The organism is Thalassospira profundimaris (assembly GCF_003326795.1).
Lineage (GTDB): Bacteria > Pseudomonadota > Alphaproteobacteria > Rhodospirillales > Thalassospiraceae > Thalassospira > Thalassospira profundimaris_C.
Window position 1 is genome coordinate 1 of the sequence record NZ_JPWI01000021.1, and the last position, 46,855, is coordinate 46,855.

Annotated in this window: 44 protein-coding genes and 1 pseudogene; 19 read left to right on the forward strand and 26 right to left on the reverse strand. The window is 53.4% G+C overall.

Annotated features, from left to right (window positions below; all coding sequences use genetic code 11):
- The 5 genes and pseudogenes from TH30_RS21170 to TH30_RS21190 all read right to left on the reverse strand — a co-directional run.
- Window positions 1-311, reverse strand: a pseudogene (locus tag TH30_RS21170) (hypothetical protein); the annotation flags it as partial.
- 30 nt (window positions 312-341) lie between these two features.
- Window positions 342-488: an SDR family NAD(P)-dependent oxidoreductase gene (locus tag TH30_RS21175; RefSeq protein ID WP_114100079.1), complete on the reverse strand. Its 147-nt coding sequence runs from the start codon at window positions 486-488 to the stop codon at window positions 342-344.
- A 416-nt stretch (window positions 489-904) separates the two neighbouring features.
- Window positions 905-2,023, reverse strand: coding sequence for a serine hydrolase domain-containing protein (locus TH30_RS21180; RefSeq protein ID WP_220150353.1), 1,119 nt, complete (start codon window positions 2,021-2,023; stop codon window positions 905-907).
- Window positions 2,024-2,218: 195 nt separating this feature from the next.
- Window positions 2,219-3,469: a thiolase family protein gene (locus tag TH30_RS21185; RefSeq protein ID WP_114100081.1), complete on the reverse strand. Its 1,251-nt coding sequence runs from the start codon at window positions 3,467-3,469 to the stop codon at window positions 2,219-2,221.
- 1 nt (window position 3,470) lies between these two features.
- Window positions 3,471-5,336, reverse strand: a complete 1,866-nt coding sequence (locus tag TH30_RS21190; RefSeq protein ID WP_258548816.1) for a feruloyl-CoA synthase — start codon at window positions 5,334-5,336, stop codon at window positions 3,471-3,473.
- A gap of 243 nt (window positions 5,337-5,579) precedes the next feature.
- On the opposite strand from TH30_RS21190, the gene TH30_RS21195 reads away from it, so the two are divergent.
- The 9 genes from TH30_RS21195 to TH30_RS22640 all read left to right on the forward strand — a co-directional run bounded on the left by TH30_RS21195 (window position 5,580) and on the right by TH30_RS22640 (window position 13,640).
- Window positions 5,580-6,344 carry an SDR family NAD(P)-dependent oxidoreductase gene (locus tag TH30_RS21195; protein WP_114100082.1) on the forward strand — a complete coding sequence of 255 codons (765 nt, stop codon included), beginning with the start codon at window positions 5,580-5,582 and terminating at the stop codon, window positions 6,342-6,344.
- Window positions 6,345-6,379: 35 nt separating this feature from the next.
- A complete protein-coding gene (locus tag TH30_RS21200) occupies window positions 6,380-7,159 on the forward strand; it encodes a crotonase/enoyl-CoA hydratase family protein (protein ID WP_114100083.1) in 780 nt (259 codons plus the stop codon).
- 138 nt (window positions 7,160-7,297) lie between these two features.
- The gene (locus TH30_RS21205) at window positions 7,298-8,350 is read left to right on the forward strand and encodes a TRAP transporter substrate-binding protein (RefSeq protein WP_114100084.1); all 1,053 of its coding nucleotides are present in this window, start codon (window positions 7,298-7,300) and stop codon (window positions 8,348-8,350) included.
- 1 nt (window position 8,351) lies between these two features.
- Window positions 8,352-8,915, forward strand: a complete 564-nt coding sequence (locus tag TH30_RS21210) for a TRAP transporter small permease (protein ID WP_114100085.1) — start codon at window positions 8,352-8,354, stop codon at window positions 8,913-8,915.
- Window positions 8,912-10,234 carry a TRAP transporter large permease gene (locus TH30_RS21215; RefSeq protein ID WP_114100086.1) on the forward strand — a complete coding sequence of 441 codons (1,323 nt, stop codon included), beginning with the start codon at window positions 8,912-8,914 and terminating at the stop codon, window positions 10,232-10,234. The genes TH30_RS21210 and TH30_RS21215 overlap by 4 nt, the downstream gene beginning before the upstream one ends.
- Window positions 10,235-10,261: 27 nt before the next feature.
- The gene (locus TH30_RS21220) at window positions 10,262-10,741 is read left to right on the forward strand and encodes a MarR family winged helix-turn-helix transcriptional regulator (protein ID WP_220150354.1); all 480 of its coding nucleotides are present in this window, start codon (window positions 10,262-10,264) and stop codon (window positions 10,739-10,741) included.
- A 22-nt stretch (window positions 10,742-10,763) separates the two neighbouring features.
- Entirely contained in the window at window positions 10,764-11,240 is a 477-nt protein-coding gene (locus TH30_RS21225; protein WP_114100088.1) for an acyl-CoA thioesterase, read from the forward strand.
- Window positions 11,237-12,859 carry an acyl-CoA dehydrogenase family protein gene (locus TH30_RS21230; RefSeq protein WP_114100089.1) on the forward strand — a complete coding sequence of 541 codons (1,623 nt, stop codon included), beginning with the start codon at window positions 11,237-11,239 and terminating at the stop codon, window positions 12,857-12,859. Before TH30_RS21225 ends, TH30_RS21230 begins: the two co-directional genes overlap by 4 nt.
- Window positions 12,852-13,640 (forward strand): ABC transporter ATP-binding protein, encoded by a 789-nt coding sequence (locus TH30_RS22640; RefSeq protein WP_404969473.1) that lies wholly within the window; start codon window positions 12,852-12,854, stop codon window positions 13,638-13,640. The genes TH30_RS21230 and TH30_RS22640 overlap by 8 nt, the downstream gene beginning before the upstream one ends.
- 205 nt (window positions 13,641-13,845) lie before the next feature.
- Here TH30_RS22640 and iolB read toward each other — a convergent pair whose 3' ends face one another.
- The 9 genes from iolB to TH30_RS21280 all read right to left on the reverse strand — a co-directional run bounded on the left by iolB (window position 13,846) and on the right by TH30_RS21280 (window position 24,689).
- On the reverse strand, window positions 13,846-14,661 hold the full coding sequence (gene iolB, locus TH30_RS21240; RefSeq protein ID WP_114100091.1) for a 5-deoxy-glucuronate isomerase: 816 nt from the start codon (window positions 14,659-14,661) through the stop codon (window positions 13,846-13,848).
- A complete protein-coding gene (gene iolE, locus TH30_RS21245) occupies window positions 14,661-15,566 on the reverse strand; it encodes a myo-inosose-2 dehydratase (protein ID WP_114100092.1) in 906 nt (301 codons plus the stop codon). The genes iolB and iolE overlap by 1 nt, the downstream gene beginning before the upstream one ends.
- Window positions 15,567-15,570: 4 nt before the next feature.
- The gene (iolD, locus tag TH30_RS21250; RefSeq protein WP_114100093.1) at window positions 15,571-17,400 is read right to left on the reverse strand and encodes a 3D-(3,5/4)-trihydroxycyclohexane-1,2-dione acylhydrolase (decyclizing); all 1,830 of its coding nucleotides are present in this window, start codon (window positions 17,398-17,400) and stop codon (window positions 15,571-15,573) included.
- Entirely contained in the window at window positions 17,397-19,310 is a 1,914-nt protein-coding gene (locus TH30_RS21255) for a bifunctional 5-dehydro-2-deoxygluconokinase/5-dehydro-2-deoxyphosphogluconate aldolase (RefSeq protein ID WP_114100094.1), read from the reverse strand. The genes iolD and TH30_RS21255 overlap by 4 nt, the downstream gene beginning before the upstream one ends.
- Entirely contained in the window at window positions 19,310-20,089 is a 780-nt protein-coding gene (locus tag TH30_RS21260; RefSeq protein ID WP_114100095.1) for an ATP-binding cassette domain-containing protein, read from the reverse strand. The genes TH30_RS21255 and TH30_RS21260 overlap by 1 nt, the downstream gene beginning before the upstream one ends.
- Window positions 20,089-21,186 carry an ABC transporter permease gene (locus TH30_RS21265; RefSeq protein WP_114100096.1) on the reverse strand — a complete coding sequence of 366 codons (1,098 nt, stop codon included), beginning with the start codon at window positions 21,184-21,186 and terminating at the stop codon, window positions 20,089-20,091. Before TH30_RS21265 ends, TH30_RS21260 begins: the two co-directional genes overlap by 1 nt.
- 73 nt (window positions 21,187-21,259) lie before the next feature.
- On the reverse strand, window positions 21,260-22,201 hold the full coding sequence (locus TH30_RS21270) for a sugar ABC transporter substrate-binding protein (RefSeq protein WP_114100097.1): 942 nt from the start codon (window positions 22,199-22,201) through the stop codon (window positions 21,260-21,262).
- Window positions 22,202-22,637: 436 nt separating this feature from the next.
- Window positions 22,638-23,642: an inositol 2-dehydrogenase gene (gene iolG / locus TH30_RS21275; protein WP_114100098.1), complete on the reverse strand. Its 1,005-nt coding sequence runs from the start codon at window positions 23,640-23,642 to the stop codon at window positions 22,638-22,640.
- Window positions 23,643-23,858: 216 nt separating this feature from the next.
- Window positions 23,859-24,689: a MurR/RpiR family transcriptional regulator gene (locus tag TH30_RS21280; protein WP_114100122.1), complete on the reverse strand. Its 831-nt coding sequence runs from the start codon at window positions 24,687-24,689 to the stop codon at window positions 23,859-23,861.
- A 108-nt stretch (window positions 24,690-24,797) separates the two neighbouring features.
- Between TH30_RS21280 and TH30_RS21285 the strand changes: the two genes are divergently transcribed.
- Window positions 24,798-25,925, forward strand: coding sequence for a Gfo/Idh/MocA family protein (locus tag TH30_RS21285; RefSeq protein ID WP_114100099.1), 1,128 nt, complete (start codon window positions 24,798-24,800; stop codon window positions 25,923-25,925).
- A gap of 152 nt (window positions 25,926-26,077) precedes the next feature.
- Here the strand turns inward: TH30_RS21285 and TH30_RS21290 are convergent, their stop codons facing one another.
- Window positions 26,078-26,881 carry an IclR family transcriptional regulator domain-containing protein gene (locus TH30_RS21290; RefSeq protein WP_114100100.1) on the reverse strand — a complete coding sequence of 268 codons (804 nt, stop codon included), beginning with the start codon at window positions 26,879-26,881 and terminating at the stop codon, window positions 26,078-26,080.
- 215 nt (window positions 26,882-27,096) lie between these two features.
- Between TH30_RS21290 and TH30_RS21295 the strand changes: the two genes are divergently transcribed.
- The 9 genes from TH30_RS21295 to TH30_RS21335 all read left to right on the forward strand — a co-directional run bounded on the left by TH30_RS21295 (window position 27,097) and on the right by TH30_RS21335 (window position 35,806).
- Window positions 27,097-27,906, forward strand: coding sequence for a citryl-CoA lyase (locus TH30_RS21295; protein WP_114100101.1), 810 nt, complete (start codon window positions 27,097-27,099; stop codon window positions 27,904-27,906).
- A 1-nt stretch (window position 27,907) separates the two neighbouring features.
- A complete protein-coding gene (locus tag TH30_RS21300) occupies window positions 27,908-29,044 on the forward strand; it encodes a CaiB/BaiF CoA transferase family protein (protein WP_114100102.1) in 1,137 nt (378 codons plus the stop codon).
- A 56-nt stretch (window positions 29,045-29,100) separates the two neighbouring features.
- The gene (locus TH30_RS21305; protein WP_114100103.1) at window positions 29,101-29,505 is read left to right on the forward strand and encodes a YciI family protein; all 405 of its coding nucleotides are present in this window, start codon (window positions 29,101-29,103) and stop codon (window positions 29,503-29,505) included.
- Window positions 29,506-29,586: 81 nt separating this feature from the next.
- Window positions 29,587-30,681: a C4-dicarboxylate TRAP transporter substrate-binding protein gene (locus TH30_RS21310; protein WP_114100104.1), complete on the forward strand. Its 1,095-nt coding sequence runs from the start codon at window positions 29,587-29,589 to the stop codon at window positions 30,679-30,681.
- A gap of 75 nt (window positions 30,682-30,756) precedes the next feature.
- Window positions 30,757-31,284: a TRAP transporter small permease subunit gene (locus TH30_RS21315; RefSeq protein WP_114100105.1), complete on the forward strand. Its 528-nt coding sequence runs from the start codon at window positions 30,757-30,759 to the stop codon at window positions 31,282-31,284.
- Entirely contained in the window at window positions 31,281-32,603 is a 1,323-nt protein-coding gene (locus TH30_RS21320; protein ID WP_114100106.1) for a TRAP transporter large permease, read from the forward strand. The genes TH30_RS21315 and TH30_RS21320 overlap by 4 nt, the downstream gene beginning before the upstream one ends.
- Before the next feature lie 47 nt (window positions 32,604-32,650).
- Entirely contained in the window at window positions 32,651-33,190 is a 540-nt protein-coding gene (locus TH30_RS21325) for an NADPH-dependent FMN reductase (RefSeq protein WP_114100107.1), read from the forward strand.
- Between the two features lie 207 nt (window positions 33,191-33,397).
- The gene (locus TH30_RS21330) at window positions 33,398-34,267 is read left to right on the forward strand and encodes a dioxygenase family protein (RefSeq protein WP_114100108.1); all 870 of its coding nucleotides are present in this window, start codon (window positions 33,398-33,400) and stop codon (window positions 34,265-34,267) included.
- 117 nt (window positions 34,268-34,384) lie between these two features.
- Window positions 34,385-35,806, forward strand: a complete 1,422-nt coding sequence (locus TH30_RS21335; protein WP_220150355.1) for an amidohydrolase family protein — start codon at window positions 34,385-34,387, stop codon at window positions 35,804-35,806.
- 542 nt (window positions 35,807-36,348) lie between these two features.
- Here the strand turns inward: TH30_RS21335 and TH30_RS21340 are convergent.
- From TH30_RS21340 to TH30_RS21390, 11 genes are all read right to left on the reverse strand, one after another.
- Window positions 36,349-37,260 (reverse strand): flagellin, encoded by a 912-nt coding sequence (locus TH30_RS21340; protein WP_114100110.1) that lies wholly within the window; start codon window positions 37,258-37,260, stop codon window positions 36,349-36,351.
- Window positions 37,261-37,272: 12 nt separating this feature from the next.
- On the reverse strand, window positions 37,273-38,994 hold the full coding sequence (gene flgK / locus TH30_RS21345) for a flagellar hook-associated protein FlgK (protein ID WP_114100111.1): 1,722 nt from the start codon (window positions 38,992-38,994) through the stop codon (window positions 37,273-37,275).
- A 55-nt stretch (window positions 38,995-39,049) separates the two neighbouring features.
- Entirely contained in the window at window positions 39,050-39,490 is a 441-nt protein-coding gene (locus tag TH30_RS21350; protein ID WP_114100112.1) for a hypothetical protein, read from the reverse strand.
- A 12-nt stretch (window positions 39,491-39,502) separates the two neighbouring features.
- Entirely contained in the window at window positions 39,503-40,798 is a 1,296-nt protein-coding gene (flgE, locus tag TH30_RS21355) for a flagellar hook protein FlgE (RefSeq protein WP_114100113.1), read from the reverse strand.
- A 17-nt stretch (window positions 40,799-40,815) separates the two neighbouring features.
- On the reverse strand, window positions 40,816-41,511 hold the full coding sequence (locus TH30_RS21360; RefSeq protein ID WP_114100114.1) for a flagellar hook assembly protein FlgD: 696 nt from the start codon (window positions 41,509-41,511) through the stop codon (window positions 40,816-40,818).
- Between the two features lie 140 nt (window positions 41,512-41,651).
- On the reverse strand, window positions 41,652-42,149 hold the full coding sequence (locus TH30_RS21365) for a periplasmic heavy metal sensor (RefSeq protein ID WP_114100115.1): 498 nt from the start codon (window positions 42,147-42,149) through the stop codon (window positions 41,652-41,654).
- Window positions 42,146-42,871 (reverse strand): hypothetical protein, encoded by a 726-nt coding sequence (locus TH30_RS21370; protein WP_147252110.1) that lies wholly within the window; start codon window positions 42,869-42,871, stop codon window positions 42,146-42,148. Before TH30_RS21370 ends, TH30_RS21365 begins: the two co-directional genes overlap by 4 nt.
- A gap of 63 nt (window positions 42,872-42,934) precedes the next feature.
- Window positions 42,935-43,546 carry a sigma-70 family RNA polymerase sigma factor gene (locus tag TH30_RS21375; RefSeq protein ID WP_147252112.1) on the reverse strand — a complete coding sequence of 204 codons (612 nt, stop codon included), beginning with the start codon at window positions 43,544-43,546 and terminating at the stop codon, window positions 42,935-42,937.
- Between the two features lie 7 nt (window positions 43,547-43,553).
- On the reverse strand, window positions 43,554-44,048 hold the full coding sequence (locus TH30_RS21380; protein ID WP_147252114.1) for a flagellar protein FliS: 495 nt from the start codon (window positions 44,046-44,048) through the stop codon (window positions 43,554-43,556).
- The gene (gene fliD / locus TH30_RS21385; RefSeq protein WP_114100119.1) at window positions 44,011-45,699 is read right to left on the reverse strand and encodes a flagellar filament capping protein FliD; all 1,689 of its coding nucleotides are present in this window, start codon (window positions 45,697-45,699) and stop codon (window positions 44,011-44,013) included. Before fliD ends, TH30_RS21380 begins: the two co-directional genes overlap by 38 nt.
- 78 nt (window positions 45,700-45,777) lie before the next feature.
- The gene (locus tag TH30_RS21390; protein ID WP_114100120.1) at window positions 45,778-46,593 is read right to left on the reverse strand and encodes a flagellin; all 816 of its coding nucleotides are present in this window, start codon (window positions 46,591-46,593) and stop codon (window positions 45,778-45,780) included.
- Between the last annotated feature and the right edge of the window lie 262 nt (window positions 46,594-46,855).

Below are 46,855 nucleotides of genomic sequence, written 5' to 3' on the forward strand. Positions count from 1 at the left end.
CAAATTGCCGAGGTATATTTGGCAAAGATGATCGGCTCTGGCGGCACTTCCAGACCCGATTCTGCGGCGTGGTCGGCATAGTTCAGACCGATGCAGATGAATTTGCCGGTCTGGCCAACACAGGCACCAAGGCGCTGTTCGCCTTCAACCAGCGGCAGACTTTCCGGATCGATTGACTTCAGATCATCAAGGCGGGTCAGAACGTCGCCTGCGATATCATCGACATGGGCCGAAAGGTCGCGCAGATTGCCGTTGGCATCAACCAGTGCGGGTTTTTCTGCACCGCGTTCTCCGTAACGTGCGAACTTCATATTTCGTCCAATCCTTTGTTCAAATTCCGATCAGGCGGTCCAGCCACCATCAACAACATGCCCGGCCCCTGCAACCGAGGCGATATTGATAATTGATCCCTCACCTTTTTCAAGCATTCCCGGCTGGACCGTACGGATCATTCTGAACTGGGATTTGACATTTATTTCAAAGGCCAAAGCCCATTCTTACTCCGTGACTTCAAGGATTGTCCCTTTGTCAACAATCCCTGCACAGTTAACAGGCCATCGACAGCACCAATATCGTCAATCAACGCCGTAATGGCATTCTTGTTGGTCACATCAAATCTGTGGGCCTCGATACCGTCAAGAGCCCCCAGCTCCGCAAGCGCTTCGGACCGGGAATTCCGACCGCAGGATCATTGAAAGACAAGTGCATTATTCACCCCACCGGGTGAGGAGGTCTATGCGGACTGAAGTCGCCTCTCGAACCTCCAGTCCGGTAAGAGAGTTCACATAACCTGATCAGCCAGAACTGATGCCATCCAACAGGAAAGAACGAACCGGGCCTGAAGCCTGAAACCAGGCCCGGTTATAATTTCACAGCCCCATTTCACAGGACAGAAGCTGTTTTCCTATTTCGACAGTTTTTCAGTAATTTGACGAAACAGCTCCAGGTTTCCCTCGTCATGACCGACAGGATCAGGAGTGTGGCTTGCCTTGACGATCACCAGATTGTTTTCCGGGTCGACATAGATGAACTGGTGGAACAAACCGATCGCGGAATATGCATCTGATCCAGGAATCGTCCACCACTGGTACTGGTAACCAAAGGGCTCACCCTCAGCAGTTGGCTCAAACCCTTCGTCGGGGATCGTAGCTTCGTCAACCCAGTCGGCGGGAACAATCTGTTTGCCGTTTGCCTGCCCCTTGTTCAGGAACATCAGGCCAAACCGTGCATGATCACGCGCCGTAGCGTTAAGCCCGGCACCAAAAAACTCGCGCCCGACATCTTCCGGACCATCCATGACCCAATAAGCATCATTCTCCATACCCGCCGGTTTCCACAACTTTTCCGACATATATTCGGCACCGGTCTTGCCAACAGCGCGTTCAAGAACACATCCCAAAACACTGGTATCAAGTGTGGCGTAATTGAACACCTCGCCGGGCTTGTTCTGACTTGCCACAGAGTCATTGGCTGCGTAGTCGCACCAGCGGTATTTGTAGGCGACCAGAGAATTGTCATGAACCTGGGTTAACTGGGTATCGCTGCCAAACTGATAGATTTCCTGCCATTCCACGCCAGAGCGCATATGCAGAAGGTTGCGGATCGTCGGACCGTCATAGCCAGACCCCGCCATTTCGGGCAGATAATCAGTAACCTTGTCATCCAGACTTTTGATAAAACCATCGTCAAGAGCCAAGCCGATCAACGTCGAAACATAAGACTTCGCCACGGAAAAGGTCATGAAGCGCGTGTTGGCATCACTGCCGTTTCGGTAGCTTTCATGGACAATTGCCCCGTCCTTGACCACCACCAATGCATTGGTGGATGTAGCTTCAAGATACGCTGCAAGGGAAACCGTCTCGCCATCCAGCGTATAGCCATCATCAAGCGAAGCCGGTTTCTCGGGAAGCGCCCAGACATTGTTGCCAGCCTCAACTGTCCGGGTCGCAAAGATCTGGTCCATATGCTGAAAAGTTAGAACATTCAGCGCGGGTGAAAACATATGAGCACGAGCATTGATCATGGTTGGTGTCAACCAACGTGACGTCTCTTCCATAGCAAGAGCAGGCGCCGTATTAGTAACGATGCCCGTAGCCACCAACGCGGCAGTCAAAAAACGATTTCGCGACAGCATTAAACAACCTCCCGTTTTCATCTTGATCTTGTTTTAATTCGTTCTGGCGTTTGCCGCCGTCGAACCAATTTCAAGCGCAGGCACTCAGCCCAGTTCGGCGCGTTCGATCAGAACAGCAATGCCCTGACCACCGCCGATGCAGGCGGAGGCGATGCCATAGCGACTGCCCGATCTGGTCAGTTCGCGCGCAAGCGTGTTGGTAATGCGCACACCGGTTGCGCCAAGCGGATGACCAATCGCGATTGCACCACCATTGACGTTGACCTTCTCCTCGTCCAAGCCAAGTTCGCGAATACATGCAATGATCTGTGCACCAAAGGCCTCGTTGATTTCGATCCGGTCGATCTGATCAAGAGTCAGACCGGTTTGATCAAGAACGGCCTGAATGGCTGGTACCGGGCCGATCCCCATGATTTCCGGCGGAACACCAACAGCCGCGCCCGCAATAATGCGCGCATGCGGCGTCAGACCGTTCCGTCTGGCATATTCGGAACTTCCCAGAACCACACCGGCAGCACCGTCAACCACGGCAGATGAATTACCGCCTGTCTGGACACCACCGAATGCCGGGCGCAACTTGGACAGGATTTCATACGGAGACGGGCGAATGTGACTGTCAGCGTCAACAGCTTCGACCTTGCGCGGGAGTTTGATGGTGCGCGGATTGCCGTTTTCCATTTCAAAGGTTTCGTTGGTCACGGCAACAACTTCACCACCGAGGAAACCGTTCTGCTGCGCACTGACCGCACGCGCAAAACTGCGTTCGGCAAACCGGTCGACTTCTTCGCGGGTGATGTTGTATTTCTTTGCAAGGTTTTCCGCCGTGTCGCCCATGGTGCAACTGACGGCAGGATCAAGAAGCGCTTCCCACAAGAAGTCCTTGAATTCAACCTGCCCCATCCGGAAACCGCTGCGATGGGTATAGGCAGCAATCGGATTGCGGCTCATGGATTCCGTTCCGACACACAACGCCAGATCGCCGCGCCCAAGAGAAATATGGTCGGCTGCCTGCAAGATGACTTCGATGCCGGTCCCGCAGATACGCTGTACAAGATGTGCTGGCCGGTCATACGGCACACCCGCATACAATCCGATATGACGTGGCGTCATATAAGCATCGTACGAAGCCTGCGCCATCGAACCGGCAACCGTAAAATCGATATCAGCGGGGCTTACGCCGGCATCGGCAATTGCAGCACGTGCAGCCTTGATCCCGAGATCAATCGGGGAAATCAAACCGAATGCGCCGGTATAGTCGACAAAGGGTGTGCGTTTGCCGCCAAGCAACCAAACATCTTCAAACTCGGTCCGCAGACCTTTGGAAATTGTAGCCATCTCAGTTCCCTTTTCTCGCGACCATGACGCTTTCCGGAATTGGTTCCCGGTACAAGTCCGCAACCTTGTCAGCACGCCTGACCTGAACAGCACGTTGATTGATGGAGCCCTTGTCCGTCACTTCATGAGCATCAAGATCCGGAGAACTTTCGAGAAGAATGGCGCGCGCCACAAACTGCGCACTTCCTGTCGCCTTGGCGCCGAGCGCATTAAGACGCTCCTGGAATACAGACCGCACAAGCGGGTGGGACGCGATGTCACGTTCGGATGCATCAGCGGGAAGGTCGCGGCACAACTTTCGGCATGCCGTAAAATCGGCGAACAAAAGAGCCCCGATATGGTTTTCATTCAGTCCGGTCAGGACCGCATCACGCACATAAGGCGCAAAGGTCTCGGCAATCGCGGTACGGATGGATCCAACATGAACCCACGTACCTGTCGAAAGCTTGAAATCTTCGCTGACGCGGCCGTCAAAAAGGAACCCGCGCTCAATATCATCGGGGTCAACAAATTTCAGCGCGTCGCCGATCATGTAATAGCCTTCTTCATCGAAGGACTCGCGGGTCTTGTCAGGCTGGCGCCAGTAACCCGGCGTGATGCTTGGGCCACGCAGGCGCAGTTCCTGCTTTTCAGCATTGGGGACAAGTTTGACTTCAAGACCCACTGCCGGAAGACCGACACTTCCGGCCTGATCGACAGGCCATGTGGTTGTGAAAGCAAATGGTGCCGTTTCCGTCGAGCCATAACCGGTCACGATCATGACCTTTTCGCCAACGGTATCAACAGCCACTTCCTCAAGACTGTCCCAAACATACTGGGACAACCCTGCCCCGGCATATTGCATCAGTTTCAATCTGGCAAAGAAGCTCGTGCACAGTCGCTGATTATCCCTGAGGTGGTGGACAAGTGCCTCGTACCCCTTGGGAACATTGAAATACAATGTCGGGGAAACTTCACAAAGGTTCCGAACGGTTTCGACAATCCCATCGGGGGTCGGCTTGCCCTGATCAATATAAAAACTGCCACCGTTATAAAGGGCGATCCCGAAATTATGGTTTCCGCCCGCTGTATGGTTCCAAGGCAACCAGTCAACAAGAACAGGCGGTTCATCCTGAAGAAATGCAAGCGTATGGCGCAGCATCATCTGGTTGAAGCACAGCATGCGCTGGGTATTGATCACCGCCTTTGGCATTCCGGTGGAGCCGGAGGTGAACAGAAACTTTGCAATTGTGTCTTCTGTAATCTTTGCATTGGCGTCATCGACAATGTCGGTTGCAACGGTTTTCACGACATCTTCAAACCGGTCACAGGCATATGCGCTCAGCGGGCTCTCGCAGACAACAAGACGCGCATCTGCGGGCATTACCGCCGCAAGTGCCTTGCTGTACTTTGCACCATTATCAACAAATATCAGGCCCGGCTGAAGCAGCTCGACGATGTGACGTAATTTGGCATAATCTGTTGAAACCAGCGAATAAGCCGGTGATACCGGCGCATAGGGAATACCGGCATACATTGCCCCCAGCGCCAGCAGACCGTGCTCAAGACTATTGCCCGACAAAATAAGAACCGGGCGTTCTTCAGACAGGTTTTGCGTCAGTAAATACTGCGCGATGCTGCGCACCTGGTCACGGGTTTCCCGATAGGTTCGGGATTGCCAGGCACCTTTTGCATCCCGGTCAGCAAGAAACAGCCGATCCGGCGCCTGTTCCGCCCAATGATCCAACCGGTCCGTGATGGCCCTTGGATATTCATCGGGCTCCTCGCACGAACGAATATAGATCGCGCCGTTTTCTCCCTTTGATACAGCAACACGTGTATCACCCATGCGAACCGGACGGAGCCCGGGTTCAGCAACCATCGCCATGAGACGAAACCTCCAGTTATCTTTTCTTATTTGTTATAATTCATAACAATCATAAATAATTACATCAAGCGGAATATCGCAAAGGGTGTTCGGGTGCTGAATATACTCGCGTATCGAATGATATAGATCGCGCGCGTGAAGAGATAATTTTTCCCTGATTTTCATCACATTAAACACAATTGACGGCGCTTTTTTGATGTGCAAGTATAATTGTTATAAATCATAACAAACCTAGGTGAGGAAATGCTGCTTAATCAGGTTCCAGCAATCATTACCGGTGGCGGAAGCGGCCTTGGCGCGGCAACTGCACGTACATTTGCGGTTGCCGGGGCACGGGTTGCGATTTTTGATCGCGACCTGAGCGCAGCCAAGCGCATTGCAAGCGAAACGGGTGGCATTGGTCTGGAAGTCGATGTTTCGGATCCGGAGTCGGTAGCCCAGGCCTTCAAAAAGGTTAAGCAAAACTTCGGCATCCCGCGCGCCCTGGTCAATTGTGCAGGTATCGGAACAGCAAGCCGGATCTTGCCGCGCGACGGGACATTACCGATCAGTGATTTTATCCGGACGCTCAATGTGAACCTGACAGGCAGCTACATCACCATGAGCCATGCAGCGCAACTGATGTCCGAAGCGACACCGCTTAACGACGACGGGGAGCGTGGCGTTATCATCAACACATCTTCGGTCGGCTATGAAGATGGACAGATTGGCCAATGCGCCTATGCCGCATCCAAAGGCGGGATAGCGTCGATGACCCTGCCAGCCGCCCGTGAACTTGCCCGGATCGGAGTCCGGGTGATGGCCATTGCGCCCGGACTGTTTGCGACTGCAATGACAGACACCCTGCCCGATGCAGCACGCGAAGCGATTGCCGCGAACATTCCATTTCCGAAGCGGCTCGGCAAAGCACAGGAATTTGCCGATCTTGCCCGCCATATTGTTGAAAACACAATGCTCAACGGCACTGTTATTCGCCTTGACGGCGCAGTTCGCCTGCAGGCCCGATAAAGACTGACTGATTGCTTAAATTAAGGAACAAGAACATGACGAATGGCGCGAATGACGTATTGGACGTTGCGGTCGATGGTTCGATTGCACGTTTGACCATCACGCGGCCTGACAAGCGTAACGCGGTTAGCGATACGCTCATGGAGGCACTCGAAGCCTTTTTCTCCAATCCGCCAAAGGATGTCAGGGTCGTCATTCTGGCTGGCGAAGGGGGGCATTTTTCGGCAGGCCTTGATCTTGCCGAGCATGTTGCACGAAATGCAGCAGAAACGATGCGGCATTCACGTAACTGGCACCGGATCATGGATATGATCCAGTTCGGCGGCTTGCCTGTCATTTCGCTTCTCAAGGGTGCGGTGATCGGGGGGGGGCTTGAACTGGCCAGCGCCACCCATATCCGCATTGCGGACAAGACGGCATTTTATCAGCTTCCCGAAGGCCGCCGCGGCATATTTGTCGGTGGCGGGGCTTCTGTTCGCATTGGCAGGATCCTTGGTGCGGATCGCATGATCGAGATGATGCTGACCGGCCGCAAATATGATGCCGAAGAAGGTTTACGTCTTGGGTTCTCACATTACGTGTGCGACTCAGAAGACGATGCAAAAGAAAAAGCCGCAGAACTGGCGACCACCGTCGCCGAGAATGCTCAGCTTTCCAACTATGTCATGATTCAGGCATTGGCTCGGATCGAAGACATGTCGAAGGCCGATGGATTGTTTACCGAAAGCCTTTGTGCCGCACTGACCCAAACAAGTGAAGATGCCCAGGAAGGTCTTCGCGCCTTTCTGGAAAAGCGTGCCCCAAGCTTCAAGTAATCCTTGAATTTGAGGCACATGAACTTTTCTGCACCTAAAACATCAGGCAAGAAGCCGCGCCAAAGCGGTCGCCAGAACACTCAGGTAGGAACAGGAACACCGGAAAAAAGGTGTATCCAATTTTTGAGGAGACGTTCGATGTCAGGACTTTTATTTAACCGCCGACAAATGCTCGGTATCATGGGCGGCGCCCTTGCCGCTCCGGCCATCATCGGCAAAGCGCGCGCAGCCGAAGTCACACTTCGCCTGCATCACATGCTTCCGCCCGTGGCTCCGATGCACAAGGCGTTCTTTGAGCCATGGACAAAAGCCATCCGCGAACAGTCAGATGGTCGCATTGATATTCAGATTTTCCCGGCCATGCAGCTTGGCGGCAAACCACCACAACTTGCAGAACAGGTGGCAAACAATGTCGTTGATATCGCCTGGACATTGACGGTTTACACACCTGGCCGCTATCCGATTTCGGAAACGCCGAGCCTGCCTTTCATGGTAACAACGGCCGAAGCAACATCGGTTGCGATGCATAAATTCATGGACGAATTCGGCCAGGACGAATATCGCGGCATGAAGCCTCTGGCCTTCCATGTCCATGCAGGCGGCAAGTTCCACATGCGCGACAAACCGATCCAGAATCAGGCCGATCTTAAAGGTTTGCAGATCCGCGCCCCGAACCAGAGCGTCGGCAAAGCCTTGTCCATTCTCGGCGCAGAACCGGTTTTCTTCCCGGTTACCGAGATGGCCGTAGGTCTCGCCAATGGTGTCATTGACGGCACCTGCCTGCCATATGAAGTTGTTCCGGCATTCAAGCTGCATGAACTGACATCAGTCCATTGCGCACCGGCAGAAGGCGGGCGTGGTCTTTATGCAAACTCGTTTGCCTTGCTGATGGCGGGTTCCGCTTATGACCGCTTGCCTGATGATCTCAAGGCCGTGATTGACGCCAATTCCGGCATCGACCTTTCGCGCCAGATCGGCAAGCAGTTCGACAGCTTTGAGTCCGTCGGTTACAAGATGTGCGCTGATCGTGGCAACAAATTCGTTGAAATTCCCAAAGACGAAATTGAACGCTGGCAGGCCGCCACCCAGCCCGTGATTGATGACTGGATCGAGACCCTCAATGACGCCGGTCATGACGGCAAGGTGATGATTGATCGCCTTAATCAGCTGATCGACGCAGAGACCGCCTGACATGTCAGGATCCACCCGTGATCACAATGGGCGCGGCAATCGCGCTGCGCCCATTCATTTCCTTGCCCGGTTTGTTGATCGTGCCTGTATGGCATCTGCGGCAATTGCCGGGGCCGTCATTGTTGCGGTCGCCCTTACCGTAACTCTTTCGGTTTCGATGCGATATGTCGGCTTTGGCGGCATTCGTGGTGACTTTGAAATTGTCGAAATGGGATGCGGCATCGCGGCATTTCTGTTTTTGCCGTTGTGCCAGCGCAAGGGCAACCATGTCATGGTCGATATTTTCAGCATGGCTTTCCCTCTGCGGACCCGCAATTTTCTTGATCAGCTGTGGGAAACCCTGTTCTGCCTTGCCTGGGTCATCGTCTCGTGGCGCGTCGCATACGGTCTGATCGATATGTATGAATATAGTGACCGCAGTATGCTTCTGAGAATGCCTACCTGGATCGTCTACGGGTTTGCACTGTTCGGACTTGGACTGTCATCCCTGACTGCGTTGTCGAACGCAATTGAACAGTTTGTGCGACCCGATCCCAATAATTCCCGAACGGAAGCCCCGCAATGAGTCCGGTTGAAATCAGCATTATCATGGTCATCGTCCTGATGATCTTTATCTTCCTGCGCATGCCAATTGCATTGGCGATGGCGATTGTCGGGGCCGGTGGATATGCGGTTCTGTCCGGATGGCTGCCATTATCGGCCTATCTGAAGACCGCCATTGTCGACAAATACGTTTCCTATGATCTCGCCGTCATCCCGCTCTTTATCCTGATGGGACAAATTGCGACGCGCACAGGCATCAGCAGAGCCATCTTCACAGCGTCCAACGCATGGCTTGGGCATTGGAAGGGTGGTCTGGCAATGGCCTCGGTTGCGGGCTGCGCAGCATTCGGGTCGATCTGCGGATCCTCGATTGCCACTGCAACCACCATGGGCAAAGTTGCCCTTCCTGAAATGCGCCGCCATGGCTATTCCGGGGCATTGGGTGCGGGCACCCTTGCGGCGGGCGGAACGCTTGGCATTCTGATCCCGCCATCGGTTGTCCTGATTATCTATGCTCTTCTGACCGAACAGAATATCGTCAAACTGTTCCTCGCAGCGACCATTCCGGGAATTCTTGCGGTATTGGGCTTTATTCTGGCTATCGGGGTTTACGTACGCCTGTTTCCGGAGGAAGGCCCGGCCCATGCCGGAATTCCGATGCGTGAACGGATCAAGTCACTTGGTGGTATCTGGCACGTTGCGCTGGTTTTCATCGCTGTTCTTGGCGGTATTTATGGTGGCGTCTTCACCCCGGCCGAAGGCGCATCCGTTGGCGTTGTGCTGATTGCGCTGACCGGATTTCTAATGCGAAGCCTGACATTAAAGGGCCTGTTTGATTGCGTGATTGAAACTGCCGGGTCGACGGCGATGATCTTTGCCATCATCTTTGGCGCGGACCTTTTCAATGTGGCGCTTGCCCTGACCCGCGTTCCGACCATGGCCGCCGAATGGGTTGGCACCGCAGGCATCGCCCCGATGACAGTTTTGCTGACGGTCATTCTGTTTTACATCGTCATGGGCTGCATCATGGACAGCCTTTCGATGATCCTTTTGACTGTTCCGGTTTTCTTCCCGGCATTTATGGCGATGGATTTTGGTATGGATCCGACCCATCAGGCCATCTGGTTCGGGATCATTTCCCTGATCGTTGTCGAACTGGGTATGATTACGCCGCCTGTGGGCTTGAACCTGTTCATGATATCGGCAATGGCACCAGATATTCCGACGCGAAAGATCTTCCGCGGGGCCGTACCGTTCCTGATTGTTGAGTGCTTGCGCATCGCAGTAATTGTGGCGTTTCCTGCTCTGACATTCTGGCTCGTAGATATCGTTACCGGTTAGCAGCCCGACCAAAAGATGGAGACACCCTTGCACGCAAACAAGAAGAAGACTGCAGCTCAGGATTCGCAACTTGCCGGCTTGTCAACAGACAGCCCGTTGCGCGGGTTTGTCGGCTATAACCTCAAGCGCGCCTATATGTCGCTCCATAGCGATTTCGTCGCGAGCCTGACTCATCTTGATCTCAAACCGACCACCTTCAGCGCTCTTGCCATCATCAACGAGAACCCTGACATCAGTCAGACGGACCTGGCCCGCGCCCTTGCAATGGAGCGGTCCAATATTGTTGTGATGGTCGACGAGTTACAGTCGCGCGATTTGATCGTGCGCAACAAGGTTCCGACCGACCGTCGGGTATATGCACTGCGCACAACATCCAAGGGCATCAGCCTGTTTCACGAGGCAAGCCTGGCTGTTCAACGTCACGAAGAAAAACTCCTCGAAGATTTCAGCCCCGAAGAACGCGACCTGCTGGTGCGGATGCTGATCCGTATTCAACAGGTCAGGTAACTCCAGGATCAGGTAAGGTTACATGCTGCGACTGTCTCGTGAAATTCGCATTGAATGGGGTCACTGCGACCCGGCCCGCATTGTCTATAACCCGAACTATTATAACTGGATGGAAGGTGGCCTTCTTGCCTTGCTGTCAGCCGCCGGGTTCGACCTTGCCACAATGATTGCAAAGGATGCGGACTTTCGCGGTACTCCGCTTGTGCGCGGTGATGCCAGCTTCATGGCACCGGCACGGGTGGGCGACCTGATTGTTCATCATGTCGAAGTATCGCGCTGGGGCACCAAGTCTTTTGACCTGAAGCATCAGTTCACATTGGGCGACATCACGCTGCTTGAAGGATCGCAGACCCGTGTCTGGGCCCGTGCCAACCCGGATATTCCTTCAAGTCTGGCCGCCGTTCCTGTGCCCGATGCCGTCAAGGCAGCCCTGTCCGAAAACAGGACCATCCGACTGACCATCCATCAGGAAACCCGGCCCCAAGAGACACAGTCGTGACCCTGTTCAAAGCTCCGACTGACGATATTCTGTTTGCCCTGTCTGTGACTGGCGACCAAAGCACGATTGTCCGACACGACTTTGATGCCGAAATCACCAGCGAAATCCTGAACCACTTTGCCCGCTTTGCCGAAGACGTAATCGCCCCGATAGATGAACCGGGTGATCAGGAAGGCTGCAAGATCGAAAATGGCCGGGTCAAAATGCCCTCAGGTTTTCGCGAAGCCTATGAAGCCTATGTCGAACAAGGCTGGCCATCGATTTCACTTCCCGAAGAATTTGGCGGGCAGAACGCGCCGGAACCGGTCTGTGGCGCAATCAGTGAAATTCTGGCCGGTGCATGCCATTCGTTTCAGATGGTGACCGGATTGGCTCCTGCGGCGGCAAGACTGATTGCCCAATTCGGCACGGACAACCAGCGTCTAAACTGGTTGCCAAAACTGGCATCCGGCAGCCACCTTGCAACGATGTGCCTTACCGAACCACAGGCCGGGTCGGACCTTTCTGATATCCGCACCGTTGCAACAGAGAACACCGATGGAACCTGGACCCTCCATGGTGCGAAAATCTTCATCTCCGGCGGGGATCAGGACCTTAGTCAGGGTATCTTGCATCTGGTTCTGGCCCGGACCGGCACACGTGAAGAAGGTGTGCGGGGCTTGACCCTTTTCCTTTGCCCGTCGCATGACGAAAATACAGGGCGCAACAAGGTTCATGTAACCCGGATAGAAGAAAAGATGGGCCTGCATGCATCCCCGACCTGTCAGCTGACATTCGATGGCGCGCACGCCGTACCGGTCGGTGAGATTGGCAAAGGATTGATGTGCATGTTCACCATGATGAATCATGCACGCCTTGATGTCGCCTTGCAGGGGGTGGCCCATGCCAGTCGCGCGCACCACATCGCAAGAAGCTACGCCACTGAACGTAAACAGGGGCGCGACCGCCGGACAGGACAACTGGTCTGTATCGACCAGCATTACGATGTCGCACGGATGCTCGGTCGTCAGGACATGCTGGCAATGACCGGCCGGATGATGGTCTACAAGACATTCGCCCTGATGCAGGCAGACACCCATGCAGATCTCGTCGAATTCCTGACACCAATCTGCAAATCGTTCTGTACCGATGCCGGGGTCGAAGCCGCCCAGATTGGTATTCAGGTCCTGGGTGGATACGGATATTTGCGCGAGTACCGTGTAGAACAAACGCTACGCGATGCGCGTATCTGTCAGATATATGAAGGCACGAACGGCATACATGCCCTTACCCTTGCCAGCAGATTGACCCGCCACAAGGATTGCGCAAGTACCAAGGCATTTGCGGAGTTCATTAGGGGACTTATCGCCTCATCCGATAACGGCACCGGCACCGCCGCAGACCTTCTGGATTACTGGTTGCAGATGACCTCGCAAATTATCGCAAGCGATACTCCCCAGCAGTTTGCTCATGACTATATGCAAATCAGCGCCGCAACATACGGGGTGGCACTTTGGACGCATCTGATCAATCAGTCGTCATCACCCCGATCTGCCCGCTTTGAGAAGTGTTTTGATCTGGCACGGGAATGGGGACAAAGTACGCTGGCTTGTTGCAAGGCACGCGAGACATTTGCCTGACCTGTCCAACCAGATGCAGACCCGGACAAGTTCAGTCAACATCGAGGTCATCAAAGGCATCGATCTGACCATCGAAGATGGCGAGTTCTGCGTTTTTGTTGGTCCTTCGGGCTGCGGAAAATCGACCTTGCTGCGCATGATTGCCGGGCTCGAGGACATTACCGACGGAACGTTTGCGATTGGCCGCGCAATTGTTGGTCAACCTGAAACCTTCCTTTTCGATGAGCCATTATCGAACCTCGATGTCGAACTTCGGGTCCATATGCGCACCCAGATTTCGGAACTTCACAGTCGCCTGAAACGCACGATGATCTATGTCTCCCATGATCAGGTCGAAGCCATGACATTGGCCGATAAAATTGTCCTGTTGCGGGGCGGAAAGATTGAACAAGTCGGATCCCCGCGTGACCTTTATGAACGGCCACAGAACCTTTTTGCAGCACAGTTCATTGGTGCGCCGAAGATGAATATCTTCGAACTTGAGGGTGATTTTTCATCCTTGCGAGAACGCCTGCGTCTTCCGGCTGACGCACATTATTGCGGCATTCGGCCCGACAGCTTCGACATCGTTGCAGATGGTGACGGTATTCTGTCTGCCACCGTGCGACTGGTCGAATATCTGGGCAATGCATGCCTAGTTCATGCAGAGATCAAAGGGCATGACACGATCATTATCGAACAACCCGTTGGCACACACCTTAGCCCCGGCAACCGTATCTCGCTGTCATCGGGCCCCGACGCGGTTCACGTATTTTCAAAAGATGGATGCCGTATTGACTAGTCAATCGCGGGATCGCGCCTGACGCAAACGATCGAGCGCAAGATACACATAAGGTTGGTAATATTCCTGGCCACAGTAACAGGCGCAAAGTCATGTGAGTCCTGCGCGAACAAGAACACTTAACTGCAACACAGGCCTATGGGTTTCCCGATTGGCCTGTGTCTATGTTGACGTGACCTTGCCCGGCCCAAAAAGTTCGATGTAGTCAATCTTTCGCCGGAGTACTGTCGCGCTGGAATATCCAGTCATGATCCGGGTGGTTCTGGAAACGCCATTTGCGCATCGGACCTGCCATGACATTAAGGTAATACATCTCATATCCATACGGACTGCCACATGGGTGGTGGCCTTTGGGCACGAGGACGACATCCCCATCCGAAACCGCCATGGTTTCATCAAGCTCGCCATCTTCGGTAAAGACCCGCTGGAAACCAAAACCCTGACTGGGATTCAGGCGATGGTAATAGGTTTCCTCAAGATAGGTCATGTCGGGATAATTATCCTCGTCATGGCGATGCGGCGGATAGCTTGACCAGTTACCTTGCGGGGTAAAGACCTCGGTCACCAGAAGGCTGTCGGCGATGTCTTTTTCTTCCATCGCAATCGGATGGATGTAACGGGTATTCGCCCCCTTTCCGCGTTCCACCAGCTCGATATTCTCGATCACACGTGCCGGGTAATTGCCCTTGCCCGGTGCGGTACAGACCCCGATTGTGCAATCGGTGGTCGCCACGGCTTTCCAGTTACTTTCATTCGGCGCGTAAACACAGGCTGGCGGTATGCGCTCAAACACGCTCATCCGTTTGCCAAGTTCACCGAAATCCTGATCATCGACCGAAATCTTTGCCTTGCCTTCAACCAGAACCAGAATGACTTCGCGATCACCGGTTACCTCGGCTGCGGTTTCCCCTGCCTTAAGGTGATACAGGCCAAATCCGACATAGTGCCAATTGGCACTTTCGGCTGTGATATCGTGGACCTTGCCCGTGGTGCCGTTGGGTTTTCTGAGCAGATCAGCCATCAGGCGTCTCCTTTATCCAGTCCGGTTTTCCGCGCCATATCCCGAAGCGATTTCAGACCCAATGACTGATATTCAAACGGATTGCGTATTTTGGGGTCCTGCTCAGCCTCGATCACCAGCCAACCGGAATATCCATGCTCGGCTGCGATTTTCAGGACCGGCTCAAACGCAACACCGCCCTCGGCATCGCCGGGCACGGTAAAGACACCACGACGCACGCCTTCAAGGAAACTAAGCCCCTGTTCGCGGACCTGTTTGCTAATCGCCGGACGCACGTTTTTGCAATGGATGTGACCAACGCGATCCATGTAACGCACAGCAAGTTCTTCGGGATCCGCCCCACCAAACCAGGCATGACCGGTATCGAGCAACAGCCTGGTTTTCGGACCGGTATTATTCATGAAGGCATGAATTTCATCAGCCGTTTCTACAATCGTGCCCATGTGGTGGTGATAGACCAGATCAATGCCCTGATCCGCACAATAAGCGGCGATTTCTTCGACATCGGCTCCAAATTTCGCCCACTGGTCATAGGCCAGAACCGGGCTGTCATTCAATGGCACTTCGTCATTGCCATGAATGGCGTTTGACGTTTCGCAGACAATACAAACCTTGCAGCCCATGGCCTTAAGCAAATCCAGATGCGGCTGGATGGCTTTTTTCTCATCCTCGACCGAATGGGCCAGAAGATTAAGCGAATGCCAACCAGAAACAAATTTCAAACCATGAGGATCAAGGGCCGCTTTAAGAGCCGTCGGCTCGGTCGGCATTTTGTGGCCCTTTTCAATGCCGTCAAAACCGATTTTGCCCGCTTCGGACAGGCAGGTTTCAAGGCTGATTTCTGCACCAAGGGTCTGGTCATCATCATTGGACCAGGCAATCGGGTTGGTACCGTAAAGGATCATGTTCTTAATCTCCGGGGCGCTGGTTCTTCAGCGCAGCTTCGTAATTTTTGCGGGCTTCGTTCACAGACGGGCGAACCGATACTTCCGGCACCGCAACATCCCACCAATGGCCACCGGCCTCGGTACTTGGCAATGGATCGGTATCAATCACGATGGCGTATGACCGGTCTGCCTTGCGCGCACGCACCATGGCTTCTTCAAGTTCGGTAATTGAAGACACCTTTTCGGCAATCGCCCCCATCGCACCGGCATGTGCGGTGAAATCGATGGCCGACGGTACTGCGTGGCGTGCGGTATCCAGCAGGTTGTTAAAGCTTTCCCCACCGGTTGCCATCTGCAAACGGTTGATACAGCCAAAGCCGCGATTATCAAGGATCACAGTGATGATCTTGTGGCCGAGCATCACGCTGGTCGCCAGTTCGGAATTCATCATCATGTAGGACCCGTCGCCCACCATGACGACGACTTCGCGATCCGGGCACGCCATCTTGACGCCAAGACCACCGGCAATTTCGTAGCCCATGCAGGAAAAGCCGTATTCCACGTGATAGCCGTTCGGCCGGGCAGCTTTCCAAAGTTTGTGCAACTCGCCAGGAAGACCACCGGCAGCACAAACAATAATCGTATCCTCATCGCTGCTACGCTGGACGGCTCCGATAACCTGCGCATCGGTTGGCAGGGCATTTCCTGTCGGCATGGCGGTCACGCCATCAACCGCATCTATCCAGCTTTGCTTAAGGGTGGGGTCAACGGCATCTGCGCGATGCTCACCCAGCGCCCCGGTCAATTCCGCCAAGGTTACCTTGGCATCACCAACGACCGAGATCGCACCATGTTTACGCGCATCATATGCCGCGACGTTAATTGAAAGAATGCGACAGTTCGGGCTTCTAAACAGGGACCAGCTTCCGGTTGTGAAATCCTGAAGACGTGTACCAACCGCAATGATCAGATCGGCATTTTCGGCAATGGCATTGGCGCTGCTTGCCCCGGTCACACCGATCGACCCCAGATTAAGCTCATCATCCCACGGCAGGGCCGATTTCCCGGCCTGGGTTTCTGCCACCGGGATATTGTGACGATGGGCAAAATCACGCAGATCATCACACGCATCGGCATAATGCACACCACCGCCTGCAATGATCAGCGGATTTTTCGCCGATTTGATCGCCGCAATGGCATCTTCAATCTGATCAAGATCTGCGCGCGGACGTGACTGTTTCCAGGTTTTCGGCGCAAAGAAGCTTTCAGGCCAGTCATAGGCTTCTGCCTGCACATCCTGACAGAAGGCCAGCGTCACCGGACCGCATTCAGCCGGATCGGTCAGAACCGCCATTGCGCGGGGCAAGGCTGTCAAAAGGTGTTCCGGGCGGGTAATGCGATCAAAATACCGGCTGACCGGTTTGAAACAGTCATTGGCCGAAATCGAGCCATCCCCGAAGTCCTCAACCTGTTGCAAAACCGGATCCGGCGCACGATTGGCAAAAACGTCGCCCGGTATCAGAAGAACCGGTAACCGGTTGACATGGGCCAGTGCCGCAGCTGTCACCATATTGGTCGCACCCGGCCCGATAGAGGTCGTGACCGCCATGGCGCGTTTGCGATTTGATGCCTTGGCATAGGCAATCGCGGCAAGGGCCATGCCCTGTTCATTATGGCCTCGCCATGTCGGGAAGCTATCCCCCGCCCCATGCAGGGCCTCACCAATTCCGGCGACATTACCATGACCAAATATGGCCCAGCAGCCCCCGAAAAAGCCTTCGCCGTCATGATTGAGCTGTACGCTCAGATACCGCACCATGGCTTGGGCGGCGGTTAAACGAACGGTTTTCATGCCGCTCCTCCCGATTTCTTGCGCGCCGCGTCCCACGTTTCACAAAGGGCGCGATATTTTTGGGCCATTGATGCAATGGCCTGATCATCATCGATCGTACCTTTAAACCAGTCGCGTGCAACATCGACAAAGATGGTCCGCCCGACGGCAAAGCCTTTGACCATGTTAAAGCGTGCTGCGACTTCGAAACTTTCCACAAGCTCTGCCTCGGGTGCGTCAAGACCCAGCACCACAATGCCCCGACAATAAGGATCATTTTCGGCAATGGCGTCACAGGCATTGCGCCATGCTACATCCGACTTCATCGGCTCAAGCTTCCACCAGTCGGGATAGACACCGATCTCATAGAAACGTTTGATTACCTTTGCCGTTGTCTGATCGTCACAGTCGCGTACTTTTGACGGAATAACTTCAAGCAGGAATTCCAGCCCGTTGCCACGTGCTGCATCGGCAAGCCGTACGATGGTTGCTTCCTGACTGGCCTTGGTCACATCGTCATCATCAGGATGATAGAAGCACAGAACCTTGACCACATGTTCGACCGGCCATTCCGCAAGCTTGCTGCCGAGATCCGGACCAATTTCAAGTTCAAGCGGGCGCGATCCCGGAAGTTCAACCGGTCGCCCGATCCAAAGCCCGGTGCCCGCTGCGGCATAAAGGGCATCCCGCCCCAATCTGCGATCACACAAAATACCGTAACCTTCGCGCCCACCCGAAACGTCACGGGCCGCGCGCAGGCAAAGCTCCTTGAACGATCCGATACGGTCACGTGAAACGCTGAGCTCATCGGCAAGGTCTTCAAGCTGCATCCGGTGGTCAAAGGCAAAAACGCGCATTTCCGGCCAATTGCCTGTCCGGTTGGTCGACCAGTGAATTTGTTCCAGTTCTGCATCGTTGCGCAGTTCCGGTGTTTTCATCCCGCGATCAAAGAAGAATTGCAATTCTTCCCAGCTGGGATAAGCCGGTGTGCAGCCATGGCGTGACACCGCAAACGCCCCGCATGCATTGGCGTATTTAAGCGACGTTTCCCAATCCTCGTCACTCAGCCAGCCTTTCAACAGGCCTGACATGAAACCGTCACCAGCACCAAGCACGTTAAACACATCAACCGCAAATCCCGGACCGGAGATTCCGTCATCAAGGTTCGCGCCAATCCTGTCGGTAAATGCCACCGCCCCCATCGGACCACGCTTGCAAACAAGCGTCGCATCCGAGATCACCCGAACATTTTCCAATGCCTCGAGGGTATCGGTTGTCCCCCCGGCAATGTGGAATTCTTCCTCGGTGCCGACGATCAGATCAAACAGATGCAAGGTCGCCTGCAATTCCCTGGTCACCGCATCCGAGGCAATGAAACGGTTTTCACCATCCCCGTGCCCGGACAACCCCCAAAGATTAGGACGGTAATCAATATCAAGTGCGGTTTTGGCACCATGATCACGTGCCAGTCTCACCGCTTTAATGACCGCAGCACGGGTTTTCGGATGCGACAGATGCGTACCAGTCACCGTCACACAGCGTGCACTTGCGATGAAATCGGGATCGATATCCTCCTCGCATAGCGCCATGTCAGCACAGTTTTCGCGATAGAAAATCAACGGAAACTGTTCCTGATCACGCACGCCCAGCAAGACAAGCGCGGTCAGACGTTCAGGGTCGGTAATGACGCCCTGCACATCAACGCCTTCGGCAACAAGCTTTTCACAGATAAAACGCCCCATATGCTCGTCACCGACCCGGGTGATCAGGGCTGATTTAAGCCCCAGCCGCGCTGTCCCGCAGGCCATATTGGTCGGGGACCCGCCGATATATTTATTGAACGACGCCATGTCCTCGAGGCGCCCGCCAATCTGCGCGCCATAAAGGTCAACCGACGATCGTCCGATCGTTATGACATCCAGCCGCTTCATCAAATCGTCCCCCCGAGAGACCCTTCTAGCTCGGCCAGTTCCTGACCACCTGCCATCAGGTCTTGCAACTCTTCCGGTTTGATTTCACCGCGCTTCGCCGTGCCGTGGGTCTGCCCACGGTTCAGGACCGTAAACCTGTCACCCACGGCCATCGCATGGCGCACATTGTGGGTAATAAAGATGACACCAATCCCGGCCTTGCGTACCCGGTCGATGGTCGCCAGCACATTCGATGTCTGACGCACACCAAGGGCCGAAGTCGGTTCATCAAGGATCAGCACCTTGGCCCCGAAATAAACTGCACGCGCAATTGCCACCGTTTGGCGTTCACCGCCCGACAACGTGCCCACCGCCTGTTCGGGTTCGCGCAGGTTAATCCCCATCGATGACATTTCATCCATGGTCACCTGATTGGCATGTTTGAAATCAATCCATTTGAACGGACCGAAACTTTTGCGCGGTTCACGTCCCATCCAGAAATTGCGGGTAACCGACATCAGCGGGATCATCGCCAGATCCTGATACACCGTTGCAATTCCGGCTTCCATCGCATCACGCGGACTGTCAAAAACGACATCCTGACCGCTTATCCGCATCACACCCTTGGTTGGTTTGTGAACCCCGGACATGGTTTTGATGAAGGTTGACTTACCCGCACCGTTGTCGCCCAGAAGACAGTGACATTCCCCTTCCATAACACTGAAGGAAACACCGCCAAGCGCGATGACAGGACCGAAATGCTTTTCGATATTGTCCATTTCAATCAGAGGCGTGCTCATCACCGTTCTCCCGTAATCATGCGGCGGATATATGTGTTCATGATGACAGCAAAGATCAGAATCCCGCCAAGGAAGACGCGGAAGAGCGAGCTTTCCGCACCGGCAAAGAACAGGCCCTGCTGAACCACACCAAAGATCAGCGCCCCAAGAGCAGCACCAATCACAGATCCATAGCCACCGGTCAGCAATGCGCCACCAATGACCACGCAAATGATTGCTTCAAATTCTTTAAGCAATCCACGGTCTGCCGCCGCCGAACCAAATTCCATCACCTGACAGGTGGCAAACACGGTCGCGCAAAATGCGGTAAACATGAACATCAATATTTTAACGCGATTGACCGGAACACCGACATAACGTGCGGCCTGCGCATCACCACCGGATGCAAAAATCCAGTTTCCGAACCGCGTCTTGGTCAAAAGCCAGTGACCGAAAATAATCAGCGCGAACGCCCAGAGAACCAGCATCGGTACGCCTTCGACCACCGGCTGCCCCATGCGCGATCCACGGGTGAATGTATCAATGACGCCAATGTCACCTAACCACTGGAACAGATCTTTCAGGATCACGCCACCAAACAACCAGGCCAGCGGATCTCCTTGGGCCACTTCCTTGACGCCACCGATAATGGTCTGGCGCGTCGTCAGGATCGACAGCCAGATGGTCAGGCCGCGCAAAATGTAAAGAAATGCCAGGGTAACGATAAAACTCGGCAGACCGGTCTTGATAACAAGGAACCCGTTCAGCGCGCCAAGGGCGACACATATAATGAAGGCCGAAATGATCGAAAGCCAGACCGGCAAGCCCCACTGGACAGACAGGATGGCAATCACCACCCCGGCAAAACCGATCATGGAACCGACGGAAAGATCAAACTCGCCTGCAATCATCAACAGGCAGGCCCCCACGGCAATGATTGCAAACTGGGCGGAAACCACCCCCCAGTTCTGAATGCCTTCCGGGGAAAACATGCCGCTGTCGCCAGCAATCATGAAGAAGAAAACAAAGACCAGGATCGTACCGCAGATCGCACCGAGTTCGGGCCTGATCATGGCACGGCGAATGGCTGAGACTTGCTTGAGCCGCTCGTCCGACATGGCATCACTCTTTTAGCTGATAGTTTGGGGTGCCAAGGGCGGCCGAGTTGCGCGCCCTTGGCAGGGAGGAAGATTAACGGTATTCGCCAGCGTATTTTTCGACCTGGGCGATATTCTCTTTGGTAATAAAGCCAGGACCTGAATTGATATGACCGGACGGCAGAACGCTGTAACGGGCATAGTTGGTCAGGATGACAACCGGCAGATACCCTTGAAGGTAAGGCTGCTGATCAATCGCGAAATTGATTTCACCGGCCTTGATTGCTTCGGCAATTTCTGACGACAGATCAAACGTGCCAAACATCATTTCACCGGCAAGACCGGCGTCACGAAGGGCAGCAAGGGTCGGATGGGCCGAGTTCGGACCAAGGGTCAGGATCGCATCAACATCCTGATGGGAGTTCAGATACGCACTGACCTTGTTTTTGACTTCCGACGGGTCCTGTCCGCTATCGATCATCTGGCTGCCCAGTTCGACACCAAGGGCGTCAGCAAAGCCACGGCAACGCTCAACAGATGCCGGGTTGGTGATGTAGTGGTTTACACAGACAAAACTTTTTGCGCCTGCTGCTGCTGCACGTTTACCAGCACCGAAACCGGCATCATATTCCGGCTGCCCAACATGCATCAGCGCGCCAAGCTCTTCGGACTGTTCCTGCGTACCGGAGTTAATCGTGATCACCGGAATGCCCTTGTCCACCGCATCGGTGATCGGACCTTTAAGAACGTTAAAGTCCGCGATAGTGACAATGATGCCATCCGGGTTTGTTGCAGCGGCCTGTTCAACAATACGGGCCATATCGGCGAGATCGCCGGTCGGCGGGTTACGGTATTCGACTTCTGCACCCATCTGGCCACCCGCGACCTTGATCGCATTCTTGATCACGTTCCACCAGCTATCGGAATCCGGTGCATGGCTGATCAGAACGAATTTTTCATTTTCCGCAGATGCCACACCGGTCATGCCGGTCAATGCAAATGCTGCTGCCGCAATGGCAGTAAGCGCCTTTTTCATCAGTTGCCTCCCTAGTCGGCTGATAATGTTGGGGTTGTCCCATTCGGATTATGTGATTTCCGGGCAATCGGTCGTCTTCATGCAGCCTTCTTGCCAAGTATGAGGGAACGTAGAACCGTCCCTTTGAAATCCTTGAATAGAATTTTTGTTCTATTTTCTGATAAAATCAACATTTTTTTTCTATTGCACTGCGAGATAGCCCTTTCTGGTACATCACTGAATCATCAGGACTCCCGTAAAACGGGCCCAGACAGCCTGTGAGACGCAAGGGAGCATCCTCTTGCGAAGCGCACTTTAAAACCCGCAAAAAATCCGGTTCCATCAATCATGTGCACGACTCGCACAGTCCCCTGTCAGACCAACATTCCAAAACAAAACCGGCGCAGCCTTTTGACTGCGCCGGCGCAAACTCAACCCGCAAAGGTTGCTGATCCCGTCAGGACTTGATTTCCCTTGCGACATCCACTGTCCGCCCCTCGCGTGCGGACAGTGCTGCGGCCTCGGCAACCACAAGGGCATTGATCCCGTCTTTCAGAGGCACAGGAAGATCCCCTTTCCCTTGAACACCCTGAACAAAACTGTCCCATTCGATCTGATAGGCCTTGGCATAGCGTTCAAGGAAGAAATGTTCCGGCTTGGCTTTGGTTGCGCCTGCGCTCGTGATTTTCTCAACGGTATTTTCCAGAACGTTATGGGCAACAAGCAATCCTTCTGCGCCCAGAAACTCGATTCGCTGATCATAACCATAAGCCGCACGGCGGCTGTTCTTGATGACAGCCATGCGCCCGCCCGAGAATTCAAGCGTGGTGATCGCCGTATCAAAGTCACCGGCCTCGCCAATCGCCGGATCAACGATGCTTGATCCGATTGCCGTCACTTTTTCCGGCACGGAACCATAAATCCAGCACGCCATATCAAAATCATGGATCGCCATATCGCGGAAAATTCCGCCCGATACCTTGACGTAGCTGACCGGTGGCGGGGCCGGATCGAAGGACGTGATCGACAGCAATTCACCCTTGCCGATTTCACCCTGATCAAACGCGGTCTTCAGGCTGGCAAAGTTCGGATCAAACCGACGGTTAAAGCCAACCATTACCGGCCTGCCATGCGGCTCGCATCTGGCAAGACAATCCACCGCGCGTTTAAGATCAAGATCAACCGGCTTTTCACAAAGAACCGCTTTGCCTGCTGCTGTTGCCGCCTCCATCAGGTCGGCATGGGTATCGGTCGAGGTTGCAATCAGGACAGCATCAATCGCAGGGTCAGCAATGATTTCCTCGGTCGTACGCGCGGCTGCACCATGAGCCTGCGCAAGACTCCGGGCTGCTTCCGGAAACTTGTCCGATACAGCAACCAGTTCACTTTGCGGATGAGCAACAATGTTGACCGCATGGACCTGGCCGATACGCCCTGCCCCCAGCAGACCAATTTTAAGCATTCCGATATTCCTTCCCTTTGGCTTTTTCGCCGTCCTTGCGAAAACCATCCCTCACCATCATGCCATGCGCCAGCAAGGTGCCGGCAACCATTGAACATTTTTGGCGATTTCGGGCTGGCCCTGCGGATGTCTTGTGCATCCATTTGTGGTGACACGTGCGCCGTCCGCAGACCGCACGAATAGAATATTTATTCCATTAATGTTATTTTTCAATAATTATTTTCCATTCTCCAGCTTGTCGCGCTTGGCTCCGACCGAAACGGCAAGCGCAATAGCCAGTGAAATGGTGGCAGACAATGCCCTGAAGGCTCCGACATCAACCTCGGAAACAGACAACATCAAGGCATCCGTCTTGCGCATCGGCCCGCTTGGTGCATCACTGATTGCGATCACCTTGTTGCCCTTTGCATGGGCATAAGCAGCCAGATCGATCGTTTCCTGCGAATAGGGAGCAAAGGTAATCGCGATAACCACATCCCCGTTGCGGATCGCATGGCGGGGATTAAGATTTCCCACACCGTCATGCAGCACAGCGGCGATGTCCATTTTCTCAAAGGCATAGGACAGATAGCTTGCCACCGGGAAGGCACGACGAAATCCGACGACATGGATCATCGGGGCTGCAGCAAGAACATTTACCGCAGTTTCAAGCGTTTCAAGATCAACGGTTGTCGCCAAATTCTCAAGTGACAGGCGCCCGGCTTCGACAAACTCTGCCAGAAGGGCACTTGGGCTGTCGTCGCCAGTTGCCCGCAAATTTTCAAGGCGCGTCGCGTAGTCAGGCCATTTCTGCGCATAGGTTTCCCGAAACATTCTTTGCATGTCAGAGAAACCGGCAAACCCCATCAGCTGACAAAACCGCATAAACGCAGATGGTTGCACACCGGCCCCGGCAGAAAGCTCGGCCACGGTCGATACCGCAATCCGGTCAGTGTTTTGCGCGACAAATTCGGCACATTGCCTCAGCCGTTTGGGCATGGTTTCCGATATTTCGGCCAAGCGATGATTGAATTCCTCAAGCGAAACAGGTGCGGTCTGATCACTCATGGCGTTTGTTCTTCCTTTTTTGTTTCTGCTTGACGCAATGTTCGTTCCATGATCATCCATATGAATAGAACAAAAATTCTATTTTGACTAGGCGAGGAGTTCCAATAAATGAAATCTCTTGGGATTGGCCTGATTGGTACGGGCTTCATGGGCAAGGCACACGCACTGGCATTTGGCGCTGCCCGGGCGGTTATGGGCGATGTTCCGGAGTCTCACCTTGCCGTTTTATGCGATACTCCGAAAGAGAAAGCCAAACAGATGGCTGACCAGTTTGGTTTTGCCAAATGCACAGACGACTGGACGGCTTTGGTTTCAGACCCCGACGTTGATATCGTTTCGATTACCACACCAAACACGCTTCACTTCGACATGGCAATTGCTGCGATCAAGGCAGGCAAGCATGTCTATTGCGAGAAACCACTCGCTTTGACGCTTGATCAGGCGCGCGAGATGCGTGACACCGCCCGCAAAGCAGGCGTAAAGACCATGGTGGGCTATAACTATATTAAAAACCCTGCCTTCTCACATGCGTGTCGACTTGTCCAAAATGGCGAGATCGGTGATATCGTCCATTTCCGTGGTTGGGTAGACGAGGATTATCAGGCCGATCCGGCGTTACCCTGGACCTGGCGCGCCAAACTCGCCGATGCCGGGCTCGGGGCCCTGGGTGACATGGGATGTCATCTTGTTTCAATGGCATACGGCCTCGCCGGACCAATCGACAGCTTGATTGCCGATATGCAAACCATTCACACCACACGCCCGCTTGCAGATGGAACAGGCCGCGCAAAGGTTGAGAACGAGGATACCGCATCAGCATTGGTCAGATTTACCAATGGCGCTCACGGCAGCCTCTCTACATCGCGTTCCGCCTGGGGACGCAAAAATCGTTTGGCGTGGGAAGTTCACGGCACCAAGGGCATGCTCTGTTTCGATCAGGAGCGCATGAACGAATTGCATCTCTATCGCAACTCCGGTGACAAGGCTCAGCGAGGTTTCACGACCATCCTGACCGGCCCCGCTCACCCGCCTTATGGAGAATTCTGTCCGGCACCAGGCCATCAGCTGGGCTTTAACGATCTTAAAGTGATCGAGGCCTCTGCATTGCTTCGTTCTATCCGGGATGACAGCACACCATACCCAGATTTTGAACATGCTTACGAATTTGAAAAAGCAATTCACGCAATCGCCATCTCTGCGAAAAGCGGCACCAGAGTCTCGCTCTCCGAGGTATGACCTAATATTACTTTAAACGTGTTTTGCCACTCGGGAATGAGAGGATATCGATACGTGCACCGGGCATGCTGGCGCATAACCGCACAATCGCAGTGCGGCCAAGCCGGGAAGCTTTGCCGATCCCTTCCCCTAATGCTCAAGCCCCTAAGTGCTCAAGCGCCAATAATTGCTTCGAAAATCGGGTTCTTGTACAGAGACTGCGAAATGCGCGATGCCGCCAGGCGCAATTCTTGAAGTCGCTCTTCGACAAGCTGGTCGGCAGTCACCATGCCAGAATATCCCGATGAATTAAGAGCCGCGATAGTACGCCCACTACTGCCCCGGATTGGAACTGACAAGGCAGTGATGCCGTAATCAAGCTGGTCTACAGTTGTCGACCAGGCTTGTTCGCGGACCTTCTCTATTGCATCGCGCAGCGCTTCCTTGTCGATAACTGTCTTGCTGGTCAAAGCCACGGGGGTCATTTCCGCAAGCCACGTCTCGAACTTGTCTGGCTCCATACCAGCCAGCAGCACCCTGCCCATTGAAGTTGCATGTGCCGGGTATCGTGCACCGACAACCGCAGAAGCCCGTCGCGCCCGCTGTGTCGAGAAATGAGCGATATAAATCACATCAAATCCATCAAGCGTGGCTACCGATGACGCATCGCCAAATGTCTCGACAATATGGCGCAATTCATGCTGCAGCATTTCGTCGATATGCGCCGAGAAATAGAAAGCGGAACCCAGGCTCATGACCTTGGGGCGCAGATGGAAGCGCTTGTTTGTCTGACCGACATAGCCAAGATGCGACAACGTGATCAGACTGCGCCGTGCTGCTGCCGGAGACAGGTCAACGCGTCGCGCGATTTCGCTGAGTGTCATCTCATTGTGGTTGGCATCAAAGCTCTCGAGAACAGCAAGTCCCTTTGCAAGAGCCTCGACAAACTCTGATGGCCGTTCGACTTCGTCAGTCATACAATTCTCCTGTTCCAACCTGAGCATATGTTGCCATCATTTCGGCGGGCCTGGCCTCTTGCGGGCCATGTCAGCGCACTCACGTATCTATCAAATTTTTCGGCTAGCGAAAACACATTGCAGTTGGTCTTGAGCTCTCGCTCTTGACTCTGAATTGTTTACCACGTTATCTTCGCTGTGAGAAATAATTTTCGCTATACGAAAAGGCTACCAAAATGAGAATAGGTAAGCAAGACCAGCCATTCACAGCGATTGCCACCTCAGATGCAGACAGCATCACTGTTCGTGGCTTCGATCTGTGTGATGAGCTGATCGGGAACGTCGACCTCACAGAATATTTCTGGCTGCTGGTGACCGGTGAACAACCAAATCAGTTTCAAAAGGCGATGATGAATGCCTGCCTCATCGCGATCGCCGAACACGGACTGGTCCCAAGCGTTCAGGCGGCAAGAATGACATTGGCCGCTGCCCCGGAAGCATGGCAGGGCGCAATGGCCGCCGGAATTCTTGGTATGGGCAGTGTGGTTGCCGGAAGCTCCGAGATCGCGGGCAACTATATCGTTTCGGTTCTCGCAGACAGCAAAGAGCCGGGTCAGACAATCGAAACTGCTGCGACCTCGAGCCTGAATGAACTAAAGAGTGCACGCAAAAAAGTACCGGGCCTTGGCCATCCGCAGCACAGTTCTGGCGATCCACGCGCAAACAAATTGCTGGCACTTGCAGAAGAGTACGGTTTGGTTGGCGATCACATCAAAACACTCAGAACAATTGCAGCAATCGCGCCCGATGTGATGGGCCGTCCACTGCCGATCAACGTGTCCGGGGCCATTCCGGCCTGCATGCTTGACGCAGGCTGGCCAGCCGAGGCGATGAAGGCCGTGCCGTTGCTGGCGCGCACAGCAGGCCTCGCGGCTCATCTGTTTGAAGAATCCGCCCGGTCAATCGGCTTTGTAATGTCGCATCACGCCGACCTTGCCATTTCTTATGACGGCCCATCACCGGCAGCCAAGCAGGAGACAAAATAGCATGGCAAAGATGCTGGAACACATCCGTGTCGTCGAAATGGGAACCTATATCACCGGTCCGGCAGCAAGCATGCATCTTGCAGACCTGGGGGCTGATGTCATCAAGGTCGAAAGGCCGGAAACCGGCGATCCGTTCCGCGCTTTCAAGGGCGGGCTGTATTCACCACATTTCCAGACCTATAACCGCAACAAACGCTCAATCGCGCTTGATACCAGAACACCAGATGATCTGGAGACATTCTATAAACTGATCGAAAGCGCTGATGTTTTCATTCAGAACTTCCGCCCGGGCGTTGCTGAAAAACTTGGTGCCGGTGAAGACGCTTTGCGCAAACGCAACCCGGGCCTGATCTATTGTGCGATTTCGGGGTTTGGGCAAGATGGCCCGGCACGCGACCGCCCTGCATTCGATACTGTCGCACAGGCTGCCAGTGGCTTTTTACGTCTGGTAACACCGCCCAAAAACCCGCGCGTCATTGGTCCGGCGATTGCCGATGCCATCACGGGGCAATATGCCTCCCTGGGTATTCTCGCGGCACTTTTGGCCCGCAAGCCTGGCGTAGATGGTGCGCGCCTTGATATCTCGATGCTCGAAGCAATGAGCCATTTCAACCTTGATAGCTTCACCCACTATTTCAGTGAAGGCGAGGTTATGGGGCCGCTGTCACGCCCAGTCGTCTCACAGTCCTACACCTTTGAATGCGCCGACGGGAAATGGGTTGCAATCCACCTGTCATCGCCAACCAAGTTCTGGGACGGGTTGCTTGCTGCAACCGGAATGGAACAGCTCAATGACGATCCGCGCTTCAGCGATCGAATGGCGCGCATTGCTCATCAGGATGACCTGATCGACGTCTTCACACCTGTATTCAAAGGCCGGGAACGTGATTTCTGGTGCGATCAGCTGCGTGACAATGAAGTTCCGCATTCACCAGCCTATGACGCAGACGAAGCCCTTGATGACCCGCAGGCCATTCATCTAAATCTGTCGGTCTCAGCCACCCATCCGACAATGGGCAACTTCACAACTGTCCGCGCCCCCTACAACTTCAATCGAACACCCGATCTTGATGTTCTGCCGCCACCCGTCCTTGACGAGCACGGGGACGCAATTCGCGCTGAACTGAAAAACAGCTAATCCCGCACAGAACGGGAAAACGCAATAACAGAACGCCCAATCAGAGGAGGCAACACATGACTGAAGCAGCAGAGCAGGATGCCCTCCTGCGCGCAGATGTCGAGGCCGCAAGCAGCGCCATGCTGCAAAAACAGCTTTTTGTTGTTTTTACCGAACCGGTCAATGGCATGGATCCGGTGATGGAAAATCTCGAAGACCATCTTGCATTTCAGATGTCCCTGGAAAATGAAGGCATCCTTTGGTCCGCGGGTCCGCTTTGGACGGATGATGAAACCAGGTGGGCCGGCGAAGGCATGGTCGTGATCCGCGCAGAGAACCTCAAACACGCGACCGAGATTGCAAAGCGTGATCCGATGCATCAGCGCGGCGCAAGACGTTTTCGCATTCGCCCCTGGATGATCAATGAAGGTCGCCTCACGGTGAAGCTGGACATGTCCAGCCAGACTTTTTCCCTCGTTTAATCGGGGGATGGGCAAACCTGTCATCTGTGACCGGCCTGCCGGAACTACATTGCCAGACATAACCATAAAGGGAGGAAAACTATGAAAGGCATGTTTAACGCACTGAAAGTGGCCGGGGCGATGACGCTCTCGTCCATCGTATTTACGACTGTCTCGAATGCGCAGGAAACCGTTCCGCTTACGGTGGCATCCAGTCACCCGACCGTAATCCCGTGGATTGGCATGATCCAGACCCATTTCATGAAGGAAACCGACCGTATCCTTGCTGAAAGCGGGAACTACAAAATCGACTGGAACGAAGCGTTTGGCGGCCAGCTTTACAAAGCCAATGCGACGCTAACGTCGGTTGAACAGGGTATTACCGATATCGGCTGGGTATTTTCATACCTTGAAGGCGCGAAAATGCCGCTTAGTCAGGTGACCGGATATACGCCCTTCTCCACCAATAATGTCCCCGCCCAGCTCAATACGATGACCGACCTTTTTGACAAGGTTCCGGCATTCCGTGAAGAGTGGGAACAATACAATCTTGTATTCCTCGGTGCGACCGGTGCGGACAGCTATGACCTCTACACCAAAGAGCCGATCAACGATCTTGCGACCCTTGACGGAATGAAGATCTCTGCACCTGGCGTCCTTGGAACATGGTTGCGCGGCGTCAATGCCAACGCAGTTGATGGCGCACTCACCACGTTCTACACCGATATTCAGACCGGTGTATCAGACGGCGTTCTGTCCCTCGCACTCGGTGTTCTGCCGACAAAAATCTATGAAGTCGCGCCCTATATCACGCGTGTAAATGCGGGTGTGGTTTTCTCGGGTGGATTGGCAATTAACCGGGACAGCTGGGACGGACTGCCTGAGGAAGTTCAAAATGCCCTGCTTGCTGCCGGAGACTTCTATTCGAAAGCACATGCCCAGGACCTGATGGAACGTCACGAGCTTGCGCTCAACAAAATCATCGAATTGGGTGCAAACCAGACCCCGCCCGTCACGCTTACGGTCATGCCGGAAGACCAGCGCCAACAGTGGGTCGACAACCTTCCCGATATTGCCGGTGAATGGGTCGAAGCAGGTAAGGCGCGCGGATTGCCCGCCCGTGAAATGCTGTCCGCATACATGCAGGGCTTGCGCGATCGTGGCGAAGAACCGGCACGCGACTGGGACGCCCAATAAAAACAGAGAGACCGAATAATCCACAATGTCAGGGACTGTTAAGACGCGGTCCCTGCATTGCTGGAGGAGGAAAATATGACAAACACGATAGCACGCCTCTGGACCCTTGTGGTGGATGGCATTGCCGTTCTGGGGACGATTATGATTGGTGTGCTGATGCTCATCATTTGTAGCGACGTTGTCGCGCGCAATCTGCTGGGGTCTTCACTGCCACTGGTATCAGAGCTCGGCGCTCTTACTCTGGTGATGATTGTGTTCCTGCAGCTTGGCACGACGGTGCGTCATGCGCGCCTTTCGCGTACAGAATTCATTGATCACATACTCAATATATTTCATCCGGGTGGAGCTGCATTGCTGATTGCGCTGTTCGACATCGTCGCAGGTGTAATGTGCTCTATCATGGCGATGTCAACATGGGACATCTTCATCAAGGATCTGTCCAAAGCCGAATTTATCGGCATTGTCGGTGTCGCAACCCTGCCGACCTGGCCGTTTCGCCTGCTGATCCTTGTCGGCATCTCTGTTGCTGCACTCCAGTTCTTTATTCAATCAGTAACAAATGTCCGAAACGGCCTTCAGGCCGGCAAAGGAGAAGCGTCATGACAGGCGTCGAGATCGGTCTCATTGCCATTGCTGCACTCATTTTTCTCATTTGCCTGGGCATGCCGATTGGCGTGGGAATGCTGCTTGTCTCCTTTGTCGGAGTCAGCTTTATCCGTAACGACATTGTCGCCTATCGAATGATTGGCTCCGTCGCCAATGACAGTCTGCGCGAATACCTGTTTGCGGTTGTACCGCTGTTTGTGCTGATGGGGTTACTGGTCACAGTTTCTGGTATCGGCAAAGATACATTCGACGTGTTTGAGAGGATGCTTAAAAGGGTTCTTGGCGGACTGGGAATTGCGACTGTATTTGCCAATGCGGTCTTTGCCTCTATCACGGGGGTATCTATCGCCTCGGCATCTGTTTTCTCCCGGGTTGCGGTGCCTGAAATGGCCCGTCACGGGTATACACGAAAGTTTGCAACTGGCGTGGTCGCCGGCAGCTCCGTTCTTGGCATGCTGATCCCGCCATCCCTGTTGTTGATCGTCTATGCGGTCCTTGCAGAAGAATCTGTCGGAAGGATGTTCCTTGCGGGCATCGGGCCGGGGCTTCTGCTGGCGGTTATGTTCTCCCTGACCATCCTGATCCTGGCCTTCACAAAGAAGTCGTTTGTCTTTGAGAATGCCGAAGGTTCCAGTTTCTCGGCACAGGACACAGCCTGGGGTGCCAGCGGCGTGGCAAAACGCATTTTGCCGATCCTGTGCCTGATGGTTCTTGTCCTTGGCGGATTATATGGCGGCTTCCTTAATCCGACCGAAGCCGGCGCTGTCGGGGCATGCGGCGCACTTGTCATTGCACTGCTGCGTCGTACCCTTTCAGGAAAAATCTTTTGGGATCTTCTGGTCGAGGCCGGGCAGATCACCGTGTCGGTTCTGTTCCTGATCATGGCAGCAACCTTCTTTAGCCGAATGCTGGCCATGTCCGGGCTGCCATCCCTGCTGGCAGACTGGATGTTGTCTGGGCCAATTGGTCCTTACGGCTTCCTTGCCCTGTTCCTTTTACTGGTCATTCTGCTCGGCTGCCTGATTGATTCGATTTCGATCATGTTGATCGTTCTGCCAATCGCAATCCCGGTTGCAACCGAGGCGGGATTTGACCTGATCTGGTTTGGCATTCTGACGGTTGTCGCCGTCGAGATCGGTTTGCTGACGCCACCATTTGGACTTTCGGTCTACACGATCAAAACCGCCCTGAGACAAAACGATTTGAAAGTTGGCGAGATATTCCGGGGCTCGACCCCGTTCTTTCTGGCGATGGTGGCATCACTGTTTGTACTTGCTGCCATTCCGGAAATCTCGACCTGGCTTGCACGCCTCTGACACCGGTTTGCTTTCGAGCAACTTCAACGACCACAGGATTACACACAATGACCCAACTGCTTTTTATCTCCGGAAGCTTGAGACAGGATTCTTCCTCTACTGCTTTGCTTCGCGCACTTGAGCAGAGGATAAAATCTGTCCCCGCCGTGACGGATGTGACCTATGCAGACATTGGGGCGCTGCCACACTACAACGCCGACCGGGCAATGAACGAGGAGATCCGGAACCTTGTCGATGCAATTGCAACGGCCGATGGTGTGGTAATCGCAACACCGGAATATAATTTCAGTATCCCCGGGGTTTTAAAGAATGCCATCGACTGGGCTTCACGACCTGCCTACCAGTCCGTGTTCAAGGGTAAACCGGTTTTCGTTCTTTCCGTTTCCGGCGGTGCACTTGGCGGGGTACGGGCGCAAGGCCACCTGAAATACATCCTCAACGGGATGCTTGCAGAAGTATTTCCCTGGCAGGAAATTGTTGTGCCTGCGGCACCAAAGAAACTGATCGAGGGAACGTTTGAAGATCAGGCCGTCCTTGATTTTGCGACGGAAGGCCTGGTGGCCTTCCTTTCCCGGCTGAATTCGTAAACCAGTCACCCCTGTGCCTGTCAAAACACATGCGGACTTTATCGCAAGAAATACCACCCGAAGCAAATGGCAGATTTTCGTAATGCGAAATTATTTTCCCTTGACGAAGAATTTGGGTGCCATATCGTTTCAGCAGAAACTCTGTAGAACAAATTATCGAAGGCCTTTGCATTCACAAGCAATGAGACGGCTTTCAGGGAGAGAAAAATGTCAGATGTGAACCAGTTCAATATCACCGAGGCCGTAAAGGACTCATTCAAGACCGAGCCGGGCAGTCGCTTTGAACAGTTACTTCATGGTTTGATCGAACACCTGCATGACTACACACGCGAAATGAACATCACCCACGATGAGTGGATGAAAGTTCTTACGTTCCTGTATGACTGCGGGAAAATCTCAACGCCAGAACGCCAGGAATTCATTCTTCTGTCCGACGTGCTTGGCTTCTCGGCTTTGGTCGATATGCTCAATACCCGTGGCGGCGCAACCGAGGGCTCCAACCTTGGCCCGTTCTATCTTGATGATGCAGAAAACATGCCGCTTGGCTGTGACATTGCAGGCGATCGCAGCGGCGCCATCGTTCTGGTCCATGGCAAGGTCACTGACATTCTCCATCACCCCTTATCAGGGGCAGTCATCGACACCTGGCAGGCGGATGCATCCGGAACCTATCCGATTCAGGAACAAGAACACGGTCAGGACAAATACGACCTGCGGGCCAAGCTGAAAACAGACTCAGAGGGCCGCTATTACTACACGACGGTTTTGCCAAAACCCTACACAGTTCCTTATGACGGTCCGGTTGGCGAGTTGCTCCGTGCGGGAAATCGTCACGCATGGCGCGCGGCACATCTCCACTACATTATCCGCCATCCGGGCATGCACACCGTGACCACCGAGGTCTTCTTCGAAAACACCGAATATCTTGGAAACGACGCGGTCTTCGGTGTCCGCAAATCCTTGATCGGCAAAGTGGTTCCGGCATCAAAGGTTGACCTTTCCAGTTTCGATCTTGCGCGCAAACCCGATGCCGTCATCGAGTATGACTTCGTGATGGCGCCAGACAATAACGCGTAACCAGGATGCTGCGCGCCAGCAGATCAGCCGGGGAAACTTCGACCAATACAAAAATATCGGGAAGGAAATGTTATGTGCAGACTGTGTGTGAATAAACCAGCCGCTGAACCATGCCCCTTGAATTTTGACTTTGACCGAAGTACGCCCCCGCTTGATCCGCTGCCACGCGGTGCCGGAGAAAAAGAACGTCAGGTTCTGATCAGGAACGCTGTTATCCTTAGTATGGATGAAGAGACCGGCAACTTTGTCTCCGGTTCGATTTTGATCGAAGGCTCCAAAATCATTGCCGTTGACAACGAGATTGATGCACCGGATGCAGAAGTCATTGATGCATCCGGGAAAATTGTCATGCCGGGATTTGTCGATACGCATCACCATCAATTTGAAACGGCTTTGCGCGGGCAGCTGGCCCACGCCGTACTGATGAATGACGGACGACCGGTCAACAAATCCAACTACTACGAAACCATCCTTCAAAACTTCTCGATGCATTACCAACCGGAAGATGTTTTCATCAATGAGTTGTTTGGTGGCCTCGCACAGCTTGATGCCGGTGTGACCACTGTAATGGATGTTAGCCAGATCCATCACAGCCCCGAACATTCCGATGCAGCGATCGAGGGCCTTCAGGCCGCGGGTCGACGGGGTGTTTTCGGATATTTCGAGGGGTGGGGTGATCGTGCACAATATCCCCGGGATGCCAAACGTATCAGGGATCAGTACTTCAATTCTGACGACCAGTTAACCACCATGGTGATGGGCGGCGAAATCTATCTGCCCGGTTACGAGGAAGCTTGGAAAATCGGCCGTGATCTTGGTCTTCCGATTGCCTTGCATGTTGTGGGCACTTTCGGCATGCAGGAAACCTTCGACACCCTTGCCAAAGATGGATGGTTCGGACCGGACAACATCTTCATTCATATGACAGGGATGTCCGATTATGCATGGAAGGTTGCTGCAGATGCCGGATCGCACGTCTCGTTGTCAGTGCCCATTGAAATGCATATGCGCCATGGAACGCCACCAATTCAGCAGGCGCTTGACCTTGGCATGGACATCTCGTTGTCGACCGATGTTGAATGCACCATGACAGCCGACTTCTTCACCCAGATGCGCTCAATGATTACGTTGCAACGAATGTTTGCCAACGACATGGCGCTGTCTGGCAAAGAATATCCGGACCTTCTTCAGTGTATGGACACGCTCTATCACGCAACCATGGGCGGGGCAAAAGGGCTAAAACTTGATCACCGCATTGGCAGCCTGAAACCTGGCAAGGAGGCTGACATCATCATGCTTGATGCCAATGCCCTCAACGTTGCGCCACTGAACAATGCAGCCGGCGCCGTTGTTACATTGATGGAGCGCAGCAACGTTGACACCGTCATGGTTGCAGGCAAGATCCGGAAGTGGCAAGGCAAACTGGTTGGCGCTGATCTGGCAAGCCTTCGTAAAAACCTCGAAGCAAGCCGGGACAGATTGTTCTCCGCCGCAGGCATTGAGAAAAACATACTCGCAATCCAGGATCACGTTCAGTGATCGGAGTGAGACGTTTTAGCTGGCAAGAAGCAAAAGGCGCAGCCTGAGGCAGCATTGCTTCTCCAAAGAATTTTGCAATACCCCCGCAAAACTGCGATCTGATCTTCACATCAGGTCGCAGTTTTTCTGCTCCGGCTCCGGCTCCGGCTCCAGCTTGATCAACCCAAAACACATCCGGACGAAATTGCACGCCCCAACCCCGAATTATGACAATTCGGGTGGCTGGTCCGTCAGGTTAATTTCATGTGGGAAGAATGAGAGGCAATGGAGCAGTGAATACGCTCTGTAAACACAGCTGTCACGTGCCACAAAAGATGACATTCGACATGCAGAGAAATCAACCAATTGGCATTTCCGATTGCCAGATAAGTTGACATCAATTGACACACAAGCTGACAAAATTTTAAATCGCTTGATAGGTTGACGCTGCCCTTACATGGCGCAATAGCAGCGAAATAACAATCTACCTAGTCAATGATCTAATTGAGATTCCTGCTCAACAATACGGTTAGCTCACAAATGAGCTCAGAGCAGAAAACGCTCTAACGCAAATAATCAAACAATGACAGATCAGTCATCTGCGCTGTCACAGAGTAGGATGCTTCGAGCTGCATCGACAGTGTTTCAAGTCTAACGACTGCCTCGGCAATATCTACATCTGTCAGATTGCTGACAGTGGATTCAGCTGTAAGCTGAAAATCGGTATGCATGTCGATGATATTTTCCAGCTTGTCCTGGGTATAGGAAACCTGATTTTGCAGCTCTGCGATCCCTGCAACGGCTGCTTCCAGAAGTTCGGAAGCCTCCTGCAATGACACTTCGTCAACTGGATCGGTAGAGGCATATGCCGCAAGGTTGAGAGCACGCAAAGCATTCTCAAATGTTTCATTATCTGCCGCTATGCCGTACTCAACTGTCGTACCATCCGCAACTTTTGCTGACGCGATATCATTATTACCGGAGTAATATGACGTATCTGACGTTGTCGGACTTGTTTTGGCGGGATAGGTCGCAGCACTAACGTCAACAGGTTCGCTATCAGTTGCCGAACCAGCATATATGTAGCGTCCTTCATACTCTGTATTTAGCAAGGATGCGAAGGTTTCCAAGGCGGCTGCAGCGGACTGTGCGATGCCATATGAGTTCTCCGTACCGGTACTCAGGCCAGCAGAAATATCGGCAGTCATGTCGGTCAGAACATCTACCATGTCATTTAGGGTCGAATAGTAAACCTCGACACGCCCCTGAATTTCCTCGGCGATACCGGCATAGGCCGACGCTTCGGAAATTTCCGCACTCAGCGTGGCAATGACATAGGAATTGTCGGCTACCCCGGCATAGGAATCCGCCTTCAAGCCGGAACTTGATTGATCGGTTGCTTCGGCCAGTTGTGACTGAACCGAACGGATTTGGCTAAGCATGTTTTGCTGCATCGCGGCTGTGGAAACGCGCATTTCTTTGATCCCTTACCTGACCGCTTCAAGCAATGTGTCCATCAACGACTGGGTAATTTCCAGAATCGCTGCGGCGGCCTCATAGGCACTTTCAAGATTGCTCAGCGTGAGCGCCTCTTCGTCGGTGTTCACGCCATATTGGTTGGAAAAGCTTTCGACCAGTTCGGCATAGGCGCTGCTGGCAACACTGGCCTCGGTTTCCGCACTTGATGCCTGCTGGGCCACGTCTGACAGAATTTCGGCAGCGTAGTCAGATAAGGTGGTCTTGGTTGATCCAAGATCACCCGCGGCATCAAAGCTGATATTTTCGTCAAATAATGCGGCAAGGGATCCGGCAATATCGGAACTTCCCGACGAGATCACGCTGTCACCCACCGCAAGCAATGCCTGATCAGAACCTGTTCCAACCGGCAATTTGCTGGTGTCGGCAAGCCAGGCAGAATTGACCGAAATATTGCCGGCATCCGTTCCGGTAAACATATCATTCAGGCCGAAATAATCGGAAAAACCCTGTTCGTCGGTACCGACACTGGCATCCATATTGATGATCGAAACACCGTAATCATCATCGGATGTCGCAATCTTAAGGGTGCCATCACTGCCAATCGACGCCGTCAGATAGGTCGATCCATTGATCGCATCCACAAGGTCCTGCACGCTGGTAATGGTCGAAAGATCAATCTCGACTACTTCGACCGCTTTGCCGTCTTTGTCGATTGCAGCAAGCCTGACAGTTCCGGTACCGGAAAACGCATCGGTCAAATCCGTTTCAACCGAGCTGACCAGTTCGCTGGGTGCCGGATAGGCAGTACCCAGATTGGTCACCGCATTGATGCTGTCCATCAGGGTGGTCGCAAGGTTATCAAGTTCCTCCTGAATGTCGGGCAGGGTTTCATCACGCAGTTCAATCAAGCCACCCAGTGTCCCGCCGGAAATACTGTCCATCACCGATTGGCCATTGACCGTGACGTCGGCAAAAGTCGTATCGGCAGTAACCGTTCCCACCGCGTTATAGGACAGCTCCTGCGCCTGACTGCCAACCACCAGCGTCCCGCCGATATAAATCTGGGTCGTATTCGAGGAATCGGTGTAGTAACTGATATCCACATGAGCAGAGAGCTCGTTGACTGCCTGTGTGCGGGCGTCCTGAAGTTCGCTGGTCGAAAGTGTGGTACCGTCCGTCCCGCTCAGTTGATTGTTATAGGACTGAATTTCATTAAGAAGATCGTTGATCTGATCAATCGTATCTTCAATCGACTGATCTGCACTTGCGCGCTGATCCTGTACTGATTGTGACAGGTTGTTCAGCTCCTCTGCAATCGCATTGGCTTCGCTCAGCGTGGTCGATTTTGCTGACTGGCTATCCGAACTCACGGCCAATGCCGCAATCGCGGTTTCAAGGTCTGTAATCAGGGTCGATATCGCCCCATCATCGCCCACATCTCCGAACTGGGTCGCAACCATGCCCAGCGGGTCACTGAAGACCGCAGCATAACCACTTTCCGATGCAGCTTCGCTGATTGATTTTAACAGATAGCTATCAACGGTCGACCCGACCGATGTCACGGTCACGCCTGTAGCCGATCCGGTAGTTACACTGCTGGCAAGACTAATAGACTTTGCGGTGTAACCTTCGACTGACGCATTAGCGATGTTTTCCGAAGACACACTGATCCCGGCCTGGCTGGTCTGCAAGGCACTGAGCGCAGAAGATTGAGCAGCACGGATCGACATGGGTTTGACCTATCGGATCTGATCGGATGAAAAAACGTGCAGAAGGATCACTGCGTTAAATCTTCATGCTAAGGATCTTCTGTTTCGCCTTGCCACGCAGATCGCCACGCCGGTTATAGGATGTTGATCCGTCCGCCGCCGTTGCCGCCCAACCGGCACGAATGCGTTTCAGGCACGCTTCGCGTTTTGCCTTAAGGCGCACATTGTTGCGATCAAGCTTTTCGCGCAGGGTTTTGACCATTTCAAAATCGACGATAAAACCGGCATGGGGCATCCCGGCCTTGGCTTTGCGCTGAAGGGAGAGTTCGGCATGGAGTTCTTCTTCGAGAACGTTTTTCTCGAACGTGATATCAGGCAACAGATCATATTGCGCCTGATCAAGGATGCGCCATTCCACATCCAGAAGGTTGATCAGGCGATCCACGATGTCTCTGATCTTGTCATCATCCCGCGGCACCGCCAGTTCCGACGGAGTGGTTGCAGTCAGTACATTCATGTCAGCCTCGCCTTAGTTCACCGATGAAATTAGGGTGTCGTACATGTCGCTGGTGGTCGAAATGACCTGTGCGGCCGCCGAATAGGCCTGCTGTGCGACAATCATTTTTGAAAACTGGGTCGTTGTATCGACAGTCGAGCTTTCAAGCGAGTAATCGGCAATCGTTCCGGTACCGCCATCACCCGGTGTTTTCAGGACATAGGTACCCGAAGTGTTGCTTTCCTTGTAAACGGTGTCGCTATAGGCAGTCAGCCCGTCAGCATTGGCAAAATCGGCCAGAACGATCTGATAGACCGGTTCGCTGACACCATTGTCATAGGTCACCGAAACAACACCGTCGTCAGAGATCGAAATTTCAGAAATCTCGGAATAGTTCGATCCATTCTGATCGACGGAATAAAGCGTCATCTCGCCATCGTTGTCGTCTGACGCATATTGCTGCAAACCGTCATTGTCACCAGCCGTCCCCAGACCGGTCACGATCGAGCTATCAGATGCGCCGGTTGTCCAGCCGGTAATGGTCAGGGTAGCACTGTCAGTAACATCCGTACCGCCAGCGTCCTCGATGGATGCAAGTTCGCCATCCGAGTTAAAAGTAATGGTCAGGGGGCCACCCGATGACGTACCGGTTGTTGTCGTTCCATCCGATGTCAAAACCGGATCTGAGTAATCAAGTTCCCACTCGTTGGCTGCCGTTTTAGTGAACTCGTAAGTGACAGTGTGACTGGTGCCCAGACTGTCAAAGACTTCAACATCAATTGAGAAGGTATCACCCACCGCGGCATCCGCCGGGAGGTTCGCCACAATCGAGGTCTCGGTTGTGGCCTCCGCAGTCCCGGTCAGGTTTTCCAGATTGATCGTGGTAAGTGCGGATGTGCTGGTCGGCACAGTCCCGGTTTCAGGATCACCATCAGAATTAAGCGCATAGCCCATCAGATAGTAGCCTGAACTGTTCACAAGGTTCCCGTCGGAATCAGCCGAGAAATCACCCGCACGCGTGTAATAGGTGTCACCATTTCCATCTGTCACGACGAAATAGCCATCACCTGAAATTGCAAGGCTGGTGGCCGTATCATCCGCTTCAAGCAGACCCTGAGCCGAAATATTGGTCAGGGTTGATGTGGTCACACCGTTGGAATAGCCTTGGGTGGTCGAACCCGGCGTGGTCACCAGTGATGAAAATGACGCAGTGCTATCCTTGTAACCGACCGTCTCGCTGTTTGCGATGTTGCCCGATATAATGCCAAGCGAAGTTGATTGTGCATTCAGACCCAAAACGGCGGAATTCAGTGCGCTACTCAAGCTCATGGTTTTTATCCTTTGTTTCAGGAAACTGTTTGCGTGCCCTGCACGTCCGAGATCGAAACATCGACCCCGTTCACATACAGGACGGCTTCGTCACCGGTCAGGTCGAGTGCCGACACCACCCCGGTCATCAGGATTTCGGAATCAACGGAATTGCCAACTGAATCCACCGCGCTGACGGACAGGGTGTATGTCCCCGACGTCAGGGTTTCACCGGCATCAGAGGTGCCATCCCAGATGAAATTGTTGCTGCCTTCTGAACCGGTTTCGGTTGTCTCATAGACAACATTCCCGTCTTCGTCGGTCACCGTGACAGTTACGCTCGTCGCATCGTCTTCAAGAACGTAGTACCACTCGGCTTCACCGTTCTCGAGCGGAGCCGTATCGCCCAGTGCCACAACATCCGTCCCAAGATAAGCCTGAGCAGCACTGTCATCGACAACCCCCTGCAGGGCCGAAAGCGACTCTGAAAGGTTGGACAGAAGCGTGTTGTTTTGTTCCGCCAGTTCAAGCTGCTCAAACGTTGCCAACTGATCGGTGATGTCCGACACGTCTTCAGGGTCGGTCGGATCCTGATTTTCAAGCGTCGTCAAAAGCAACGTCATATAGGTTTCATAGGTCGAGCTGTCGCTCGTTGTCGATGACGATGCGCTGCTGCTCGACGTGCTGGTAGAGGACGTCAGGCTGTCATATGTCAGGCCGCTGAGGAAACTCATCACCAACTCCAGGAAAGAACATGTTTAAGGCTTCTATGTTCTTTGCACGGGGGTGTTGGCGAAAACTGGCGCAGAAAGTTCCAGTTGTCTTGAAATAAAAAAGGGGATGCTGATGCATCCCCTAATTTCTTGATGGTTGCCTAGTGGCGTGGCGGCGGCACATCTCCCGGAGCTATAAAGACCATTTGTCTGCGGTCTTCCGGCGATAGTTTGACTGCCGCATTTGCCATATGCCCCAGAACAGTACGCAAGTCTTCTCCGATTGCGTCCTGAAGTGCTATATAGGTCGCGTGGATATCTGCCTCTGATGCGTCTGGGCGAGCAAGTGTATGACGGAGTTGTTCTGTCAGAAGACGCGGGCTTGGACGACTGCGGATATCTTCAATGACGTCGGTAAACTCGGCATCAAAAATGGCTTTGCCCTCATCACTCAGACGACTGCGCACGTTTTTGAGCATTCTTATTCCTGGCGGCTCATCATCAAAACCTTGCGGCGGGGGCGGTGGCATAAAGGAATGGAACATCTGAAAACCGCTGACCATGTTGCCGACAAGCGCGCCAACCAGAAACAGGTTCAAGGCAAGCGAAGCCCACATCAACCTTCGCATGGTCGACACGCGATGAAACTCAAAGCTCATTGCGGTTGTTCCCCTTGCGCAGGACGGATTTCGGAAAATCCGGGGGGCACTACCCCTTGGTTTTTGCTTTGGCCTGAGCCTTGATTCGCAGTCATCGGGTCAACCGCATACAGGTGGTTTTCAACAAGATCAAGAAGCTCGATTTCGCCAGCCTGGGCGGTCACGTGCTGACCCTCCTGTACCGTCATCATCACGCCAAATACAAATCCGGCCAGCACACATACGGCCATTCCAACACCGGAAAACATCCGACGACCGACAATATGCAAGGCACCATTGGCACGTCCGCTATATTTTGCGCTATCCAAGGTGAGTGCCGAATGAACCGGCGATTTCGCAAATTGGGTTGGATAGGTTTTGCGTACCGGGCTTTCACCTGTTGGCGCGGCACTTGTCATTGCGAGATGGGCCCGTGATCTCGGCCGGTTATCAATGGCCAAACTCGACAGGCTTTCGGCGGCGGATGCCGCTACACTGGCATCAAGTTGCTTGTTTTCTTCTGCTTCAATCGCGGCAAAGATGTCATCAATCGCCTTGTGCTTGCCCATCGGCAACGGATCATCCGCAAGGAAATCTTCGACAGAGCGCAGCGAACGCAGCAATTCTGCTGCCTGCGCATCCTGTGCGATCAGAACGTTTGCATCGCGACGCAATGCCTCAGGCCAGGACGCCAAGTCCCAACCATACTGATCCAATAATTCTTCGAAACGTTCGATTGTCACAGCACACCGCTTTTTCATAGGACGAACATACCTGTTCGAACAGAACGTAAAACTAATCGTATATCAGACCGTTTTCAACTCTTCACGCAAGCGCTTTCGGGCTCGTTTCAGCAGAGATTCCATAGCATTGACCGAAACTCCCATAATAGAGGCAGCTTCCTGATTGGACAATTCACGGTCATAAAACAAATTAATGGCAATTTGTTGTTGGTCCGATAATTTTTTTATTGCCGCCCGCAACCGTTTGAATTCCTGATGCTGGGCCAGTCGATCTACCGCCGACATCGCCCCGTCAGGAACTTCATCAAGTTCGGCACCATCTACAAATTGCGGTTTGCGTTTGATGTCGATCACCCGGTTCATGGCAACCCGGTACAACCATGTTTTAAAGGTTGCCCCGCCATCCGCCCGCCATTTATCCCGATGCAGCCACACACGAACAAAAACATCCTGTGCCACATCTTCGGCGTCACCACCGGTCAGCCCCATACGTCGGGCAATCCCGATAATGCCGCGATAATAGCGCTCGACGATCACGCGATAGGCGCGCTTTTCGCCCTGAACCATACGCGCAACAAGGCTGTTATCGTCCAGATCGTTCAGAACTTCATTGGCTGATACGATCTCTGACGTATCAGAGCTTGTCGACACTGCTCCGCGAAGACCTACACTCAAATGCCCCTCACAACACTGTTCCGATCATCGTCTGCCCTGATTGGGCCTGAACAGTCCTGCCTGGATCGACTTTCGAGAATTTTTCCCATTCGCGCGCAAGTTCTTGCAGGTTGCGGTCAACGACCTCGTAACGTTCCTCCATGGAAGCGTCCCTGCGATTACGTGCAAGCAATTTAATCATTCTGGCGTAAAAGGCAAAGAGATCTCGTGAAAGTTCCGGCGCCGTTCTCGGGGCGACACAAGCCTGCAACGCTTTCAGTCGTGTTACGACAATCGCTTTTTCCCGGCTTTCCAGGTCGAATTTATTTTCGCCGCGATATTTGAGTGCCGCGCGCAAATGCTGACGGGTTCGCGTGATTGCAATTGTCATCATTGCGACGGGTGAAGTCGTGCGCAAAGCGTTGTTATACTGGGCACTTGCCCCGGCAAAACGGTATGCCTGCTGCGACGCCATTGCTGTATTATTAGTCATCATCACCCCACAAGGCTTCAAGTTGTTCACGCAAAAGCTGCAGCTGATAGAGCTTGGTTTCGATTGCAGAATAGCGTTCCGTCAATTTGGCCGCGTATTCCTCGGCATCCGTGGTGATCTCCTCAACCTCGTCCTCAAGATTACCAACCTGCTCTTCCAGACGCTCAAGACGATTGGCGATCAAGCCCTCCGAGCTGTCGGTATACTTGTCCAGCGACGTGGCCAGATCATAGGCAAGGCCGCTGGTAATCGTGACTTCAACGCTTTGCGATGTGTCGCCGCCAAAGAACAGTGTCACGCCCTCATAGGTGCTGCCTTTAACCCCGACCAGTTTGTTGTCACTGATGGTAAACAGGCTGTCATCACCATTGACACTGGCCGATGTGATATTGCCGTCGGCATCCGTGACAATATCAATCGTAAAGGTTCCGGCATAAGAACCGTCTGCCTCGGAAACCAGAAGCTCGTCTGAATCCGTTGATCCGGAATAGGAAAACAGATCGGCAACCGCGTCAAAGTCCGACACAAGGGCTTCTTCGAGCGCCTCTTCGTCAATGACCAGATAGTTGCTTTCATCAAGTGTGATGCCAATTGACGCCAGTGATGCATAGGTATCACTGCCACTGGTAAAGCCCAGAACGTCATAAACGTCTGAGGATACTGAACTTAAAAGTCTGTCACCGAAAAGAACTGCGTCCTCATCGGCTCCTTCGCCGGCTTCATAAGCCTGGTTGGTAATGATGAAGCTGCGCAATTCGTTATAGGCATCAACAAAGGCCTCAATCGCGCTATAGGCCGAACTGGCATCCTCATCGATTTCCAGCTTGATCTCGGTGTCTGCTTCCTCGGCATAGAGATACAGCGTCACGCCATCAATAACGTCATCGACCGTATTGCTGCTGCGCGTAACTACGACGCCATCAATCGAAAAGATCGCCTGATCTGCCGCCACCAGTTCATTGGAATAGGAACCGTCGGCTCCAATAAAACCAAGGGCCTGTGCAAGGGTCGTATCGGCGCCATCGATATCAAATGTGATTTCCTGTCCGGTATCAACCGCGGACAGAACCAGCATATATTCGTCGTCGGAAATCTGAAGGACGCTTGCGCTCACCCCGGTTGTCGATTTCTGATCATTGATGGCGTCTGCAATATCATCAAGCGACATGTCAGCGGAAATCTCGATATTGACTGCTTCATAATCGTCACCGGCAACCAGACTGATCGTCCCGCTAAGCGACATCGCTGTCGTGCTGTCTGTGGTGGTGTCACCGCCCAGTTTGTGGGCGGATGCAAGCTGTGTTATTTCAATGGCATAACTGCCGGTAGCGGCGGTATCATCGACCAGAACGCCGACAACATCTGATGCGTCGATATTGGCATCAGATGACGAAAGATAGGCAGACTTGCCGACCCAGACATCATCGCGCGAACTGTCAAGTTCGGTCTGCGCGGTCAGTTCCTCGGCGGCATCTTCCAGCGCCTCAAGCAGAGTCTGAAGATCTTCAAAGGCGGCAATTTCAAGTTCGACTTCATCGATTTCGGTCTCGACAGTGTCGGCGACCTCCATCTTGGCATCATAGGCATCCTGAACCAGCTCGGCGGTATCAAGATCGGTCAGGCCGGAAACATAGGATGAAGAGGCATAACTCGACGACGTTGCAGAATTGATGGTCGACATGTGCTCCTCCCTTTTTCATCCGTTAAAAAGTTCAGGGCCATCCGGGGGCTCTCAAACACCGGATGGCCCTGTCACGAGTTAGCTCAGCAGACGCGAAAGCTTCTCGAGATTCTCATTGGATACTGACAAGGCCTGAATGGCAGAATCCATCTTCACGCCCAGTTCGGTCTGATCCGCACTGAGCTGGGCAATATCTGCGTCCATATAAACGCTCATTGCTGATTCGAGGTTGGTCTGCGCCGTTTCGATATTGCCCGCGGCGTAATCAAAACGGGACATCAACGCGCCGACAGATGCACGACCGGCAGAAACCAGTTCAATTGCAGCTTCGATCTCGCCAAGCGCAGTAGTTGCGTTGGCCGATGTGTCAACCCCGGTGGCAACCGCAAGGCCGGTGGTGTCAAATGCCTGGGAAAGCGTCACATCAATGGCAGCCGCAGCAGAGTCAGCAGACACGGTGAAGCTTTCATCATACGTGCCATCCAGAAGCGAGGTATCGAAATAGGTCGTCGACGCTACGATGGAATCAATCTGGCTCATCAATTCCGTGTATTCGTCATCAAGATAAGCGCGCTCTGTATCGGTAACCGAACCCGATGACGCCTGCGATGCCAATTCATACATGCGTTCGAGAATATCCGCGATTTCCGACAAACCACCGTCGGCAGTTTCAAGGATTGCCGTTGCAACCTCAGCGTTATCACCAGCCTGTTCCCAAGCAGCATAGTCAACCGACATTGCAGTATAAACCGCAAGGCCCGCTGCATCGTCAGATGCAGAGTTGATCGATTTACCACTCGACATTGCTGTCAGGACAGACGTCATCTCATCAGTGGTCTTGTTGAGATTCGACACCGCAAGGGTGGCCGACATATTTGTGTTGATGCTCGCCATTTGTCATTCTCCTATGTGGACTTCTCTGTTGACATACCTGCCAACACGCCCCGGAAAAGGGCTGATACAAAGTCACACGGGAGTAGCCAGAAAAACTGGCTGTGTTTTTTTCATTTTTTTTTGAGCGGGCAACCCAAAACCTGACTATCCAATTGTCCAGAAACAATTTTCTCTTGAATTTGACTTAGTTCAGGACCAACAGACGGCCTCATAACCCCGAGTTATGACAACTCGGGTAGCTGGTCCGTCAGGTTAATTTCAT

What these genes read in the sequence shown, in the direction of transcription:
- TH30_RS21310 (WP_114100104.1), top strand. Translation starts at nt 29,587, where the DNA reads ATGAAAGGCATGTTTAACGCACTGAAAGTGGCCGGGGCGATGACGCTC.
- TH30_RS21300 (WP_114100102.1), top strand. Translation starts at nt 27,908, where the DNA reads ATGGCAAAGATGCTGGAACACATCCGTGTCGTCGAAATGGGAACCTAT.
- TH30_RS21365 (WP_114100115.1), bottom strand. Translation starts at nt 42,149, where the DNA reads ATGAGCTTTGAGTTTCATCGCGTGTCGACCATGCGAAGGTTGATGTGG.
- TH30_RS21295 (WP_114100101.1), top strand. Translation starts at nt 27,097, where the DNA reads ATGAGAATAGGTAAGCAAGACCAGCCATTCACAGCGATTGCCACCTCA.
- TH30_RS21195 (WP_114100082.1), top strand. Translation starts at nt 5,580, where the DNA reads ATGCTGCTTAATCAGGTTCCAGCAATCATTACCGGTGGCGGAAGCGGC.
- iolE (WP_114100092.1), bottom strand. Translation starts at nt 15,566, where the DNA reads ATGATCCTTTACGGTACCAACCCGATTGCCTGGTCCAATGATGATGAC.
- TH30_RS21280 (WP_114100122.1), bottom strand. Translation starts at nt 24,689, where the DNA reads ATGAGTGATCAGACCGCACCTGTTTCGCTTGAGGAATTCAATCATCGC.
- TH30_RS21225 (WP_114100088.1), top strand. Translation starts at nt 10,764, where the DNA reads ATGCTGCGACTGTCTCGTGAAATTCGCATTGAATGGGGTCACTGCGAC.
- TH30_RS21340 (WP_114100110.1), bottom strand. Translation starts at nt 37,260, where the DNA reads ATGCGCGTTTCCACAGCCGCGATGCAGCAAAACATGCTTAGCCAAATC.
- TH30_RS21255 (WP_114100094.1), bottom strand. Translation starts at nt 19,310, where the DNA reads ATGAAGCGGCTGGATGTCATAACGATCGGACGATCGTCGGTTGACCTT.
- TH30_RS21270 (WP_114100097.1), bottom strand. Translation starts at nt 22,201, where the DNA reads ATGAAAAAGGCGCTTACTGCCATTGCGGCAGCAGCATTTGCATTGACC.
- TH30_RS21320 (WP_114100106.1), top strand. Translation starts at nt 31,281, where the DNA reads ATGACAGGCGTCGAGATCGGTCTCATTGCCATTGCTGCACTCATTTTT.
- TH30_RS21290 (WP_114100100.1), bottom strand. Translation starts at nt 26,881, where the DNA reads ATGACTGACGAAGTCGAACGGCCATCAGAGTTTGTCGAGGCTCTTGCA.
- iolD (WP_114100093.1), bottom strand. Translation starts at nt 17,400, where the DNA reads ATGAAAACCGTTCGTTTAACCGCCGCCCAAGCCATGGTGCGGTATCTG.
- TH30_RS21285 (WP_114100099.1), top strand. Translation starts at nt 24,798, where the DNA reads ATGAAATCTCTTGGGATTGGCCTGATTGGTACGGGCTTCATGGGCAAG.
- iolB (WP_114100091.1), bottom strand. Translation starts at nt 14,661, where the DNA reads ATGGCTGATCTGCTCAGAAAACCCAACGGCACCACGGGCAAGGTCCAC.
- TH30_RS21205 (WP_114100084.1), top strand. Translation starts at nt 7,298, where the DNA reads ATGTCAGGACTTTTATTTAACCGCCGACAAATGCTCGGTATCATGGGC.
- TH30_RS21210 (WP_114100085.1), top strand. Translation starts at nt 8,352, where the DNA reads ATGTCAGGATCCACCCGTGATCACAATGGGCGCGGCAATCGCGCTGCG.
- flgK (WP_114100111.1), bottom strand. Translation starts at nt 38,994, where the DNA reads ATGTCGATCCGTGCTGCTCAATCTTCTGCGCTCAGTGCCTTGCAGACC.
- flgE (WP_114100113.1), bottom strand. Translation starts at nt 40,798, where the DNA reads ATGAGCTTGAGTAGCGCACTGAATTCCGCCGTTTTGGGTCTGAATGCA.
- TH30_RS21360 (WP_114100114.1), bottom strand. Translation starts at nt 41,511, where the DNA reads ATGAGTTTCCTCAGCGGCCTGACATATGACAGCCTGACGTCCTCTACC.
- iolG (WP_114100098.1), bottom strand. Translation starts at nt 23,642, where the DNA reads ATGCTTAAAATTGGTCTGCTGGGGGCAGGGCGTATCGGCCAGGTCCAT.
- TH30_RS21260 (WP_114100095.1), bottom strand. Translation starts at nt 20,089, where the DNA reads ATGAGCACGCCTCTGATTGAAATGGACAATATCGAAAAGCATTTCGGT.
- TH30_RS21390 (WP_114100120.1), bottom strand. Translation starts at nt 46,593, where the DNA reads ATGGCGAGCATCAACACAAATATGTCGGCCACCCTTGCGGTGTCGAAT.
- TH30_RS21330 (WP_114100108.1), top strand. Translation starts at nt 33,398, where the DNA reads ATGTCAGATGTGAACCAGTTCAATATCACCGAGGCCGTAAAGGACTCA.
- TH30_RS21185 (WP_114100081.1), bottom strand. Translation starts at nt 3,469, where the DNA reads ATGGCTACAATTTCCAAAGGTCTGCGGACCGAGTTTGAAGATGTTTGG.
- TH30_RS21305 (WP_114100103.1), top strand. Translation starts at nt 29,101, where the DNA reads ATGACTGAAGCAGCAGAGCAGGATGCCCTCCTGCGCGCAGATGTCGAG.
- fliD (WP_114100119.1), bottom strand. Translation starts at nt 45,699, where the DNA reads ATGTCGACCATCAATTCTGCAACGTCGTCGAGTTATGCCTCTTCATCC.
- TH30_RS21325 (WP_114100107.1), top strand. Translation starts at nt 32,651, where the DNA reads ATGACCCAACTGCTTTTTATCTCCGGAAGCTTGAGACAGGATTCTTCC.
- TH30_RS21315 (WP_114100105.1), top strand. Translation starts at nt 30,757, where the DNA reads ATGACAAACACGATAGCACGCCTCTGGACCCTTGTGGTGGATGGCATT.
- TH30_RS21215 (WP_114100086.1), top strand. Translation starts at nt 8,912, where the DNA reads ATGAGTCCGGTTGAAATCAGCATTATCATGGTCATCGTCCTGATGATC.
- TH30_RS21190 (WP_258548816.1), bottom strand. Translation starts at nt 5,336, where the DNA reads ATGGCGATGGTTGCTGAACCCGGGCTCCGTCCGGTTCGCATGGGTGAT.
- TH30_RS21265 (WP_114100096.1), bottom strand. Translation starts at nt 21,186, where the DNA reads ATGTCGGACGAGCGGCTCAAGCAAGTCTCAGCCATTCGCCGTGCCATG.
- TH30_RS21200 (WP_114100083.1), top strand. Translation starts at nt 6,380, where the DNA reads ATGACGAATGGCGCGAATGACGTATTGGACGTTGCGGTCGATGGTTCG.
- TH30_RS21180 (WP_220150353.1), bottom strand. Translation starts at nt 2,023, where the DNA reads ATGATCAATGCTCGTGCTCATATGTTTTCACCCGCGCTGAATGTTCTA.
- TH30_RS21350 (WP_114100112.1), bottom strand. Translation starts at nt 39,490, where the DNA reads ATGAATGTACTGACTGCAACCACTCCGTCGGAACTGGCGGTGCCGCGG.